Here is a 57,671-nt window from a genome sequence, read left to right on the forward strand (position 1 = left end):
TTTCAAAAACTTCTAGAATGTGCTGACTATTGCCTGCTCCGCCCGAAGCGATGATAGGTACCGACACGACTTGGGATACGGCTTCCAGCATAGGCAGGTCAAATCCGGACTTGGTGCCGTCCTTGTCCATGCTGGTCAGAAGAATCTCTCCCGCCCCCAGACGGACAGCTTCTTGTACCCAATCTAAAAGATCCCGACCGCTGTCCTTGCGACCGCCAGCCAGATAGACATGCCAGCTGCCATCCGCTTCTTTCTTAGCATCAACAGCCAGCACCACACATTGACTGCCGAATTTCTCAGCACAGTCTGCCAAAAGCTGAGGATTAGCTATCGCCGAGGAATTAACTGCCACCTTATCCGCCCCAGCTTTGAGCATCTTATTCATATCCTCAACCGTGCGAATGCCACCACCGACAGTAAAGGGAATGAAGACCTGCTCCGCCACGCGCCGAACCATCTCGACCGTCGTGTCCCGCTCCTCATGGGTAGCCGTAATATCCAGAAAAACCAGCTCGTCACAGCCAGCCTCGTAATAAGCCTTGGCAGCATCGACCGGATCTCCGACATCGGTCAGATTGACAAAGTTAATCCCCTTAACTACCCGGCCGTCCTTAACATCCAGACAGGGAATGATTCGTTTTTTCAGCATAGCTAATCCTCGTCTATTTCCTTTAATTGGCTTAGTGAGATATTTCCCTGATAGTAAGCCTTGCCCACAATGGCACCAGCCAAGCCCAACTTTTTCAGCTCCTCTAAATCTTCTGCTGATTGGATACCTCCAGAGGCAATGACCCGAGCTTGTTTTAGAGCTTTCAGTAATTCTTGGTAATGCTGGATATTGGGACCGGTCAGGGTTCCGTCTCGATCCACATCTGTATAGACGAAGAGCCGAACACCGATTTTTTCCATAGCCAGAGCCAGACTGACATAGTCTTGGTCGCTGGTTTCCAGCCAGCCCTCGGTTGCAACCAGACCCTTTTTAGCATCAATACCAACAACAATCTTATCACTGCCAAAACACTGGAGAGCCGCTTCTACAAAGGCCGGATTCTTGACTGCCATGGATCCAATGATGACACGGTCAATTCCGACCGCTAGGTAATCTTCAATCTGTTCTAGACTGCGGATACCGCCACCGACTTGGATGGCCAGTCCTGTCTCCGCCTTGATACGGGCAATCAAATCCCGATTGGCAGCCCGACCTTTCAGAGCTCCATCCAAGTCTACCACATGAATCATGTAGATGCCAGCTTCCTTAAAAAGCTGAGCCTGAGCCAAGACATCTGGATTTACCACGGTCTTTTGGCTAAAATCACCTTTGAAAAGTCGGACGGCTTGCCCGTCTTTGATATCAATCGCTGGTAGAATCTTCATAGACATACTCCTTAAAATTTCGTAAGATTTCTAGGCCTACCTGGCCTGATTTTTCTGGGTGAAATTGACAGCCAAAGACCGAACCCTTGTGAATCATAGCCGGAACTGGAAATCCATAGTCAGCTGTCGCATCTAGATATTCCTGATCTACATCTGTATAGTAGCTGTGAACAAAATAAACAGCCTCCCCTTGCAAGCGATTTGTTAAAGCAGACGGCTGCTGAATCTGCAAGTCATTCCAGCCCATGTGAGGCACAGGCAGACCAGCCCGATCTGGAATCCGACGGCAGACACCGGGAATAAAGCCCAACCCTGAAGTTTGTCCATTTTCCAGCCCGACCTCCAGTAAGAGCTGCATGCCTAGGCAGATACCCAAGAAGGGCTTTCCGCCAGATACAGCCTCCTGTATAGGACCAATCAAATCACGCTTCTGCAGCTCCTGCATAGCCGTCCGAAAGGCACCAACTCCCGGCAAAATCAAGCCATCAGCAGCTAAAATTTCCTTCGGATTAGCAGACAGCCTAGCTTCTGCACCAATAGCAGCCAAAGCCCGCAACACATTGGCTGTATTGCCTGCATCATAATCAATTACAATTATCATATCTGTTTCCTTTTTAAGTGGAGAAATGGGGGTTAGAGCATTCCCTTGGTCGAATTAACCCCATGAATCTCTGGATTGATCGTAATAGCCTCGCGCAGAGCTCGTCCAGTCGCTTTAAAGAGACTCTCAGCCTTGTGGTGGCTGTTCTTGCCATGCAGGATTTTCAAGTGCAGATTCATCTGCAGATTAAAGGCTAGGGCTTGGAAAAATTCCTCTATTAGCTCAGTGTCAAAACTCCCTAGCTTGGGATTGTCAAAGGCTGCGTCAAAGACTAGGTAGGAACGGCCTGATAAGTCCAAACTAGCCATACCTAGCGTTTCATCCATGGGCACAAAGCTAGTGCCATAGCGGTTAATGCCAGCCTTGTCTCCCAGAGCCTGACGCAAAGCCTGACCCAGCACGATGCCCACATCCTCTACCGTATGGTGGCTATCCACCCAGAGATCGCCTTCGGCCTTAACCGTCAGAGAAATCCGGCTGTGGCGAGCAAAGAGGGTCAACATGTGGTCAAAAAATCCGACACCGGTCTCAATCTGAACAGGTTCCTGCTGATCCAGATTGAGTGATAAATATATATCTGTTTCCTGAGTTTTGCGCTTGATTTCAGCTTGTCTCATAACTTTTCCTCCTATTTTTCCAGCCTGCGGGATTCGATGGCTCGGGCGTGAGCCTGCAAGCCTTCCGCATAAGCCAGCTTGGTGATATCTTTTTCCGCTGCCCAGACGGCTTCTCTGCTGTACTGAGTGTACTGGATGCGCTTGATAAAGTCATGGACACCTAAGGCTGATGAAAAACGGCTGGTGCTGGTTGTCGGCAAGACGTGATTGGCTCCCGCATAGTAGTCACCGATTGGCTCACTGGTATAATGCCCCAGAAAGACGGAGCCAGCATTTTCAACCTGATCCAGATAACTGTAAGCATCGTCCATAGCAATCTCTAAATGCTCAGGTGCCACCTGATTCATGAGCTCAAACATGGCTTCCTTAGAAGGTGCAAGGATGATACGACCGTTATTTTCAATAGAAGCACGCGCGATTTCCTCTCGTGGCAGCTCTTTCAGCTGTCTGTCCAGCTCTACTTCGACCTGATTTGCCAGCTCCTCTGAGTCAGTCACCAGAATAGCCCGAGCCAGCTTATCGTGCTCAGCCTGAGATAGAAGATCTGCCGCCACATAAACTGGACTGGCTGAACGATCCGCAATGACTCCGATCTCAGAAGGACCGGCAATCATATCAATTCCCACAAGGCCATAAACCATTTTTTTGGCTGTTGCCACAAAGATATTTCCCGGCCCAGTAATTTTATCCACCTTGGGAATGGTCTCAGTCCCGTAGGCCAAAGCTGCCACACCTTGAGCACCGCCCACTTGAAAAATCCGATCAACACCCGCCAATTTTGCTGCAACCAGAATCGCTGGGGTAAAATGCTCCTGTGGCGGTGTGATCATGATAATTTCTTTAACACCGGCAATTTTGGCTGGGATAACATTCATCAGGACGGAGGACGGATAGGCTGCGGTGCCCCCAGGTACATAGGTGCCGACCCGCTCAATCGGCCGAATCAACTGACCACGGATAACACCCTCACTGGGACTATCTTCAAAGCCAGACTCCAGCTGCTGACGGTGGTAGGATTCGATATTAGTTTGGGCATTCTTCAGGGCGGTCAAGACCTCTGGGTCAATCTCCTCAAAAGCCTGATCAATCAGCTCCTGCCCAATCTCAAAATCTGTCACCTCAACCTTGTCAAAGAGCTTGGTATAGTTCCTTAAAGCTTGGTCACCATCTCGTTTAACCGTTTCGATAATCTCAGCCACCGTTTCTTCTACATCTAAGTTTTGCTGGCTGAGCTGCAACTGCTCTTTATATAAAATCTGTGAAATATCTTCATTACTTCCACTCAAACGTTTGATAATTGTCATTTAAAAGCCACCTCTCTTCTTCCTACTAGGGATTCAATCTTTGCGACAAAGGGCATCAGGTCTGGGTTATTTTTCAGGGAAGCCTGATTGGCAATGAGTCGAGCTGAAACTCGACAGATATCATCAAAAACAACCAAACCATTGGCTACTAGGGTATTGCCAGTCTCCACAATATCGACAATAGCATCCGCCAAGCCCAAAACTGGTGCGATTTCCACACTGCCCTGAATGGAAATAATTTCTACATCCTCTCCCTTTTGATTAAAATAATCAGTCGCCACTGTCGGGTACTTTGTCGCAATCCGCTTGCGCTTGTGATCATGCGGATCATAGCTGGGCACTGAGGCCAAAGAAAATTTACAAAGGCCAAAGTTCAGATCCAGCATCTCCAGATAGCCGGTCGGATGCTCAAAGAGAATATCTTTACCAACAATCCCCAAATCAGCTACTCCGTGGCGCACATAGGTGGTCACATCTGGTCCCTTAACCAACAGAAAACGAAAACGGCCGTCTGGACTTTCAAAAATGAGATTGCGTCCCTTGTCTGCCATAAAGCTCAGATCAAAGCCAGCCCGACTTAACAATTTAATCGTATCTTTCTCAATCCGCCCCTTGGTCAGGGCAATGGTAATCTGACTCATGATTGCACCTCCTTTGCCGCCTCATCCGGCAGATCATCGTGGATAGCTTGATAGACACTGTCGATATTCAAGGACCAGCCAATAGCCGTCAATTCCTCTGCTCCAAAACGTTCAAAGAGCTTGTCATAGCGACCGCCAGACAGAAAGGCGTCGGGCACTCGGTCACCGAAAACCTTAAAGGTCAGACCGGTATAGTAGGGAAGATCTGGAACTTGACCTAGATCGATTGTTGTCTGAGGAAATAAATCTGATACTTTATCTAAAACCCATTCAATCTCTTCAAGGGCTTGGAGAAGCTCTTCGTTTTCAATTAATTTCCGTGCTTTTTCTAATACAAACTGACTGGGGCCAAAGAGATTGGGCAGCTCCTGCAGCAATCGATCAAAGGAACTCGGTCTGCGAGCTGTAAATTCATACAGTCCCGTCATATTTTTCCGACGGATTAGATCCAATAGTTGATCCTCCTCAGGCTGGTCCAAATCCAAAGTAACTAAGACTGTTTCTAGCACTGCTGCATGAGAAAACTCAAACTGATAGGACTGAACTTGTGCCAGATCTAAAGCCTGTTTGGCTGACTGAATAGCTTCCAACACAGCCTCTCTGGCTGGATAGCCAATAATTTCGATACCAGCCTGACTCTGCTCATTTAACAAACCGCGTAGCTCCTCATGATAATGAAAAACCTTGCCAGAGTAAGAAAATTTAGTCGGAGTATGGACTCTCGTCGAAGCGATTACTCGGCCAATCTGGCTGGTTACATCCGGCCGCAGTGCCAGCAATTCCCCCTTCTTATCAAAAAGATGATAATGGTGGGGCTCCACCTGGTCGCTGAAAACTTCAAAGTGCTCCAAGGTTGGCGTATCAATCCGATTGAACCCCTGAGCTATGAGAAAATCGCTGATTGCATGCTCAATCTCATAGGTTACACGAGCTCGCTTAAAGAGCTTGTCGTGCATGCCATTGGGGAGGGTTATTTTATTGATAGGCAGGTTCATAGGCTGGTTTCCTCACTTGTCCTGATAATATCTTTGATGGCTGCCAGCACCCTCTCCATTTCCTCTTGGTTGCCAATGGAAATGCGCAAGTAGTCCTTAATACGCGCTACTTTCGGGAAATAGCGCACATAGATTTTGCGCTCTTGGAGTTCTTGGAAAAGGGCTGACGCAGGAATTTGACTAGGTTTTGCTAGAATAAAATTGGTCTGACTGGGCAGAACCTGAAAATCCAGCTGGGATAATTCTGCCGCAAACCAGTCCCGAGTTTTTTGGATGGCTTGACTGGTCTTTTGGTAATAGGCCCAATCCTCTACTGCCGCAAGAGCCAAGCGCTCTGCCAGCATATCCACCGAATAGGGATTGATAGAGTCCTTGATTGCTTTCATAACAGCAATCAAGTCTGGATGACCAATGCCATAACCCACCCGCAGGCCAGCTAAGGCTGCATCCTTGGAAAAAGTCCGAGTGATAAATAGATTGGAATACTTATCTAAGAGAGGTAGGGCAGACTGGCCACCAAAATGAATATAGGCTTCATCCACTACAACCACCACATCTGGGTTCCCCACCAAAATCTCCTCCAATTCTTCCAGAGACTTGTAAATCCCTGTCGGAGCATTAGGATTGGCTAGGATAATACCACCATTTCCCCCCAGATAATCGGCCGTCCGCACCGTAAAATCCTCTGCCAGCGGTATTTCCCTAAAAGGCACATGGTAGAGATCTGCCCAAACCTTATAAAATCCGTAAGTCAGGTCAGGAAAGAGGATTGGCTCCCCACTATTAAAGAAGGCCAAGAAGGCCATGGACAGGATATCATCGCTGCCATTGCCAATAATAAGCTGGTCAGGGCTGACACCTAGATTGACTGCTAAGGCCTGAGAAAGAGCTGCCTGATCTAGGCTAGAGTAGCGCCGCAGCTCATGGGCATCAAAGCTTCGCAAGGCCTCTGCCACCTTGGGGCTGGGACCGTAGGCATTCTCATTGGTATTGAGCTTAATCATATTGCTTTCCTGAGGCTGCTGCCCTGCCACATAGGGCTGAATCTGCCTGAGACCTTTTAGTTTGATCATACTACTACCTCGCTTTCACATCGCTATTCATCAGTACACATCGGTTTCAATCATCTGTTGTTTAGAATATAATAAAAAGCCCTCGCAAAAAATCTATCTTGCAAGGACGTTGACACGCGGTTCCACCTTTATTCGGTCCTCAGTCGCCTGAGAACCCTCACGGAGTACGAGACTCCAGATTCGTAACGGGAATCAGCCGTCGGATACTACTGTGATTTCGCATCCGCACTCAAGAATGTGACGTTTAAGAATGGTGTGCTTTTTCAGCTACCGGCACTCTCTGTTCTTTATTTTTTAACTTTTCTTAAACAAGTTCTCTCATCGCTTTCAATTATTTTTGATTATTCTACCTAAATTTTTATGAAAAAGCAAGAGAAAAATGGAAAAAAATTAATTTTCCATTTCTTTCATAATGACATTAAATAGGATTTCATCGCTCTTTCAGCATGGCACTGGACAGGTCCAACAGGGTCAGGGCAGTCTGGAAATGCTCGTCCATCAGGTCATAGACAGTATCTTCGGCTAGGACACCGCAGGCTACATCCGCAGGAAAGTCTGGTCCATTAGAAGATGCCAGATCATCGAAAAAATCCTGACTGGTGTAGTAGTCCCGCAGCTGAATATAATCTGACTGACAGAGCTCCAACTCAGCTAAAGCTGCCTGAGCTCTTGCCAAGACCTGAGAATATTTATTCAGATGTTCTTCCATTTTTTGGATTCGTTGCAGTTGAGACATAACTGGCTCCTTTCCAGATTATTCCTAGTCATACTATTCTTGCGTACATTTATGCACAAACTTTTGAACGATCTATCTTTCTATAAAATAGAGTCCGAAGGATAGCATAGGATTAATCACTATTTCCACTTTTTTGTCAAAACTAGTCCACCTTGACCACCTGCAACTCAGCTCCTCCCAGTAGAATCAAATACTTGTCTACTTGGCTAAGGCCATAGGAACGACTGAGCGCTTCGGCATAGAGGTCCAGCTGAGCTCGGTAGCGCTCCACCAACTCTGTCGGCTCATGATAGCGGTCAGTCTTATAGTCAAAGAGGACAATACGGTCATCAAAGAGCAAATAGCCATCCAAGATTCCCCGAACCACAAAGTTTTGACCGCTGGCTGGATCCTGCTTGAGCATGGCAAAAGGTGCTTCACGATGGAGATGATTGGCCTGCTGCTGGATTAGCTGACCCAGTTCTGTAGCGAAAAAGGCCTCAATCTTAGCTAAATCAATCTCTTTCTTGACCACCGAATGTGCCTGAACCTGAGCCAAAGCTTGGCGAATGCTAGTCTTAGTGACAGGCTGATCCAGCGGAATCCGTTGCATGAGCTCATGGACAGCAGATCCGATTTGGGCTCCCTTGACTTGCTTCTTCTTGCCAAAGTCTGGTAGTTCAAAAGACAGATGGGGCTGATAGCTTTGAGGCGCATCCATAATATCCAGCCCTTCTGAGTCCATAACCGGCTCATAGAATTTCTTGATTTGACTAGGTGTGCGGACACTAGGCAATTCAATAGCTGCTTGATAAAGACTGTTGAGCCGGTCTACATTCTCCAAGATATCCAGAGCTCGGCGGATATCCTCTGACTGACGGTTGCCCGTCAAATCATCTACCGGAATGGAAACAGTCTGCTTCACTACTCCAATCTGCTCGTCTGTCAGATCCTGATCGGTCACAAAGCGGGTCTGATAAGCCAGATTTTCCCCCTCAAACACAGACTGGATAGCATAGAGCCAATCCTGAAAATTGGTCAGCTGGCTTCGGAGACTGCTGGATAAGCGGCCATTTTGACTGCCTCCCCACTTGCGCTCTTGGAGCTTGGCTTGATTTCCCTTGCCGACCAAATAAAGCTTGGTCTCAGCCCGAGTCATGGCCACATAGAGCAGACGCATCTGTTCAGACAGACTAGCCAGCTTGAGTTCTTCGGCATTCTGCTGATAGGGTAAGGTCTCCATGGAAATCCGCAGCTGCTTGGGAGCATAAGGATCCTGAGCCTCAACGGCCACATCGGCCACATATTTGATTCCGATGCCTTTTTTCCGACTGAGGATAATAGCAGAGCTGCTATCCTGACGATTGAAGGCCTTGTCCATATTGAGCAAAAAGACATACTTAAACTCCAGGCCCTTACTCTTATGGATGGTCATTAGCTGGACAGCATTTTTCGGAGCAGCCAGAGGGACACTGGCCAAATCGTGCTCATTTTTCAAAATTCTGTCAATCATGCTGATAAAGCGGGATAGCCCCTTGAAACTCGACTTTTCATAGTCGTTGGCCCGCAAGGACAGGGCATAGAGATTAGCCTGACGCTGCTCACCGTTTGGCAGAGCCCCTACCATATCATAGTAAAAACGATCCTGATAAATCTTCCAGATTAAATCATAGAGAGAATGAGTCTTGGAATAGCTGCGCCAGTCATCCAGCGTTGTCTGGAAATGCTGCAGTTTCTTGCGCAATTCACCATGGATGAGCTGAGGTTCCAGACCTTGATCAGCCAGAGCATTCCTCAGCTTTTCGTAGAGATTTTCCATAGACTTGGTACTGGAGGCTTGCAAGGCTAACCGAGCCAACTCGTCCTCATCAAAGTCAAACATTGGTGACTTGAGAAGGGCAGTCAGAGCATAGTCATTGAGAGGATTGTTAATGGTTCGCAAGGTATCCAGCATCACCATAACCTCTACTGACTGGAGGTAATTGGTCTCGCCATCATCCGGCACAATCGGGATATGATGCCGGTCAAACTCTGCCAAAATCAGATCATTGCGGGTCCGCGAAGCTGTCAGCAAGGTCATGTCCTTGAAATCCACCCCTTCTTGATTATGAAGGCGAATAATCTCCTTGATTACCAAAGCTACCTCACCCGCTGAAATGCTGGGAAGACCTTGGTCAGAATCCTCTTCTTCGCTATCAACGCTACCGTCATAGAGCAGAAATTCTGCCTGATTGGCTGGATTGGGCTCCCGTTTAGCCGGATTTCCTGCCACCAAATAGTGAGTCTCATTGTAGTCAATCTCACCGACTTCCTCGTCCATGAGTCGTTTAAAAACATCATTGGTCGCTTCCAGCACCTCGATGTGACTGCGGAAATTTTCCTTGAGGATGATCAGCTTGCCCTGACTAGGATCGGCCTGATAGAGTTTAAATTTATCGTTAAAAATCTGCGGATCAGCCTGGCGAAATCGATAGATGGACTGCTTAATGTCGCCGACCATAAAGCGATTATTTCCTCGAGCCAGCAATTCCAGCATTCGCTCCTGAGTATGGTTGGTGTCTTGGTACTCATCGACCATCACCTCATAGTACTTATCCTGATAAAAACGCCGCACTTCTGGATAATTTTCTAAAATTTCAATAGCAAAATGGCTTATATCACCAAATTCAAAGGCATTTTCCGCTACTTTGCGCTCCAGATAAGCATATGAAAAATCTCGGACAAAATCTCGCAACAAATCCAGTAGGGGAAGAGCTTCCACCTGATGCTGCTCCATAAAGTTCAGATGATAGAGGCGGACATCCAGCTCTTTAATTCTCTCTATCAAGGGCTTGCGGGCTTCATTATAGGTCTGAGCTAGCTCTTTTTTGAGCTCGTCCGCATTCTTGCCAACTCGGGCAGTAAAAGCCTGATGGTTAGAGGTCTTGGCTAATTCTAAAAAGCGCTGAATTAGGTCTAGCAACTGCTCAGATCCAGTCTGCTCTGTCAGCTCAGCCAAGATATCTAAGGCCGCCTGAACATTTTCCTGATATTTAGCCCCAGCAAAGGCTTGGCCTTCATGAGCTAGATGGCTCTGGAAAAAATCTTCTAAATCTAGCAAAGACTGCCTAGCTCCAGATAGTATTCGCTCCCGCTCTGCTCCAAAATCACTGATTTCATAACCCAGAAGAAAGGTCTCCTCCAACCATTTCCGCGGATTGCTGGTAGACTGGAGAAAACTATAAATACTATAAATCTGCTGGCGGAAACCAGCAATGTCCTTGCGCTTGCCAGTGAAATTTTTGACCAAGCGGCTGAATAATTCCTGTCGATCACTATCATAATAGGCATCAAACAGCTGGTCAAAGACTTCATTTTGTAGCATAAGCTGTTCACTGGCCGATTGTAAAATCCGAAAATGCGGTGCCAGCCCCAGCAAATAGCCGTACTTATTGACCACTTTCTGGGTAAAGGCATCCATGGTGCCAATATCCGCATTAGCAATTTCAGCCAACTGCTGGGCCAAGTGCTGGCGGAGTTCCTGATCTTGCGTCTCCTTGAGTACCAGACTCAGCTCCTTCTCCAGCCGTTCCTTGAGCTCACCTGCCGCCTTGACAGTAAAGGTGGAGATGAAAAGTTGGCTGACTTCCACACCTCTGAGAATCTGGTCAATAATCCGCTGAACCATAACATAGGTCTTACCAGAGCCAGCCGAAGCCGAAACAAGAATATTCTGACCAGAGGAGTAGATAGCCTGGATCTGCTCTGGTGTGCGCTTTTGTGGCTTGTCAGAGGCAGCTTCCTCAGCCTGCTTGACTAGGATATCCTGCTCGTTTAAAAAGGGAATCCGTCTCATTTGTCCAACTCCTCCTTGATTTTTTCTATCCAGGCTTGACGCAGCTTCTCGCCTGTCGGCCGTTTATCGTATTGATCCAGGTTTAACTTGGTCAGCTTTCTAGCCTGCCCCAGATGGAGATTGGCCTCAAAGCCTGTAATGGCCTTAAATTGGTCCACGTAACGGGCAATACTGCGGCCATTTTCTGTATAAGGATTGATGGCAAAACGGCCAGCTAAAATACCTTCTGCGGCTTGCTGATAGAGGTAGGCATTGTAGGCCAAAATCACTTCTAATTCTTCCTTAGTCAGCAGATTAACCTTGCTTTTCTCGTAGTTAGCGCCCAAGTCCTTGGACTGATCAGCCAGAAAGAGGCCTTTGTAAACCTGACTTTTCATGACTTGTTTCACAGCCTCGTCCAGTGCCTTGGTCTCCTTGAGGCTGGCTAGAGGCTCCGTCATCTGTAGGTACATGGCTCCGAAAAGTCCCTTGTCCTCGTGGTATTCTGGCATTTCTCGGATAGCTGCTAGGTAGGTCGGCAGCTGGGAATTAAGCCCATTAAAGAACTTCTCAAAGCTGAATTTGGTATCGCCAGACTTGTAATCCACAACTCCCAGACTCCCCGTCTCAGTCAGCCGATCAATTCGATCCACCTTGCCACTAACTTGAAGAGCTCTGCCATTCTCCAAAAGCAAGAAAGGCCGATCATCCCGACCAAAGTCAGTCTCCTCACCGATAGTCTCTAGCCCCTCAGACTGAGCCAAAATACGTCCAGTAGCCTGAGCTGCATCCAATAGCAAACGGCGGGCAAACTGGGTCTCACCATTTTCACCATAGACCGCTTCAAACTCAGCCTCCCAGCTAGTCTCCTCCATAGCCCGTTGTAAGCGAGTGTCGAAGTCCTGCTCCAAGTGCTCCTGCATAACCTTTTCAAAGATTCGGTGGAGGAAAATCCCATGGCTACGAGCATCCGGCTGAATCGTCCACTCCTCCTGCAGTCGCAGAACATACTTAAGGAAATAGGCATACTGGTTTTTAAAGTATTCATTGAGGGCAGAGGCTGACAGTTTCAAAGGCTGTTCTTTAGGATAAAGAGCTTGGAGTGTTTCCTCATTGAGAGTCTCCGTCTTCAACTCCTTGCTAATCTGGGGAATAGAGATTCCCTCAGTCGCCAACTTCTTACGCAAGACTCGGATTGACACTGCCCAGAAAGTCTGCTCCTCCGGCGTCCATTCACGGTCAATATCCTCCTGATAGAGGTCAATCACGCGCGCCAACAAAGCCCGATAAGTCCCAATATCGTCGCTACTAGCCTGTGGCCGCTTGTTGATGATAGGTAGGGAAATAGGCGCTATTTCCAGCTCCGTCAAATAGGAAGACATGGCATCCTCTACTTCATTGGTCAAGACAGGAGCAGACAGAACCAAATCTTCTGTCGCTGAATTAAGTAAAGATAGCGCCGCAAAGCGGTTTTTCTTAAGATTTTCACTGCTGGCTACCTGCAACTCAGCCTCGTCCCCAGTCGCTTGATTTAATCTCTGCCGTTCTTCGTCACTGAGCAGACTTTTATTTTGAGCTAACTTGGGTAAGCGCTCCTGCGTCAGTCCGATAGCATAGACATAAGGCGCAGCCATGGGCTCAATCAAATCATAGGACTGAACGGTCACCACATCCACTGTCGCTGGTACAACTCGGTACTTGGCCAGAAGCATACCAGACAGGATCAGAGCCAAGAAATCATCCAGCTTGAGCTTACTGCCGTCAAACACCTGTGCAAGCTGCTCCAAGACATGGCAAAAAGTTTTCCAGACTTCATCCTGCCGTTCTAGTTCCTGCTGACTTACTCCTTCCAGCAGATCAGTCAGATTGGCATCCAGGCGAACCTCTTTGATAAAGCTAGTAAATTTAGCCAAGAGACCAGCCGCTGTCTGACTACGAGATTTGAAAAAATCCAACAGAGGCGTGATAAGACTCCGACGCATAGCATTGAGCCGCTTCAGGTCAAATTTCTCCTGACGATTAATGGTAAAATCTCTCCCTAGCTTAGCTACCCCTTTAATATCAGCAAAGCGAAGGTACTGTTCAAAGTTATCCAGCTCCTCCTGACTCAAGCCACCATAAAGGCCAGTTTTTAGAAGATTGAGCAAATCTTCCGTCTGAAAATTATAGCGTTTCAGCCGTTCCAGTGACTCTAAAAATTGGACTAAAGGATGCTGGGACATGGACTCAGACCGCCCCAAATAAAAGGGAATCTGATATTGGTCAAAGATGGTCTTCAGCTGGAGCTGGTAGGCCTCCACATCACCCAAAAGCAGGCGGATATCCTTGTAGCGGGCACCATCATGAAGCCGCTGGCGGATGGACTTGGCCACATATTCCAGTTCTTCTTTTTGATTGCGCACCGACCAAATCTCTAGGTGAGAGCGATCCTCCGCAGTCAATTCCACATGGGTTTCAGAAAAATCATAGCGACTCTCTAGAATCTTGGAAATCTTGCCAAAGGTATCATCAACCTGACCTAGATCGTCTGATAAATACTCTGGCTTGACCTGATAGGTTTGAGCCAACTTGAGCAAAAAGTCCACGCTGGCTTGGTAAAGATTACCCTCACGAAAAGCGGAGCGATAGGCTTTTTGACTGGCATAAACGCCGATGACAATCTCCACTCCCTTGCGGTGCAGCAAATCCACTAGATATTCCTCCTCTGCTGAGAAGCGGGTAAATCCGTCGATAACCAGCGCAAGATTGCCCAATTCCTCATCCAGATCACCAGCTAGAATATGCTGAGCGAAAATTGTGAGCTTAGAGGTCGCATCATAATTTCCCGCCTGAAGAGCAACCGAAAAAGCCGTGAAAATCTTGAGCAGATCCTCACGCTTCTCTGGCTCTTCTAGATAGTTCAAATCCGCAAAAGTCATCTGAGCTGTCTGAAGCTCATGATAAAGGTCTAGCAGTTGCTGGATAAATTGTGCATCCTTCTTGATCCGTCCATAAACCTTAAGTTCCCGGTCATCCATTTCCGATAAAATCCGATAAAATAACATGCCTAGACCAATGTCATCTAAGGGCTGTCCTTCCTGAACATCATTGAGGACAAAATAACGAGCCATCTGGGTAAAACGTGTTACCGTAATAGCAAAGGACGCGTGATTTTCTAATGCCTCCAAAACTGCACGCTCCTTTTCAAAAGAAAGCGAGTTGGGCGCTATATAAAAGACCCGCTTGCCGGCCGCTGCCAAGTCCTGAGCTTGCTTAGCCAAATGCGCTGTCAAAGGACTGCGAATGTCCGTATAGAGTAATTTCATACCGTCTCTTTTCAACAACAAAATATAGAAACATTATATCATGTTTGAAGCGAAAACTCATGACTCAAAAGGTGAAAACACAAGGCTAGCTAGACCAAGATTATATATTGCTAGATGACTGCTGCCGACAAATCAATTCTAGACCTAATAACTCAAAATCAACTCTTATTCAGACACACTTTCAGCCTTATAATACCAAAAAATCCTAGTACTGAGTACCAGGATTTTAAGTTTATTTGAGCAAATCTTGAACTGGATCAAAAATAATCTTCTCAATATCTGCAAGATAGATGGATAGTTGCTGTTGCTTATTGAAGAAATCCGTCAAAGCTGAGTTGCTCTGAATTTTTTCTCCAAAAGAGGTCATTTTATCCTGAACTTCTTTGGTAGGCATTTGACCAGTTTGAGCCATTACTTGCAATTCATGCTGAAAAGCAAGGTACTCATTTAAAATGGTTTTTGCTTCGCTATCCGCGTCCACAGCTTTTTTGCTTTCAGCAACCGCTTTGTACTCTGGAAGTTCCCGCAGGCTGCGACTAAGTTCATTTGCTAAATCATAGATATTTGCCATAAATCGTTCTCCATTTTCTAGATTAGTCTAAAAAGACTTGATAATTTGTTTGCTCTCTGATTATTTTAGCAGATTTTTCCAAATCTTCACGATTTTTAAAGGTAATCTGCAAGATTCCGTTGATATCTTCACGATTTTCCTCGTTGATGCGAATGTTGACAATAGAGGTTCCTCTTAAACGTTCCAAAACTCCCAAGATGGCATCTTCTTCGTCAGGAACATTGATAAAGATATCATAGAAACTATCTACACCAGCTCGCTTGTGAATTTCCATAGACTTGCGAATCTGCCGGCCTTGGTCAAAAAACTGCCAGATGGCATCTTCATTCCCAGCCTCAATATCCGCGGCTACCTGATCCAAACGCTCCTTAAAGTCTTCAATCCTCTCCAAGATTGCCTCAGGATTGGTCAAAAGAATGGAGGTCCACATGCCCGGCTCACTTTCCGCAATCCGAGTCATATCTCGGAAGCCCCCAGCTGCAAAGGACTGGGTCAGTTCATGGTTTTGGCTGTAGGCCCCGGCCTGCTCCATGAGGCTGGAAGCCAGAATATGCGGAAAATGGCTGATTTGACCGGTCACTCGGTCATGTTCTGCAGCATCAACTTGGATGAAGCGAGCATGCAGACCGCTTAACAGCTCCTCCATTTCAGCAATGGTCCCCACCTTGGTCAGGTTGGAAGGCGTAAAGATATAATAGGCATTCTCAAAGAGATTAACATCCGCTGCTCTGGCTCCGGTCTTGTGGCTACCAGCCATGGGATGAGCACCGACAAAGCGGACGGGCTTATTCTTCAGATAGTTTTCTGCTGCTGCCACAATCTCTGACTTGGTTGAGCCAGCATCAGTAATGATGACATTTTCCTTCAGTTCTAGGCCAGCCATCATTTCCAGAAAAGCAATCGTCTGCTTGATAGGTACCGCCAGAATGATGACATCTGCCAAGGGGGCAAAAGAGACAAAATCATCTGTCACTTGGTCTACTATTCCTCGGTCCAGAGCAATCTGCCGTGATTCCGGGCTGCGGTTATAGCCGAGAATTTCAACCTCAGGATGGTCTCGCTTGATGCCCAAAGCCAACGAAGCTCCTATCAGGCCAAGACCTGCGATATAGACTCTTTTTTTCTCCATTTTCACTCCTTGGTTTTTAAATGGCTCAGTTATTTCATTGGAATTTTCCTAAAAGTTCTTGACAAATTCTCGATGTCGGGCTACAGCATCCTTCAGTTCTTCCAGATTGTCCGAAGAGAACTTCTCCAGTACTTCTGTAGCTAGAACTGTTGCCACTACGCTTTCCATAACAACACCTGCTGCTGGCAGAGCCGTCGGATCGCTCCTCTCTACTGTCGCCTTGTAGGGCTCGTGGGTCTCAATATCTACGCTCATTAATGGCTTGTAAAGGGTAGGGATTGGCTTCATGACCCCACGCACCACGATGGGCTGACCATTGGTCATACCGCCTTCAAAACCGCCTAGATTATTGGTTCGGCGAGTGAAGCCGTCTTCCTCCGACCAGAGGATTTCATCCATGACTTGACTGCCCTTGAGACGGCCAGCTTCAAAGCCCACACCAAACTCTACTCCCTTGAAAGCATTGATGGACACAACTCCCTGAGAAATCTTGGCATCCAGTTTCTTGTCCCATTGGACATAAGAACCCAGACCGACCGGCACACCGCCAACAACAGTCTCAATGACACCACCGATGGTATCCCCGTCTTTCTTAATTTGATCAATGTAGGCCTTGATTTCTTCTTCTCGCTCAGGATTGACAATGGAAACCTCCGACTGAGCAGCTCTTTCTTTGATCTCTGCTACAGTCAGATTGTCTGGCACATCAATATCAATGCCACCAAAGGTCACGATATGACTAGCCACCTCTACACCGATTTCTTCCAGCAAGCGCTTGGCTACTGCCCCAACTGCCACCCGCATGGTCGTTTCCCGTGCAGAAGAGCGCTCCAGGGAATTTCGCAAATCGTCAAAGCGGTATTTCATACCCCCAACCAAGTCCGCATGGCCAGGGCGTGGTTTGGTAATCTTGCGCATCCCTTTTTTCTTTTCATCCACATCCGCCGCACTCATAATCTCCAGCCACTTCTGGTGATCCAGATTTGTAACATTGAGGGTAATCGGACCGCCCATGGTCAAGCCATGCCGAACCCCAGACGTAATCTCGACTTGGTCACTTTCAATCTTCATGCGGGCACCGCGGCCGTACCCACCCTGGCGGCGCTTGAGCTCAGCATTGATATAGTCAGCGGTCAGAGAAAGACCAGCCGGCACTCCCTCAATAATAGCTGTCAGACGTGGTCCGTGCGATTCTCCTGCTGTTAAGTATCTCATACATTTTCTCCTATTTCTGGGATGGAAAGAGCTGGACATTCCGTTTGCTTTTCATCCAAACTGCCCATTTCGTCTCAGGCTCCATCTGGCACTTATTTCTTCAGAAATTCTTTCATCTCTTCCAGCGGAATCTGATGAATGCAGGCTGAACCTAGCTCGGGTACTAGGACCAGCTTGATACTCTTGCCTCTAGCCTTCTTATCATGGGTCAAGGCCTGATAGAGAGCATTCTCATCCCAAGGCTGGTACTCCACTGGTAGGCCGAATTTCTGACACATCTGGATGATGTCTTCTGTGATTCCGGCTAGCATAAGACCTTTCTTTTCAGCAACACGAGAAACCTGTACCATGCCAATCGCCACAGCTTCACCGTGCATGACCTTGCCATAGCCTGCAGTCGCCTCAATAGCATGCCCAATGGTGTGACCGAAATTCAGATAGAGGCGGACCCCATTATCCAATTCATCCTCGACCACAACCTTGCGCTTGACATTGCAGGAATGGTAGATGATGCTCTCCGCATGTTCCAAAATCGACTCTGGACTGCCATCCATCTCCTCCAGCTCTCGCCAAAGCTCCTTGTCATCAATGAGACCGTACTTAACCACCTCGCCCATGCCTTCAATCAATTCACGCCGACCCAAGGTCTGCAAGACATCTGGGTCAATCAGAACTCCGTCGGGCTGGGTAAAAGTCCCGACCATGTTCTTGGCCCAAGGTGTATTGACGCCCGTCTTACCACCTATGGAGGAGTCTACTTGAGCTGTCAGACTGGTCGGAATCTGCACGAAATGAATGCCCCGCATATAGGTCGAAGCGACAAAACCTGCCAAATCACCAACAACTCCGCCACCCAAGGCCACAATACCATCGCTGCGGGTCAGACCAACCTTAACCAGAAACTCGTAAACCTTGTTGACCGTCTTTAAGTTCTTGCTAGCTTCACCTTCCAAAAAGTCAAAGACATAGGTTTCAAAACCCGCAGCTTCCAAACTCAGCTTGACCTTTTCCGCATAGAGTCTGGCCACTCGATTGTCGGTGACAATAACCACCTTCTGAGACTGCCAAAGCTGACTCAACCAGCTTCCGGCCTGAGATAAACACCCCTTTTCGATGAGAATATCATAGGGATGATGTGGGAGATTTACATTCAGTTTCATAAGTACCTCCTAGATGTATCCTGCTTGTTTTTTGTAAGACTGTATATTTGTTGCTGACTTATTTTTTGAGCTGATTTTCAAATAATGCCCTCTAAATCGTTAAAAAAATAGACGTCCAAATCATCGAAGAACCAAGAGGACATCTATTTCATCACTATAATGCTATGTTTATTAGACTATTTCTTGATTTCCTCTAGCAAACTTGCCCAAACTTCTTCTGATGGCATTGTTTTTCCTGTCATCAGTTCAAAAGCTTTTTTAGCTTGATGAAACAGCATACCAAAACCATTCGTTGTTTGCAAACCTTGCTCTCTTGCTAATCTCAAAAACGGAGTTTCAGCAGGATTATAAGTTAAATCAGCAACTAAAATATGTTCAGGGAAGACAAATTGACTTGGGATAGGAAGAGACTTACCATCCATGCCTACACCTGTGGCATTTACAACTAAAGCCGACTGAGCAATTGATGTCTTTAAAGCCTCTTCATCTTCGACAGCATGCAGAAAGATATCCTGCCCAACTCTCGATGCCAATTGATCTATTTTAACCTTCGTTTGCTCAAGGGTCAGAGAGCGATCAAAAGCATGAATCTTTGCTGCACCTTCTATAGCAGCCTGTCCAATAATTGCTGACGCAGCTCCCCCCGCACCTAAAACGGTGATGGTCTTGTCTTTAACATCAAAATCAGGCAGACTGCGGAAAAATCCATATCCGTCTGTATTATAGCCAATCAAACTACCATTCTGATTTACAATCGTATTAACAGAATCTATCAGCTGTGCTGATTGATCAATACCATCTAAATATTGCAGGACTTCTTGCTTATAGGGCATTGAAATATTTGCCCCCAGCATATCATATCGACGAATATTCTCAATAGATTGCTGCAGATCTTCCCTATCAATTTCCCAAGCAACATAGACAGCATTAGTCTCTGTTAAGTCATAAGCAAGATTATGAATAAAGGGAGAAATGCTATGTTTAATTGGTTTGGCTATTACAGCTACTAAGCGAGTGTGACCGTCAATTTTCATTCAAAATCTCCTGAATTTTCTTCATATTGGCCAAAGAAATCTGCCCAGGAGCCGATGGAACCTCTTGACTGGCAAAAGACCAAATAGAGCCCGTCAAATCAGCTGCTATACGAGAAATTTTTCCAACTTTTCCCATGGAAATCGTGACAAAGTCCTGCTCAGGATTTAAGGTTTTAAATCCTCGAGTGTAGTTCATCAAGTCCAGCACATCCTGCTCATTGTGAGCCATGACAGAAACTTTAACCACTTTTGGTGTCAAACTTGTCAATTCTGACAAAATTTCCATCATATTTTCCGGTGTTTCCTCAAAATTATGATAGCTGAGGACTAGATTGGGAAAATCAAGCATTTCTTCGAATTTATCTTTGTGCGAATAATACTCAAAGTCAACATAGTCTGGCTGATAAAATCTCGCTACTTCTTTGATTAATGCAACATATTCATCATCTGACAAATCAAGCTCGCCACCTTCTTGCCGACTCCGCAGTGTGAAGAGTAATTCACGCCCAGCAAATTTCTCAAAAATAGCAGGAGCAACGTTTAGAATGCTCTCTTTGGGCAAAAAGTCCGCTCGCCATTCGATAATGTCAGCATCATCATAGCGGCTAAGATCGATAGCTTTAGCCTCTTCTAAACTTCTGGGCATGATTGAAACGACTAATTTCATTTGTCCACCTTAATAGTAAATACCTTGAGGTAGTTACTATTCTCATCTTTCTTATTGTATACAAAGTCTGCTGGTAGACCATATTCCGCCAGATAGCGGTGAGGAACTCCTGCAAATCCTTTTTCAATTTCTTTTTTAAACTTACTTTTAGAGACATTGGCTGCGTTGGTCGATAGAATCAATGTTCCTTTTGGACTCAGAATTTCCAAAGCCTGAGCCACCAAACGATGATAATCTTTCGCAACAGAGAAGGTCTGTTTCTTATTGCGAGCAAAGCTCGGCGGATCCAAGACAATCACATCATATTTTAGATTATGGCGCTTGGCGTATTTGAAATAGTCAAAGACATCCATAACTACGAAACGATGCGGCTCTAAATCCAAACCATTGGCTTCAAAATGCGCCTGGGAAAGCTCGCGACTGCGCTTGGCCAAATCCACCGAAGTTGTCTGACTAGCGCCACCCATGGCAGCTGCCACTGAGAAAGCTGCTGTGTAGGAGAACATGTTGAGCAGACTTTTTCCGCTAGCTAAGCCGTCAACCAGACTGCCTCGAACCTCGTGTTGATCCAGAAAAATCCCAGTCATCAGGCCATCATTCATGAAGACTTGATAGCGAATGCCATTCTCCAAAACCGTAAAATAGGCTGGCGCTTCTGCTCCGTAGAGATGGGCAGACTCATAGTCCAAGCCCTTGAAGCGAATCTTCTCGTAAGCTCCAGCGACCTCAGGAAAGACCTGATGGAAAGCAGCCACTATCTGGTCCTTGATTGAAAAAACAAAGGAATTATACCAAGAAAAAACTGCATATTCCTCATACAAATCAACCGTGAATCCACCAAAACCATCACCTTCTTGATTAAACAGTCGGTAAGCTGTTGTATCCTCAGCATGGCGATAATAGAAGCGCTTATCTTTAGCCTTTTCAAACAACTTCTGAAAGAAAGCTAGGTTCAACTCTACCTTAGCATAGGAAATCAGCCAACCAAGTCCCTTATTCTGCAAAGATAGATAAGCTGTTCCTAAAAATTTCCCCTGCTGATTGTGCAATTCCACACATTGATTATTGAGCGAAAGAGTTGAAAAATCATTTTTATCTAACACTAAAATGCCTTTTCTCAACTTTTCCTCTGTCTGTTTTTTAACAGTAAGTTTCTTCATAAGCATTATTATACCAAATATTGTGAAAATTCTCAAAGCATATTTATTATTTTAACCCAATATCGGCTTTAAGAGGAACATATTTTTATTATTTGCTATAACAAAAAGCCACCTGATTAGGCGGACTTTCGATAAAGAATTTTCCTATTTCCACTTTCTATTAAAATTAGCAGAAGAACATATATTTAAAATTTAAGTATTTGTATTAACAATCCTGCTTTGAATAAATCCTGACAGTCAAAAAATAAGATAGTATAAATGTCACGCTAGATAAGAGCAAACAAGCTATACCAAATGAAATTAACTGGGTATCTGATGGTTTTTCAAACAACGTATTGATTACGGATATTGACCCAACCATGATTGCCACTGAGGCTAATAGACTAATGATACTCATCGCTTCAGTTCGATCATTGAAATCTAAGTACGATATCGGTAAAAAAATTGCATTCATGATGAAGATAACTCCTATAAAAAATGAAAATAGCAAAAGTACATCAACATATCTATAAAATGCAAAGCCATGAAGTGCAAACGACGTTAAAAACAAGCCCATTGACAATATACTTCCAATAAGAATCGTAATGAATTGAGTCACAAATACACTTTTTATGATGTCACATCTCCTAATTGGTAAGGATACCATATATTGATTCCACTTTCCGCTGCTATTTTTCCTTAACCCAATCGAGCTAATAAAAGGAAAGCCAATAACTGTTAAACATAAAAAACTAATCAATGGTATTTCATTTCTACCGCCGAAAATTAGAATTGAGATTCCTATCAAAAATATAAATATCAGGAGCACCCTTAAATTTGATGCCAATTTATAATAATGATTCTTAATCAATCCTTTCATTTCCTTCTCCCCTCACCATCAACAGCATCATTTCATCTAAAGACACATTGTCTACTATCAGATTTTTATATTTTTTCTTCATCAGCTTTCTGTCAGATACCAGCACATCTATCTGATAATCTTTTTTCATGTATGATAAGATATCTTCGGTCGCAATGCTTACAAAATCATTTTCAGAGCAACGAATAACCCCATATTCATATATCAGTTCATCTTTTGTTTTATTTAAAATAATTTCTCCATCGTGAATAAATACGATATAATCTGCAATTTTTTCTAAGTCACTAGTGATATGAGAGGATAATAAAATGGAATGATTCTCTTGCTTTACAAATTCAAGAAGTACATCTAAAATTTCATCTCTCATGATTGGATCAAGTCCACTCGTCGGCTCATCTAAGATCAATAATTTAGATTCATGTGAAAGTGCTACTGCAATAGCAAGCTTCATACTCATACCTCTTGAATAGGTTTTAATTTTTTGAGATTTAGGTAAACTAAAGCGCTGCATATATTCTTCAAAACAAGCATTATCCCACTTGCTATAAATCTTCTCAAAGATATCAGCTAATTGTTCCGCGGTTAAATGTTCAGGAAAATTATTACTATCATAGACAACACCAATATTTTCCCTTATATCGGTATCTTCATCAGACATCTCTTTACCGAATATTTCAATCTTTCCACTATCTTTTCTCAAAACATTTAAAATGCAATTCATTGTAGTTGATTTTCCAGACCCATTTTCGCCAATAAAACCTAATATGCTCCCTTCTGGCAATGAAAAGGATATGTTTCTGATTGAAAAATTTGATTTCTCATATTTTTTGTTCACATTTTCCAATGTCAAAATATTAGTCATTGTCATTCCTCCTCCAAGTACAAAATTTTTAGTATCTCCATCATCTTTTCTAATGGGATTGCATTTTCTTTTGCAACTTCAATAGCAAACTGTAGATGTTCTTCTATTCTTTTCTGCTGTTGCTCTTTATAAAACTCCTTGTTTCTTGCCAGCACATATGTTCCTCGACCTATTTCAGTTTCAATAAAACCATCTCTTTGTAATTCTTCATATGCCCTCTGAACTGTAATAACGCTCACATGAATTGATTTGGCTAATGCCCTCATTGATGGAAGACTATCTCCAGCAACCAATTCTTCACTCATAATCATATTTTTTATCTGAGAAATGATTTGTTCATATATTGGTTTGTCTCGGTTATTACTAATAATAATATCCACAAATTTCTCCTTCACTCAAGTGTACTTATTGATTCAGTACAATAATATCATTTTAATAGCATTCTGTCAATTAAATCCCCCAATGTAAGTATACTACTCATTCTTTCTACATTTTTTATTTAGTTTTTTATAAACTTTTTAATGACACTAATACAAATGTTTTCTTGAGAAATTTTAACATCCAGATAAAAAGAACTTACCTCATTCCAATACTATAGTCTTGATTATTTTACAAATAAAACAATCTACCTCTTAAATCATCTCAATCTTTCCTCAACTGAAAAAATTATGATATACTTAGAGGTAGAGAATTTTTAGGAAATAAGACAAGGAAGTAACTTTCTGTGAAAAAAATAACCAAGAATTTACTCAATTTTATGAGTACAAGGCTAGGTTTCGTCTTGAGTTTGCTCACGATTTACTGGTTAAAAACCATGTGGGCCTATACTGTCGATTTTAGTTTAGATATTCAAGGAGCCTACCAGATTTTTCTGGCTCTGATTAACCCTTTTCCCATCGGACTTTTGCTGATTGGACTAGCTCTTTATATCAAACCGACCAAGCTTTTTTATTGGGTCAGCACTGCTATTTACATGCTGCTCTTTGTCTGGCTGGTCTCCAACTCCATCTACTATCGCGAGTTTACCGACTTTGTGACGGTCAATACCATGCTGGCCTCCAGCAAGGTTTCTGCAGGTCTGGGAGCAGCGGCCATGGAGCTTTTCCGTCCGTGGGATGCCATTTATATCATTGATTTCCCAATCCTTGGCTGGCTTTTTTATAAAAAGTATATCCGCTTGGATCATCGTGCATTCAATATCCGGGCTAGCTTTGCCGTAACATCTCTGTCAGCCATGCTCTTTTCAGCCAATCTTTTCCTAGCAGAGATTGATCGTCCAGAGCTCCTGACGCGCGGATTTTCAAATTACTATGTCGTCCGAGCTCTCGGCCTGCCAGCCTTTCTAGGCTACAGTGCTAATCAAACCTATAGTGCCAATAAAGAGCGCTCTAAAGCCTCTGCCAAAGATCTGGAGCCAGTTGAACAATATATTCAATCCCATTATGCAGAGCCAAATTCTGAATACTATGGCATTGCTAAGGGCCGCAATGTATTTTATCTCCATTTAGAGAGCTTCCAACAGTTTCTAATTGACTATAAACTGCAGATGGACGGCAAGGAATACGAAGTAACACCTTTTCTAAACTCGCTTTACCATTCCAACTCAACTTTGGCCTTTTCTAACATCTTTAATCAAGTTAAGGCTGGAAAGACATCCGATGCAGAAACCATGCTAGAGACAGGCCTATTCGGTCTTAACCAAGGCTCCTTCATGGTAAATTACGGTGGTACCAATACCCAGCAAGCAGCTCCTTTTATCCTCTCTCAAAATGGAAATTACACATCTGCTGTTTTCCATGGAAATACTGGCAGCTTCTGGAACCGCAACACCGCCTACAAGCAATGGGGCTACAATTATTTCTTTGATGCCTCCTACTTCACCAAACAGGACGAGACTAACTCCTTCCAATACGGCTTGAACGACAAGATCATGCTGAAAGATTCCATCAAGTATCTGGAACATTTACAGCAGCCTTTCTATGCCAAATACATCACCGTCTCCAATCACTATCCTTATACGACCAGTCTGATTGGCGATGAAATTGGTTTCCCGCTTGCAGATACCAAAGACGAAACCATCAATGGCTACTTTGCAACCGCAAACTATCTCGACTCAGCTGTCAAAGCCTTCTTTGACTATTTAAAAGAAGCTGGACTGTACGAAAATTCAATTATTGTCCTTTACGGAGACCACTATGGAATTTCCAATTCTCGCAATCCAGCTCTAGCACCACTTCTAGGCAAAGACTCTGAAACCTGGTCTAGTTATGACAACGCTATGCTGCAGCGGGTCCCATATATGGTGGTGATACCGGGTATGGAGAAAGGAAAAATCATTGATACCTTTGGTGGACAAATAGATATGCTGCCAACTTTGGAGCATCTATTGGGCATTGACTCAAAAAATTACCTTCAAGTCGGACAAGACCTACTCTCACCTCAGCATGAGCAAATCGTGACTTTCCGCTCAACCAATAACTTTGTAACCCCTAAATATACAAGCTACAGCGGACGGATTTACAACACACAAACTGGGGACGAGATTACCCTTCCCGACGAATCCACAACTGCAGAACTGGAAGCTATTCGGACAGCAGCCAATACCCAGCTGAAGATGAGCGATGCGATTCAGACAGGGGACCTGCTCCGCTTCTACACGGGCAATGACTTAGGAAAAGTCAATCCCGAGGACTATTCTTACATCAACTCCTTCAAGGCTCTCCAAGCCATCGAGAAGGAAAAAGGAGAGCAATCGACCAGCCTTTACTCAAAACGTGGCGGTGTGTCCTCCATTGACTTATTCAATTCGCCAAGCTATCGAGCACTGCACCCTGAACAATTCCAATCCAGCAGTGAGGAAGAGAGTAGCGGAGACTCTTCTAGCTCCTCTAGCTCTTCAAGTTCCTCTAGTTCAACTGCTACTCCTTAGTATTTATCAAACTACAAAACTCTCACCAAAACGTTGAAAATGTTTTGGGAGAGTTTTTTTTTATTTTCCGCCAATCAAAAAAAGATTGAAGAATGGAGCCACAAGTGGGTTTCTTCAACCTTTTTTATAGTCATTTCGCTTATCTTGACATTAGTTAATCACTTCAAAAACAGAAGCAGTCAGATTTTCAACATAAAATGGTCTTTTATGACGGCTGTTACCAGCTACCAAACGAAGCTTATCAGAATTTGACAGGTAGAAAGGCAAGCCACTGGCGTTGAAAATAATTTCATAGTGCTTTTCATCCTTAATCTCAAAAATCAGTAGTCCGCTTCCTTGATTTGCAGATTTGACAAAGACATGCTTGTAAATATCTGCGTAAGTCTTATAAGAAAATTCCTTGACAGTTGTCTTTAGATGAATGATCTGCTTGATAAATTCAAGGCTGTTTTGATGATGATTGAGTAAATCCCAGTTTACTTGATTGACAGCGTCCGGGGCATTGTAGCTGTTCATCGCTCTTTCTCGGTCGCTGTGCAGCACTTCTCCGCCTTCACCTGTTGCTACTAATTTACTTCGTGAGAATTCTTGACCTAATTCCATAAAAGCCATGCCCTGCATAAGTAAATTCATGGCCGTTGCCAGTTCAATACGTTTGGATTTTGTTAAAACGTCATCGTGTGGATGCAATTCAGTCAGTAAGTCATGCAAGTTGAAATTATCATGGGCTTCAACATAGTTGAGTACCTGCTCTGGTAACCAATAAGAGCCTAACTCCTTGCTTCCCAAAATAGACTTGGCTACAATGTCTTCGGTCGCCTGGCCGCTGACAAAGCCTGCTTTCACCCCGCCATAGACCTCAGCTCCCTTCACCGCATCGCGCTCGGTATCATTGAAGAAGCCAATCCGCGGCATTTGATAAGCATTGTCTTTTTTAGCCTTATCCTGTGGCATCAGACCCGTTCCCATATCCCAGCCTTCTCCATAAAGCAAAATCCTCGGATCGATTTTATCCATTTCCTCACGGATTGCATTCATAGTCGCTACATCATGGATTCCCATCAAATCAAAACGGAAGCCATCAATATTGAACTCCTCAACCCAATAACGCAGCGAATCAATCATGAATTTGCGGAACATCTCGTGCTCGCTTGCTGTCTCACTGCCGACACCGGTACCATTTTGGAAGGAACCATTTGGATTCATCCGGTAATAATAATCAGGAACGGTTGCCTGAAAAGCTGAATCAAAAGTTGAATAGATATGGTTGTAAACTACGTCCAAGGTCACAGAAATGCCAGCATCGTGATAGGCCTGAATCATGGTTTTCAAATCTCGAATAGCCTGACCTGGGTCATCTGGATTGGAAGAAAAACTGGTTTCTGGCGCATTGTAGTTCTGCGGATCATAACCCCAGTTATAAGTGACTTGCCCATTTTCATCATAGTCCTTGTGACGGTCAGAAATCGGCTGGAGCTGAACAACATTGATCCCTAAGTCACAGATATAATCAAAGCCCGTCTTGTATCGCAAACGATTTCTAGTACCTGTCTGGCAAGCACCTAAGAAGGTACCTCGCAGTTTCTCTTCTACCCCAGAACTGCTGGATTTGGTTAAATCCCGAATATGCATCTCATAGATGACTGCCTGATTAGGATTTTTGAGACGCCAGGTGGCTTTCTTACCTTGACAAACCTTAAACCCTGGAACAGTCTTGTCCTTTTCAGCAACAATAGCTGAGCGCTTACCATCTGGACTAGTGGCTATCGTATAAGGATCGCGGGTATGAAAATGTTGATTTTCAAAACTAACATGATAATGGTAGGCCTTGCCAGCTAGATCCTCTGGCACGTCAACCAACCAAACTCCAATTGTATTTTTAGCATGATCATGCGAGTATGTTTCTCCCTTTTTCATAGGGAATTTTTTATAAATGGCTGCTTCATTGCTGGAAGATTCATAGACTACCAATTCGACCTTTTTAGCTGTTGGAGCCCAGACTTTAAACAGGTTGGTCTGCCCCTGCAGACGATGACCAAGCCAACCTTGGTAACCCCAGCATTCATCAAAATAATCCGACCGCATAGCCACATCAAAATTATGAGGGCGGCGCTGTGAGTATTGGTGGCTGGTTGTAGCCGCCTGAAGGGAATAATAAACCTGATGGTCTCCTTCAATCAGCCACACTTCTGTTGGTAAATGAGCAGGCAATAAATCGATATGATAGTCACAAGACTGGCTGGACCAGTCCGAACGCTTGACAATCACATGGGCCTGTCCCAAAGGCTCCAATGTTTTAAAAGATAGTTCTCCTTGAATACCGAAATAATCAAGTTTGGAAAAAGAAGCTTCTTTTCCCCATTTATTTGTCTGCCACTGCCACAAATCATAAGAAAAGTAATCTCCCTTAGGATTATGATAGTGAACGATGACCTTATAGTCTAACATTTTCATTAATCTCTTCATTTCTAAATTATTCTATCGAAAGAGCATTCTCATCAATTTCGTCTATATTTGCAAAAAATTCCAGATGATTATGCAAAACTTCGAGTTCTACTGGTGTATCACCACCATATTCACCATCTAGATTCAGCATAAATGGTGCTTTTTTGTCCAATACTTCTAGCTTCAATTTGCTGGTTTTAAGATACTCAACCTTGGCATCCGTCACATGCTGTCCACCATTAATTGCTTGTATAATCAAGCTAAGCATATCAAATAACTTAGCCGTTTTTACCACAATCAAGGTAAAATTCCCATCATCGAATTTTGTATCCGGAGCTAGTTTTTCAAAACCACCAATAGAGTTAGTCAAGGCTACAAAGACAAGCGAAACCTTGCCCTCAAAAACACCATGATCATGCTCAATCCGTACCTTACGAGATTTGGAGCGAGGCAGCATTTTAGCCCCTTCTGCGACATAAGCAAGATAGCCCAGACGGGATTTGACTTCACTAGGAACACTGTAAGTCAGCTCCGTTAGGGTACCTGCAGCAGCAATATTGATAAAGTATTTGCTGCCATAAGCCCGGCCGATATCCATCTGAATCGTTTGGTTTTTCTCAATAATGCGGGCAGCAGCTACCGGATCCCCCATCGGAATCTTCAAAGCTCGCGCATAGTCATTGGTCGTTCCGGTCGGGATAAAGGCCAGCTTGGGACGCACATCTAGAGAGGCAACGCCATTGACTACTTCATTAATCGTTCCGTCACCACCGGCAGCAATCACCAAGTCAAAACCAGCTTTGGCTGCCCTTTCGGCTTCCCGCTGCGCGGAGAAGGGCTCTGGAGTCGTTTGGTAGGCGCTGGTCTCATAGCCAACATCTTCTAAAACGTCCAAGACTTCGGCAATATTTTTCTTGATAATCTCCTGCCCAGAAGTTGGGTTATAAATCAATCTTGCTTTTTTTATCTTGTTCTTCATACTCAGCCTCACAAGCCATCTAACCAATCCTCATCTCGAATCTCGATTCCAAGTTCTTGGGCTTTGGTCAATTTGCTGCCTGCATCACTGCCAGCCACCACCAAGTCCGTCTTTTTAGACACACTTCCGGCAACATTAGCTCCCAAGCTCAGCAATTTTTCTTTGGCTTGATTCCGTGTTAATTTTTGTAATTTTCCGGTCAGTACGACTGTTTTGCCAGAGAGGACTGCATCAGCAGCTGCTTTTTCACCTAGATAGTCTAAATTGACACCAGCTTCTTGCAGTTCCCGCAGCAGCACTTGGCTGCCTTCCTGCTCAAAATAAGAATGCAGACTTTGAGCAATAACAGTCCCCAAGCTGTCAATAGCTGCAATGTCTTCTTGATTAGCCTGAGAAAGTCTAGGAATGTCATGGAATTTCTCTAATAGAATCCGACTGGCCTTGCTTCCCACATGACGAATCCCCAGACCAAAGAGTAATTTCTCTGCTGAGTTATCCTTGGAAGCTTGAATGGCATGATACAACTTGTTGGCTGATTTTTCCTTAAAGCCGTCTAAGGTGAGCAAGTCTTCTACAGAAAGACGGTAAATGCTGGCAACATCCTTGACCAATTCCTTGGCAAAGAGCTTTTCGACAACCGCAGGGCCTAGGCCTGTGATGTTCATAGCATCTCGGCTGGCAAAATGAGTCAAACCCTCCATGATTTGAGCGGGACAGAGAGGATTGATACAGCGCAGAGCCACCTCATCCTCAAAATGCAATAGCTCACCGCCACAACTCGGGCAGTGACTTGGGATTTCCACAGCCTCTTCTGACACCCTCTTAGACTCGACCACACGCAAGACAGCTGGGATAATATCGCCTGCCTTATAGACAATAACTGTATCCTCCTTGCGAATATCTTTTTCAGATATGTAGTCCACATTGTGTAAGGTTGCTCGGCTAACTGTCGTTCCTGCTAGCTGAACCGGCGTCAAGTTCGCCGTTGGAGTCACAACTCCCGTCCGTCCGACGGTCCAGTCAACAGACAGAAGCTGGGCTTCCTTTTCCTCTGCTGGAAACTTGTAGGCGATGGCCCACTTAGGTGCCTTGACAGTAAAGCCCAGCTCTTCTTGAACACTTAAGTCATTGACCTTGATAACAATACCGTCAATCTCATAAGGCAGACTATCCCGCTCCTGAGCAATTTTTTCGATAAACTCCCAGACCTGATCCATAGATTCCGCCAGAATATGAGTAGGATTGACTGAGAAGTCCAAAGATGCCAGCTTATTCAAAACAGCTTCCTGACTGGTTTCCTGAGTCGGACTGGCTTCTTGATAGAGGAAAGTAGCCAGTTTACGCTTGGCCACAACAGCTGTATCTAATTGGCGTAGGGTTCCGGCTGCTGCATTTCGCGGATTGGCAAACTCAGGCTCGCCATTTTCCTGACGCAGCTGGTTAACCGCATCAAAGGATGCCTTAGGCATGTAGCATTCTCCGCGGACAGTCAAGTCAACAGGCTCTTTGAGAGTCAAGGGAATATCCTTGACCCGTTTGAGATTTTCCGTGATATTTTCACCGACAGAGCCGTCTCCGCGCGTCGCGCCTGCTATCAAGACACCATTTTCATAGGTCAGGGAAATAGACAGACCGTCAATCTTGAGCTCGCAGAAGTAGGAAACGCTGGGAAATTCCCGACGCACCCGCTCGTCAAATGCCAGTAATTCTTCACGTGAAAAAGCATCCTGCAAACTAAAAAGAGGATACTGGTGTTGGTATTTTTCAAATCCTTCTAAAATCTTCCCACCAACCCGATGTGTAGGGCTGTCAGGCAGAATGTCTGATGGGTACTTTTCTTCTAAGTTCACCAGCTCACGATAGAGCCGGTCATACTCACTGTCAGATACGCTTGGACGGTCACTGGTATAGTATTCATGGGCGTATTGATTAAGCAATTTGACTAATTCTGCAATTCTTTTTTTCATACTTCTATTTTATCATAAATGGGCGAAATCTTCCTCTATTTGTTCCTCACAATCTACAGGAAATTAAAAACAACTATACATTTTTATAGTTGTTCTTTATAATCTATCTCGTCAAATCAATATGCTGGGACAGACGATTGATTAAAATCGCTCCAATTAGCAAAGAAACAAATTCTCCAGCCGCTGTCGTAAACCAAGTGAGGAAAAAGGGAAGACCTTGTAAGAGGTGCAGTTCCGCAGCAATGGTAAACATGGAAATAGAAAAGAGAATTGCAAAGCAGAAATGATCTAGCCGAATCAGATTATTAAGAATATATTGATTCTTAAATTTTTCAAAAAGAATAACACCTAAAGTCAAAAAAACTAAAGTGGAACCACCACCAACAAAGACATCTACGATGCCAAAACTATATAAATTGGCAATCATACAGCCTAAGGTCACCCCGATGATATACTTACGATGATAAAAGGCCATAAAGTTCATCATCTCCGAAATACGGAATTGATAAGCACCATAGCTAATAGCATTCAAAGGCGGGGTAATGGTCAAAGCTACATAGATCGCCGCAACTAAGGCAATCTGAGTCATGTCACGAACAGTTAGGTTTTGTTTTTTCATTTTTTCTCCTTTAGCGGTTTTCCCGCTTAAAATATGCTTGACGAAAGAAGCTAAGCGTCAAGGGCTGTATCCCTTGCTAAAATTAGGAAATGAAATAGGTCGCAGACTCTCTTAAAACAGCTCCTTCTCCCCACTCTCTCACATTGAGACACAGCCTTTCAAGTATAGCACAAATCCCGAAAATATGATAGACTAAGATCATGAAAGTTGTAATAAAAAAGTTTTTTGATAATGAAATTTTATCCTACCTGTTTTTTGGAGTAGCCACTACTGTGGTAGCTGTCGCGACCCGGATGCTGCTCTATACTCTGACCTCGAATGAAATCATTGCGACCATCATCGGAAATATCGCCGGTATTCTTTTTGCCTTTGCGACCAACGATACCATTGTTTTCAAGCAAAAAAGAAAGGGCTGGCCAGTCAGACTGATTAAATTCTTTATCGCTCGGCTCAGCACCCTAGGCCTCGACCTAGCTCTAACCATCATCTTTGTCAGCTGGTTCCCGCAAATCATCGGCCAATTTGTCAACAATGACATCAAGATGGTCAATACTGTCGAAACCTTCATTGCCCAAGTAGCTATTATCATCCTCAACTATGTCTTCAGCAAGATTTTTGTTTTTAAAAGCAAGAAATAATAATAGGCTATTTGAGAAGCTAATATGGAGGCTACAATGCAATTTCGATTGGAAAATAGAGAATCGAAGAAAACACAAGAACTGGGAAATTTAATCAGAGCATATAATCAATCAAAGAGAGAACCGTCAAAAAGTGAACCTCTTAACATCTATGTCGAAGACGAACAAGGAAATCTAATTGCTGGCATGGTAGCCGAAACTTTTGGACATTGGCTAGAAATTGAATATTTGTATGTGCAAGAGAATTTGCGAGGACAAGGCATAGGCTCAAACATTTTGAACCGGGCAGAAAAAGAGGCTAGAGAAAGAAAGTGTAAATATTCATTTGTGAACACCTATCAGTTTCAAGCACCGAATTTTTATAAAAAGCACGGTTATGAAGAAGTGTTTGCCTTAAAAGAATATCCCTATACCGGAGAAAGATATTATTATACAAAAGCATTATAATTTAAGATTTGAATGATTCAAATCAGATGCATTATTGTCGGTTTCTTACGAAGAAGAGAAAATAGAGTTATGTTTAGACCAAAGTTTCTTTGCCCTATAAAAGCAAATCTGGACCAGATTATTCTGACCCAGATTTTTTGATGATTAGATTTCCAAACTTGGATTTTCAGCTGTCAGGTGAGTAATGTCACCCTTGACACCGAAATATTCCTCCACCAGAGACTGGAGTTCTTTCATGGCTGCTTGAGCACGCGCTGTCTGCTCTTCATTGATGGCCTCAATAACTAAAACAGCATCCTTGGTTCCTTCTGTTAGCATGGTCCGCTGAGCTTCTCGCCAGTTGAGACAGCGGCAGACGGCTCCCTCCTCATCATAGTAGATGATTTCCTCTGGCAGAGCCGGTGCATCCGTTTCAGCTCCCAGTGGAAAGAAGGCTTCACCACCCTTGGCTTTCCCCAGATGAAGACCACCGACAATCTTGTCCAAATCCTCCCCACCACAAGGAACGGCATAAGACAAGGACACACTGTTATAAAGATCTACCAAAGGATTGATTGGGTTGAATTCCCGTCCTTGACTGACCCGCTTGAGTAGGGCTTCGATAGAGGAACGCGCTCCTTTTTTGGTCTTAAATTGGCCGAAAGCCTGCCGCCATTCCTGAATAACATCATTCTGGGTAAAATTCTCATCTGGGATAAAGTCTTCAGCTCGCTTTGCTCCCTTATCTAGCAAGGATTTGAAGTAGGGATCCTTGCTTTCATCGACTGAATTGTCCAAACCCTTGGCTACCATAATACTAATCTGCGCCTCTGGAAACAAAGTCCAAAATTCATTTTCAACTGTAATTTTCATGTTGCACCTCAATAATTTCTTTTCTGACCTTTTTTGACCAGCTCCCAGTCCTTGGTAATATTCTCTCGGACGCGAACCAGCATCTTTTCTAACTCTTTCCGCTCAGTTTCTGAAAAATTTTCCAACGAAACCTGCTCCGAATATTCGTTTTCCGCTAAGATAAAAGGATAGAGGGCTGCCCCCCTCTCAGTAACGAACCATTCCTTATTCTTGCGGTTATTGGCAGCTGAGCGCTGTTCCAGTAAACCTTTGCCTTCTAGTTTCTTGACTGATCGAGCCACCGTCGAGCGATCTACCTTGAGCAAATCCGACAGCTCCTCCTGGATAATGCCAGGATTCTCCGCAATCCGCACCAGATAGAGATATTGTCCCCGCGCCAGATCTATGTCACGAAACTCCAGATTAGCGATGGAATCCAAAGCTCGGGCAATAATGCCAATTTCACGTAAAACTGTCATTTGTCCTCCTTATGAAACTAGTATATCAACTTTTTATTGCAAATGCAATAAAAAGTTGATACTTTCTAAAAAAGAAATGACTTTCTTTAAGAGAGCTATCACATTTTTATCATTTCTGTAGCGGCGAAAGCAATATAGACATTACCAAGCGCTTTTCCGATGCAAAAAGACGTACAGTTGTTACAACTGTGCGTCTGTCTGCCCTAATTATACTTTAACTTAACTAGAAAAATGACTCTGTTAGACTTGCCATCAAACAGTCAAAAAGATTCCAGAAATAACAGCCAGCCGTAAGTAAACATTAAACTCCATACAGCAGCAATATCTCTATTTATTCTCTACTACTTTCTCATTATCCATAATAAATGGTTTGGCCAGTCCTTCCCCTGTGTAGTCTTTATATTTGGTCTGCAAGTATTTGTAGACATCTTCCTTGGTTGCAAACTTGATTGCCTGATAAGGCTCTTCAAAGGTCAGCTTTTCGACAAATAAATATCCGTTTTTAGCTGGAACCAAAACACCGACATGCCCGACAAAGAGAGAATCACCATCAAGATTATCGTGGACTATGACAGAAAGCATCCTCGCCTTTTCGCTAAACTTGAACTGTTTGAAGTATTCCTCCATCTTCTTAGCATGGACTTTTACATCTTGAGTCGCTTCAGTCTTGACTCTTGAAAACAGGATATTAAATTCTTCCTTATCCTTGGCATCAAATAGCTTTCCCTTGTCAATCGCGTCATTATCTAAGAATAAAAGTTCATCATCCTTTGCCATTTGAGGAATTTCGATGCTATTTTTCAGCAAAGTATAAGAGTTAATTCGGCAATTTGTCCCGATAAAATCACCCTTTTTTTCACGCCACAAACTGCTGATTTTTTCTACATCGTAGTCTGTTTTGGTGAATTTAGTGAAATCGCCTGTTAATCCAGTAGAACCGACAATGCCATTGTAGTCATTGACTAGATTGACAAAGTTATCTACACTGTTTTTATCCAAGTCGGCAGCCAACAAATTCTTGACTTCTTCAACACTCTTTTTATTATTTAGATTTGAATAAGTTGCCTTCCACGGATATTTTTCCGAGCTAGTCTGACCAACTGTTGAATTTTCTTGACCGCCGTTCGATTGCTTTTGCGTCTTCCCACACGCCACTAAGCCAAGAATTGCCAAAGTGCAGGCACTCATCAACATGAGCTTTTTTACTTTCTTCATTCTTTCGTCCTTTTTACATTTTTACTATATCTTCTTCAAATAATTCCTCTTGTTATTATATCAAGAAATACTGGAAAACAGAAAGAAAAAAGCTAATTTGAACAGAAACTTCCTTGTTCTTGAAATCACATCTGAATTAAAAGTACAACTTTATAAAACAAACACACACCTCACCGAAGCTATTCCCCTTAACAAAAAAATGACTGCACCTTTATCAACTGCAGTCACTTTGATTTATGAATGGATGAACAATGTAGAGTAGCTAACTTAAAGAAATGATCTCTATACACTGGTAAGTCTACTTAATCTTGTGCTTGTTCATCTTTTCTTCGAAGATAGCTGTCATGATAGCGCGCAATTCTTCACGCTCCTTTTCAGGAAGCTCTCCTGCTTGCTTAGCTACAGCGTAAAGTTCTGGGTATTGCTTGGCAACTCGCTCAACCGTCTTGGTCGTTGCATGCCCTCTCACAAAGAAGGGAATTCGCTTAAGCCATTCTTGTGGCACCAGCGCCAAAATCTTTTTAGCCGCTTCCTTATCACTAATAACGGCTGTACTAAGCCCCTTTTTGATTTGCTCTTGCTCTTTTTCCGTAAAATCATTTAATTCCATTCTGAACTCCTCTTTTCTAATAAGTTACTTGCTCTTCTTAAATAGACTGCTCTTAGATTGGTTTTTTGAAATTTGAGTAACCCTGACAAGTCTTTCAGTCGAATTTCAAAAAATTAATTTGCAACAGTTCCCAATCTTCCTAAATGATTACGAAGCCTTTTGGTAAGATAAGCAGTTGTCCATCCGAGACTTGACAATGACTCACCAAATCAGCCGTGGCTCTGTCTAAAAGGTAATTCTCCTTAGACTGATTAAAAATCGCTCGAAGAATTTGGCCATCATGTTCCCAGTCTAAAGCCAGCACATCAGGCGCGATTTCTTCTAAGCTGTACTTCCCACACTTAATGATATGAGCACCATCCTTGCGAAGCTGAATCAATTTCTTCATGAAATCGAGCATCTCATTGCTATCGGAAACACGTTCCCAAGGCATGACACGACGACAATCTGGATCTGGCCCTCCATCTAATTCTAGCTCGGTTCCATAGTAGAAACACGGTGTTCCCCTTTGTAAAAAGAGGCAGGCAAGGGCAGACTTAACAAGTTGTGTATCACCTCTGGCAGTAGCCAAAATGCGCTCCGTATCGTGCGAATCAAGAAGATTGAACATTACTTCCGAAATCTGCTGTCTATAATACATAGATTGACCATTGATCTCATTGATAAACTGACTGGTCTTCTTGACCCCACGCAAGAAATAATCCTTAATGCTATCAGAGAGAGGATAGTTCATGACCGCATGGAATTCATCACCATTTAGCCAAGGCTGTGAAGTATGCCAGACTTCTCCAAGAATATAAAGGTCAGGCTTTTTAGCCAAGACAGCCTTACGGAAATCTCTCCAAAATTGGTGGTCCACCTCATTTGCCACATCCAGCCGCCAAGCATCGATGTCAAACTCTTCAATCCAGTAGGTCGCAACGCTCAACAAATAGTCCCTCACTTGAGGATTTGCTGTATTTAGCTTTGGCATATAGCTCTCAAAGGCAAAGGTATGGTAAGGGAGCTTTCTTGGATTGCCAAGCTTATCCTTTGTCACTGGGAAGTCTTGAATATGGAACCAGTCTTTGTAAACTGATTTTTCGCCATTTTTGATAACGTCCTGCCATTGAGCAGAATGAGAGCCAATATGATTAAAAACTGCATCCAGCATAATCTTCATGCCACGCTGATGAGCCTGCTCTACCAATTGGCGGAAGATCTCCTTGTCTCCAAAATGTCTATCAATCTCAAAGTAATCTGTCGTATTATACTTGTGATTGCTCGGAGACTCAAAGATTGGACAGAGATAAAGGCCTGTAATGCCCAAGTCTTGTAAGTAATCCAGATGGTCAATAATTCCTTGTAAATCCCCACCAAAGAAATCTGTTCTTTGTGGAGCGATAGCAGCATCCCAAGCTCGTGCCCCTTTCGGTGAAAGTTCAGGATTTCCATTGGCAAATCTTTCTGGAAAAATCTGATACCAAATTGTTTCTGAAACCCAGTCAGGAACTTGGCAACCGTCAATTTCGTGAATATAAGGGAGCTTAAAGCCATTCCTCTCGGAAGCAAGATTTTCTGGAGTATTGTCCGCACAACCCCGATCCCCATACAAGATACTTTGTCCATCTTTACCTTTGAGTTCAAAGAGATACTGGATCCGAGCAAAGCCAACTGAGACCTCCACTTGCCAATAATCAAACAAATCATCAGAAGTCATTTTGACCATCTCTTTGGTATCTTCATATGAATCCTCCATAAAAATAAAAGGATCCCCATAATGCAAGGTGATTGTTTTAATATCATCTTTCTTAGTTCTTATACGAATGTGCATCTGCTTATCCTTATATAGATAAGCATACTCCGACTCCGGCCTGTGGTAAATAGCTGACAATTCCATATTTTCTCTCCTAGATTTCTCTTTATAAACTCATCGCAACTTTGTGCAAACGATTTCATTGCATAGCCCTAGTATATCACTTAAAAAAAATGATTGCAAGGTGTTGTTTGTGTATATAGTAAAAAGAGTCTGGGACAAAAAGATTTCAATTTTTAAAAATCTTAATTATTAAGCCCTTCAAATATATAATTAAATGCGAAAAGCGAACAAAGCAGAATTCTGATTACCAGAAAACTAGTTTTGTTCGCTTTTTATATTTGAGGTCGGACTTTTGTCCCAGACTCTTTTACTAGCAATAAATATTAACCAATAAAATATGATAAATAAAACAATTAACAGTATAAGTTCATCCTTATTTTCTTCTTTAAATACATATCATTTATAACTATATGAAAGTGCTTCTTCCACTGCATTAATAATATCCAAAGTAAAATCTTTCTTTTTAATTTCTAAAGCACTAAGCATTTCTTTGTTTTTTCTAAAAGTTTTATATAAAAGTTTCTTATCTTTATCATCCAAATCAATTTTATAAAGAAGATTTGAAAGCGAAATAATTAATGGCTTAAAATCATTACACAGCGTTTCATCTGATTTTCTACCTTTCCAAGAAAGAAATCTATCAAAGTCATTATCGCTAAACTTTGGCTGTAATCCCATTTTGTTTCTTTGGTATTTCTAACATTAGATGTTTAGATTCTTCCATATTCGTTTCCTCCATTTTATCAATAATCTAAATAATCAGTATCTTTATCTTCTTCACACATAATTGATTTTTATTCATTTTTTAAGTTTCTATTCTATCAAATAGTTTGATAATCTCAGAATCCGAAAATCCTAAGGCATATAGTTTTTCAAACAATATTTTTGTTAGCCTGTTCAAATGCTGATTTCTTAACTCAATTATTTTCTTCTCACTTTCAATAACAAAAAATCCTTTACTTCCACGACTAACAATCAACCCCTGTTTCTCAAGAACTTTTAATGCTTTTTGGACGGTTACAGGATTACATTCTTCCATCTCTGCTAAAGTCCTTATGGGAGGACATCTGTTGCCCCAGTACATACTTACCTCTTAAAATAGTTGCTCTTATCACAGATGTTATTTGTAAATATGGATACATATTCACTTAACCTTTTTATTTTTCCTTCCTCGTATAAATTTCCAATAAGCAGAATACGGAATAACCGTAGCAAACAGAAGATAATATTTATTAGCAAACATATCAGGGACTCCTTTTGCATTGAAATGAACAGGAATTTCCTCCGGGAGAAATATGCAAATAATAAATATTACAACAATCATTAACATCAAGACCAAGACATCTTTTAACAGTCCAACTTTCATACAATTTTCCCTCCTTAAACTAAATAAAATTTGACTTGCTAACTTTTATATAAACTTCGCTTGAAATAACAAGTAAAGTAACTGATATTATCTGCAAAACCGGTGTTATCGGAAGATTTAAAAACCAATTAAGAAGAATTGGTGTAATGAGTGCAATTATCCCGACAAGTCCAGACACAATAACAGGCATGCTCTGCTTTACTACCATCATCTCGCTTTCCCATTCATAATTTGGATACTTTTTATTTAGGGAAATTCCTATCACTGTTATAAAGATCGAATAGCATATAGGAACAATTATTAGGTTAATAACTTGAATAAAGTTCATATCAAGTTTTAGCATAAATGCAAATATGGAAATCATATACCCAATCAAATGAAGTGTAAGGTTTACAGCTATCTTGGAATTTAAGATCATTTTTACCTTAACAGGAGAGCTTTGCAAAATCCAAATGTTTTTTCCTTCTAAAGATATCGCTGAAGCTGCCGGGCAACTGAGCGAGAGCATAGATGCAATAAATAATGGAGCAAAATTTGAGAGATATTCATTTATATTTTCTATCCCTGAAGACTCTCCTATTTGTTCTACAGAATTAAAAAGCAAAAATATACTAAAAACACATAAAAGTATTACACCAAGGCCTGCATTCAAGACCGCCATGTACGAGCTTAAAAAGCGTCCCATTTCTTTTTTATACAAGGCAAGAAATATCGATTTTCTATTATAAGATTTTTTGTTATCAGAATATCTTGATGTTGTTTTAGCAAGAGTATTAAGCAATCCATACTTCATCGCAACAATTTTTACAAATATATAAAAAACTGCTGTTGAAAAAGCAATAAATAATCCCATTCCAATATACATTGGAAAATTTGTGTGTTGCACGAATAACCCGGATATTGGGTACAGTTCTGTAATTTGCTTAGAAAGCATGATCTCAATGCTGTCTTCATTACCTGATTTCATAGCTGACACTGCAATATATCCAATTATGCCTATCATTGCAAATGAAAAGATTAGAGCAATAACATTTTTCCTCTTAAAATAAGATGAAACAGCCACAACAATCATTCCCATACATGCTGCTATGCACATAGGTATCAATGGAACAAAAATCATGGAGGTAAAATACAATATAATCTGTAATACATTTAAGCTTCCGTTTAACGCCCAAACAATGCCCCCCGGAAGCATAAATATGAATCCTATTAAAAAGTTCAATAAATACATAAACATAAACTTGCTACTTATAATGTCTGAGCTTTTTAAAGGTAGCGATAAAAGCGTTTCTATATCACGACTACCAAATAAAATTCCATTAGAATAAAATATTGTCAAAAATAATATTGAAAAACTTGATACCGCAACCATATAAGCCGGTATCAATTCCTGCTGTCCAACTTGTACAAGTGTTTTGGCTGTCATAATATTATAGACACAGAAAAATATAGCAAGAGTTATTATTCCAAAACTTGCAATAACAACAGAACTTTGCTTTTTATTTTTTGGCTCTCTAATTTCGTTGATTGGAAAAAAATTTATCAATTGGGCTCTAATTAGTATCCAAATTTTGCTCATTATCTTGTACCTCCATGAAAAAAGTTTCCAAAGTTTTATCACCTTTGACTTCTTCTGTATTTCCGCTTGCGATTAACTTTCCATTTTTTATAATTGCAATTTTATTACATAATTTTTCTGCAACATCCAAAACATGTGTTGAAAAGAAAATAGCTCCTCCATCTGACACGCATTCGTGCATTACTTTCTTTAGTAGAAAAGCTGCTTTTGGATCAAGTCCTACAAAAGGTTCATCTAAAATTAGTAACTTTGGAGAATGCACCAGTGCAGAAATAATCGCTGTTCGTTGCTTCATACCATGTGAATACGAAGATATCATCCCCGAAAGATGCTTAGTCATTTCAAATAAATCACTATATTTTTGAATTCTTTCTCTGCGTATTTCAGTAGAAATTTCAAATAAATCTGCAATAAAATTGATGTACTGAAATCCCGTCATATGTTCATATAAGTCTGGATTATCCGGAATGTATGCCATCATTTTTTTACAAATAACAGGCTCCTCTTTAATGGAATACCCATTAATCGTTATACTTCCATTCTCAAAATCATGAATCCCAACTACTGCTTTTATTGTTGTAGTTTTTCCGGCTCCATTTGCACCAATGAATCCATAAATATCTCCAGACTGTACTGAAATGGATAGGTTATCAACAACTTTTTTGTCTCCATAAAATTTACTAAAATTATTTATCTCTAACATGCTTTTACCTCCATTGACAATTTGTCAGTTATTCTTTGAAATAATACCGATAGCTTTTTTAGCATTAGCTATCGGAACATTATTATTTTTACAAACATTCTATTCTTTTTCAATTGCTAAAGAGTTTTTTTGCATTTAAGCTTTGTTCAAGCATTATCTTAAATGCGTTTAAATACTCATTGACAGACTCTTTTTTTGAATATCTTATACTTATGTTATTTGAAACAAAAACATAAGCTGTCATAAGAAATTCCGCTGTTTCAGACGGATATTTTACAAAAAGTGTTTTTTCTGATATTCCTTGGTTTATTATCCTTTCAAAATATATTGTCAGTTTTTCAATAATCTTATGAGATAACTTATCTATCATATATCGATTTTCTTCAAGATCAACTGTTTTTTGTAACTCTGTTCCCTCTGCTGAAATATTTTCCGAAGATATAATTGTGGCATCTATAAAAGCTCTAATTTTTTCAATGGCGGTTTTATCTTCATCATAGACAATAACATGAATATCTTTCAATAATTTATCTGAATATTGTTCCACAAGACAATATAAGATATCTTCTTTATTTTTAAAGTGATAGTACAGCAAGCCTCTTGATATATTTACTTTGTCAACAATATCCTGAGTTGTTGTATTAGTATACCCTTGCTCTATAAAGAGTAGCATTGCAGCATCCATAATTTCAGCACGTCGTATTTCCGGTTCTTTCACATCTCGCATTTTATCCCTCCTATTTAAAGGATATCACGAAACTGACAATTTGTCAATTGTGTTTTCTCATTTCTCTTGAATTTTATGGTATAATATATTTACAATTTTAGAAAAATGCTTAATGCTTGCTTGACTTTTGTAGCAAGCACAGTAAGTGTACGGACACTTACGAAAAAATTGACGAAGCAGCCCTTTGGGATCTGCTTCTTTTTTTATCAATTTTTAGCTTGTTAGGGAGAACCCTAAGACCCCGAAATACATATAAAGGAGGAATTACCTATGGCAAATAGGATACGAAATGAACGACTTGAAATTAAATTAACCGAAGAAGAAAAAGCTCTTTTTGAAGAGAAAAGGAAACTTGCAAAGTGCAGAAACATGAGCCATTTTATCCGCAAATGCATTTTAGAAAAGGAAATATATCAAGTAGATTTAGAGCCTTTTCGAGATTTACAAGGATTACTTTCCAACGCTACAAACAACATCAATCAGATTGCAAAGCGAGTAAATTCGACAGGCATAATCTATAAAGACGATATAAACGATATGAAAAAGCAGATTGAACATTTCTCAAAAGAGTTATGGCAAATTCATTCAATACTTCTTAATAGAACATCAGGAGATGATTAGTTTTTATGGCAATTACAAAAATACACCCTATAAAATCAACCCTTAATTTTGCCATTTCATATATTGTTAATGGAGAAAAAACAGATGAACAAATCTTAGTAAGCACTCATAAATGCCATCAAGAAACTGCTCACACACAATTTTTAAGGACACGAAATGATGCAGGAACAAAGGGAAATGTTCTTGCAAGGCATCTTATTCAATCCTTTTTACCGGGAGAAACTACGCCTGAAATAGCACACCAGATCGGTATGGAGCTTTGTAAAAAGATACTCAAAGACGAGTACGAATTTGTCTTATCTACTCACATAGATAAGGGGCATACTCACAATTACATCATCTTTAATAATGTAAATATGGTAACGGGTAGGTGCTACCAGTCTAATAAAAAAGCTATCATAAAATCAGGTATCACAGCGATAAGCTATGCAAAGAAAACAACCTATCCGTCATTGACGAGTTTTACGAAAGCTATAAGAAAAAATACAATACTAACGGTAAATCTTGGTATGAAAACGAACAGGCAAAGCGTTCTGGGAAAATCTGATACCAAACCGTCTCTGCCACCCAGTAAGGAACTTTGCAACCATCAATTTCGTGAATATAAGGGAGCTTAAAGCCATTCCTCTCGGAAGAAAGATTTTCTGGAGTATTGTCCGCACAACCCCGATCCCCATACAAGATACTTTGTCCATCTTTATCCTTGAGTTCGAAGAGATATTGGATTCGAGCAAAGCCAACTGAGACCTCCACTTGCCAATAATCAAACAAAGCATCGGAGGTAACTTTGACCATTTCCTTGCTATCCTCATAATGATCCTCCATAAAGATAAAAGGATCCCCGTAGTGCAAGGTGATACTTTTGATATCTCCCCTTTTCGTCCGAATATGAATGTGCATTGTCTTGTCTTTATAAAGATAAGCATACTCCGACTCTGGTCTGTGGTATATAGCTGACAATTCCATATTTTCTCTCCTACATTTCTCTTTATAAACTCATTGCAATTTTATGCAAACGATTTCATAACCTAGTACTAGTATATCACTTTAAAAAAACGATTGCAAGGTGTTGTTTGGGCACATAGTAAAAAGCCTTGAGAACAAGGCTTTTACTAATTAGATTTTTTAAGAAGCTTACTCTATACTTACATGAACCATATTACGCAAGAAATGTATGCGACAGTTATCGTCTCTATCCTAGAGTGAAGTCCATAGTTAAGTAGATATTTTACATATGAAACATTAGAAAAACAATACCTGTTGTATTGGCTAGAATATGCGATAAGGTTGTAATCAAACAATTTTTAGTCTTTTTATAAATAACGGAATAGAGGATGCTATCAATAAAAATCATCAAAACATCATAGCTAACAAGTTCAAAACTTCCACTAGCAATATGAGCTATCGCAAACAATATAGACGACACAATAGCACAAAGCCAAAATGGAAACATTGTCATTGACTTACCAAGAAAGAAACCTCGCCATGCAATTTCTTCTCCTAAGGCTGCAATTATTACTTGAACCATGAGCAGTGGTATTTTATCAAAAGATAACATAGAATCTGTTCTTCCAACAATATGACTGGTGAACGCACCCTTAAATACCAAATCACCAATAATTAACGTTGCTACAGCGGTTCCTATCGGGAGTAAAACCAAAATAATTACCCCTTGTTTTTTCAGATCATCGAAAAATGATTTAAAGCGCAAGCCTGATTCTATATGTGATTTTTTCTCCAAATATTCAAGAACAAAGAAAAAGAGAGTCCCAATCAGTACGGTGAGACCTGATACAGAAAGTTTAGGTATTATCTTTGTCAAAGACAACACTGCCATTAAAAACAAACCAATGATTATAGTATATACAGACTTTTTATCTATTTTAGCAAAATTAGGCATAAATATTTCTCCTTAACGTTAGTAGGGCGACATGGTTATTCTTTTGTCTTGAATTGTCAAATTAAGTACACAATTCAAGACTTAAAAAACTTTCGCCAAAAGGTCTCTAGGTTTTCACGAGCAAACTTACACACTCAGCAGTTTGCTGTTACCGTATCATTTCGTCGGTTTCCCTCCTCATTCTACGAGTCCTATCCCATGGGCGGAACATCTGCTTCTACTTCGCTGATGAATCAGCTCGTACAAGCAGTGATACTGCCTCAACATGATGCGTCTGCGGAAATAGATCCACTGGCTGGACTTTTTTCAGTTCATAGCCCAGTCCTTGATAGAGTTTGATATCACGCGCCATGGTGGCAGGATTGCAGGAGATATAGACAATCCGCTGGGGCTCCATGCTGACACTAGAAGTGATAAAGCTTTCTGTCAAGCCCTTGCGTGGTGGATCCACTAAGATAACATCTGCCTTGATACCCTGATCCAGCCAAGTTTGAATCGCTTTTTCTGCAGGAGCGCACACATAGCTGGCATTGGTGATACCGTTGAGCTCTGCGTTTCGCTGACTATTTTCCACAGCCTCAGGAATGACCTCCACTCCATAGACCTGCTGGACTCGGTCAGCCAGCGACAGACCAATGGTGCCGATACCAGAGTAAGCATCCAGCACAATATCCTCTTTTTTAAAATCCGCAAAGTCAAAGGCTGTCTGATACAGCTTCTCTGCCATCTCGGTATTGACTTGGTAAAAGGCTGGCGCAGCAATCTGGAACTGCTTGCCCAGCATGCTGTCAGTGATAAACTCTTGGCCGTAGAGCGTCCGAAACTCCCGACCGAAAATGGCATTGCCCGGCTGGTCGTTGATATTCTGCATGATGGACTTGATAGCTGGGAAAGCTTCTGTCAAACGCTCAATTAGCTGCTCCACTCGGAAAATCTTTGGCCGACTGGTCACCAAAATCACCATGATTTCACCCGAATAATGGCCACGGCGAACAACCAAATTGCGAATCAGGCCAGTGCCTTCCTTCTCATCGTAAGGCTTGAGGTCGAAACGACGCAGCAAGTCACGTACAAAAACGATCACTTGGTCGATAACTGGATCCTGAATATAAAAGTCCTCAATCGGCAGGAGGTCATGGGAATTTTTTCGGAAAAAGCCAGTTTCCAGCTGTCCATTGACACGGCGAACTGGTACCTGAGCCTTATTGCGGTAGGCCAGTGGCTGATCCATGCCCAGTGTTTCCAGTACTTCCACTTCCGAAATACCCGCGATTTTATAAAGGCAGTCCTGCACCTGCTTGGCTTTAAAAGCCAGCTGGGCTGGGTATGCCAAGTGTCCTAAATCAGCAATTCCAGTCCGCAAATAGGCCAAATCGACATGCTCATTGCGCTGGTCAGACTTTTTCAAAAATTCCTCAACTCGGCCAAAGCCGATTTTTTTATTGACCTTGAGGATACGCATGCGAATCACCTCACCCGGCAGGGCATTTTCAATGAAAAAGACGCGGCCGTCTACCTTGGCTATACCCGCTCCCTCATGACTCAGATCTACAATTTCTACTTCAATAATATCGTTCTTTTTTAACATTTCTTTACTTTCTAATCAATCTTGCGCTCAACTGCAATTATACTAAAGTAGGGAATCACAGGATTTTCTACTGTTTATTTCTTTCCTCCTATTGGAAAATATGTTCACATTTCTGCTCTGCTATTTTCCCAAAAAGAAAGGGAAGAGACAAAATCTGCCACTTCCCATTATATCATAAGAGCCCTATCTTAAGCCCATTTGGTGCAGCCTTTCTTTGTAAGCTTCAAAGTCAATCAAGAGCCCTTGACCGCCATACATGTCATAGGTATCGACCCAGTCTCCATTTTCTGGAATGGTCAAGCGCTCAACTCCATTGCGAGAGCTAAGTAAAAGAGAAAAACTGTTGAACAAAAGAAAGCTGCTAGGAACATTAGTGGAAGTCAAGGCAAAAACCTTACCTAAAGCTTCTGCCCCAGTAAAGAGTTTGGTTGGATCTTTAACCTGTTGGAAAATAGCTGTTAGGACCTCCTGCTGGCGACGGGTCCGACCGAAGTCTCCCTCATCATCCTTGCGGAAACGAGCATAATTGAGTAGGGTCCGACCATCCATCTGCTGCTTGCCGACTTTAATAATCTGGTTTGGCACAACTCCGTCCTTCATGTTGAGATCATCCGGAACCTCAACCTCCGTCACTGGCTCACCATTGATTGTCGAAAATTTTGCATCCATGCTGACACCGTTTGGAAAAAGAGTGTCGATTGCTGTGGCAAAGGTTTGAAAGTCAACTAAGGCATAATACTTAATATCAATATCAAAGTGATCTTTCAAAACCTGACGGACAAGATCAGCTCCCTGATGATTTCCTTGCTCCCCAAATGTATAGGCCACATTTAATTTTTGATCATAATAATCTTCTTGGGAAGGATCCGCATAAATGTTGCTGGCACCATCAACATGAATCAAGGTATCACGCATAAAGCTGACTAGTTTAATCTTGTGGTCTTTGTTGCCCACATTCAGAACCATGATCGAGTCAGTTCGCGTCTCCGTTGACTGCTCCCCCACTCTGCCGTCCGTTCCGAGAATGAGAATATTCACCCCATCTGAACTATCTTGCCCCTCGAAATATTCCACATCTGTCACGTTCGAGTTTCCAGCATTAGCCGTCGTATAGCCCTTGATAAACATAGCAATCATCCCGCCTAAGACCAGCAACAAGAAAATTCCGAGCCAAAGAAGAATACGTTTGATTCTAATCTTTCTACGTTTCTTTGGTGCTGGCTGAGGCTGATCAACTACTGCCGCTGAACTGATCTGTCTGTTTTTTTTCTGTCTCCTGCTACGCGAAGGGCGCTCAGGATATTTTGGCAAAAGCCCAGACGAATCTGTCTGCACATTGTCTATTGGGTCAGACGAAGAAATATCCTCTTCCGAATCCGCATAGTCGGCCACAGGCCGGCTATTACTCTCGTGAACATTTCCTTTCGCTTTCTGTCGAAGGTAAGCAAGTTCTCTTTTTTCTTTGTCGTTTAAATAATAATAGTTTTTATAAAGATAGTCTAAACGGAGCTGCTCATGATGGCTAAGATTTTCTGCTCTCCTCATCTTTTCTCCAATCTATTTATCATGAATCAGAAAAACGGTGTAACTGCCAAAAACTTTAAAAGTAATCCCTAAATTTGCAAGTTCTTGGTAGGCAAATTCAACCAATTTTTTCTTTTCGTTATTGATGTCAATAATGAAAAAATATTCCCCCAAAGCCGTTTTAAGAGGACGACTTTCAATCTTAGTCAAGTCAATTCCGCGCCAAGCAAAGGTAGAAAGCGCCTTGTACAAAGCACCCGGCAGATTATCTGGCAGGGTTAAGGCCAGCGTTTGCTTGTCACCTTGTTTGGGCAAATCAAGCTCAGGCACTCTATGTCCCAAAATCCAGAAACGAGTGTAGTTTTCTTCCATTTCCTGAATATCACGCGCAACTACTTTCAAATGGTATTCACTTGCAGACGCCTGAGGCGCAATAGCAGCATAATTCATATCCGGATGCTCCGCTACAAAACGTGCTGCATTGGCCGTACTGGCAGTAATCTCAAATTGCGCATTCGGATAGTGCTGAGAAATATATTTTTGTCCCTGGGCGATGGCCTGCGGGTGGGAAAAAACTTTTTCAATCGGCTTGTCCAGGCTAGTTGCAAGCAACTGCTGCTTAATCGGCTGGACAATTTCTGCAACAGCTTGAATAGCTGCTTGGTGAAAAAGATAATCCAGCGTCTCATGAACACTTCCTTCGATAGAATTTTCAACTGGTACTATCGAATAATCAACTTGCCCACTTTCGTAAGCCTTCATCACTTCAGTGATATTTTTCAAAGGGACTAGTTTTCCCTTGGGAAAGGCTTTTTGAGCCACATGGTGAGAAAAAGAACCCTTGGGTCCTAAATATCCTATAAACATCGAATCTGCTCCGCTATTTCTTCTGGTGTCTTGCCCGCCACATCAATGATATGGGTGGCAATGCTTTCATACAGAGGTAAACGTCCTTCAAAAATTTCCTTGAATTGCTCGCGGCTATTATTCAAGAACAAAGGTCTTTGCATGCCCCCATCGTTTTTAATCCGCTCATACAGAGTATCAAAATCGACTCGCAGGTAGATATTATAAGGATTCTTCTTCAGCAATTCCCGATTGCGGGGATTGACAACAATCCCTCCCCCGGTCGATATCACATCTACCTCATCACCCAGCAAACGCTCTAGCATGCTTGTTTCAATCTGACGAAAGGCAGCCTCTCCCTCGCAGGCAAAGAAGTCGGCAATAGGCATACCGATTTCTTCTACAATCAATTCGTCCAGGTCATGAAAATTCGGATCCAAAAGACGACCAATCGTTGTCTTGCCTGCCCCCATAAAACCTAGTAATATTTTAGCCATGTATTAATTTCTCCAAATCAGTGAAAAAGCTTGGGTAACTTGTGTTGATTGCCTCGGCTCGCTCCAGTTTCACTTGTCCTTCCTTCACGAGAAGGGCAGCAATGGCTGCCATCATTCCAATTCGATGATCTCCGAAAGTATTGACAGAAGCACCGTGAAGCGGCGTCTTCCCTTCAATAATCATTCCATCCGCTGTCGGTTGAATGCTTGCTCCCATGCTATTCAAAGCGTCTGCGACGACTTGGATGCGGTCGGTTTCTTTCACCTTCAGCTCCTCTGCATCTCGGATAATGGTGCGGCCCTTAGCCTGCGTTGCTAGCAAGGCAATGATCGGCAGCTCATCAATCAAACGCGGAATCAGTTCTCCTCCGATTTCAGTAGCAGTCAAATCAGAAGTTTCGACAGTAATCGTCGCGGACTTCACCCTATCATCAATCTGGGATAGCTGAATCTTGCCGCCCATGGCCTTGATGACATCCAAAATTCCTGTTCGGGTTTCATTGATTCCCACATTCTCAAGAGTCACTTTCGACTGCGGAACAATCAGGCCAGCAACCAGCCAGAAAGCTGCACTGGAAATATCTCCCGGCACTGTCACCTGTTGGCCTTTCAAAACTTGACCGCCATGAACACGGATTTCCTTACCGTCTACAGAAATTTGACCGCCAAACTGGGCAATCATGTCCTCAGTGTGGTTGCGCGTGATTTCCTTTTCGATGATGACTGACTCGCCCTGCGCCTGTAAAGCAGCAAAAATCAGGGCAGACTTTACTTGGGCAGAGGCTACCGGCAACTGATAAGCAATTGGTTTCAAATCCTTGGTGCCATGAATAATGAGAGGTGGCAAATCACGTTCAGATTGGCCAGAAATTTCTACGCCCATCTGACGAAGCGGAATCGTTACCCGATCCATAGGACGTTTAGACAAACTGTCGTCCCCAAACATCTCAGCTTGAAAATCCTGACCAGCTAAAACTCCTGAAATCAGGCGAATGGAAGTCCCAGAGTTCCCCATATCCAATTTATTTTTCGGGGCTTTCAGGCCATCAAAACCAACACCATGAATCTTGACAATCGAACCATCATCTTCAATTTCAACGCCTAAATCACGAAAAACCTGCATCGTAGAGAGAACATCCTCTCCCCGCAGAATATCACGAACAGTCGTGATGCCTTCCGCTATACTCCCAAAAATAATGGAGCGGTGGCTGATAGATTTATCTCCCGGCACCCGAAGAGAACCTTGTAAACTTCCTGCATTGGTCCGCAGTTCCATAGCATACCTCCACATTTATTTCCTATTATTCTAACACAAATAAAGAACTAAAACAAATGAAGATTGAATTTCAATATAAAGCTCTAGCCAAACAAAAATGAAGCCCAGCTAAACAACTGGGCTTGCTAAAGTAAGGGGGATTTTTTAAAAAAGTTCTTTTCAATCTTCTTTAAATTTCTGAATCTATGAGGGATTTGCGGTATGGATATTCATAATTACAAAATGTTCGTCCGATAATGAATTGAAGTTGAGATCGCTGTGAAATTATTATTTTTGAAAATGGACTTTTTCTTACAGTTATAATTTTGTCACAGCTACGTCTATTCAAATCCCAATTCAATTCCCCCAACACCTGAGAAGAAGGCTGCAATGTTGTACTTCTCAGAGCGGTTCGAACTTGCACAATTGTCATGTCTTACCTGGTTTCTATAAATTCAATTTCTCTCTCAAATCTCTTAACTTACTTCTGTGTGTATCTAAATCATTTTCAAATATTTTTATCCTAGAATCTTCATTAGATTCAATATAGAAGCATTTTTTTATATGATCAAATGCTTCCCTAACATGTGCTAAAGCGTTTCGAATCTTTCTTTGTTCATTCCACAATGTTTGAATATCTTTAGGAATATTCTCTTTTGTACAAAAATAACCTATCTGTTCTTCATAACTGCCGGATATCCCTTTTTCCCTTAAATGATATTCGATCTCAGCATGTTCACACATATACATTCCTCGAATAGCGTTTAATTCGTCCCATCTTGCTAATCCAATATCTATAGAATCTTTAAATTTCTGCTTAACATGTTCAATTGTGTACTTATCATCTGTCGCAACAGATATAAATGAAAAATTAGTAAATAGATTAATATTCTTCTCATCTTGTAATTTTTCAACAACTTTTTGAGAGATTGTAGAATACTCATTTCGAGAATATAATACAAAAAAACGCTTATAATTTTTTGATTTTCTCACTTCAACTAAATAGTCTAATCCCTTTTCAGCATCTGTTCCTCCCCCTAAATCAAAGTCAGAAATAAAGAAGTCATATCGTTCTTCTCCACCTCTTATCATCAATAAGCGTTTTGCTTCTTTAATATCAGTAACAACTGTGATATTAGGTTGATATCCCTTAGATTCTATATGTTCTTTTACTGCTTCAACTCTTCTCTCATGAGGCCTCTTATTTGTACCTCTTATAGAATCTTCTAACCAAATCACTCTCACTTCATTTCTCAATTTCGGTTACTCCATTTTTATTTCAAAATTTACATTTGATGCGTCTTGAGATACATCTATTTTCCAATTATACTCGTCACAAATTTCTTTAACCAAGTATAATCCGACACCTGTCCCAAAATTTTTTGAACTGACTCCTAGGTCAAATATTTTTTCAATAGGTTCTATCTTTATTGGTGCTGTGTCTGAGCTAATAACTAATTTATTTTCATTATCTAAAAAAGAACACTTTATAAAAGTTGCACCGTTATCAATAGCATTTGAAATTACATTGTCTACTAAAATTGCAAACTCAAAAACATCTATTTCTTTTCCAAATTCTCCAACACCTATATCATCAATAATCCTTTTTCTATGCGGACTAACCTTAAGATAGCCCTTTAAATATGACTTAATATCAATTAGTTGCTTACCTATTAAATCATATGTACCTAATCTCAAAAACTGTCTTTTTATAGTACTAAGACGATCCGCACTTCTTCTAAAATCAATAATATATTCACTGACTCTATCATATTCATTAGTTTTTCGAAAATCTTCAGCTAGATCACTAATGGTATAAACTAAGTTATCGCTAATTGTATTTAATTCATGAACAAATAATTCCTGTTTCTCCGGATCTTTTTCTTGTAGCATTACTTTTTGAAGGGTATTTTGTGTTTCTAATTGAGCATTTGTTTCTATCAAGTGTTCATTTTTTTGTTCCAGTATCTCAGCCTTTTGTTCAGCTATTCTTTTTTCTCTTTCTTCCTGTCGTCGAGCGTCTCTTTCTTTTCTTCTTTCTTCCCTCTCTATTTCAAGCCTTCTGTCATCTTCCATGCGATCTTCAGCACTAATTTGCGTAGCAATTTTATTTCTTTCACTAATCAATTTACTAATAATTGGTTTCAAAATATTGATTAGTAGCTTAACTCGTTCGTCTTCTCTGGAAAATCCTTCACGAGAGGATGTTGAAATATCTTCAAGTTCATCATTATCCAGGATATCGAAGGATATTTCTCCTTCTAAATAAACTCTCATTGCTTGAGTATTATCTAAATACTCAAGAAAGTTTTCCACCGCTAACTTATCACGAACATATAATTTCAACCTATTAGGTCTATGAACATCATTTTTAACAAAATTTGGATCATTTTGTCTAGCTTCATTTGTATTTATTGTTGAATGAATACCAATCCATCCTTTTAGTTCATAAGAAAAAACCTTAGATTCTCCAGAAGTAGTTATGAACCTTTCTCTACCTTCTATATTTTTAAAATCTTCTTTTGAAAATTTGACAACATCCCTTCGTTTGCTCCTAAACTCTTGATATTTGCTATTTGGAATTAATACACTTTTCGATAACCTATTGGATAAATTATTTTCTAAATCATTTTCAAAAAAGGCAAAAAAGTTTTTGAACGCTATTTTTTTCTCTACTTTTTCAAATGTTGCTCTTTGCCGAGAATCTGTAATATAGGCCACTTCTATCCCTGCATTAATATTATCTAAAAGATAGTAATCAGCCAAGCGAAGTTTTAAAGATTCGAATTTTGTCTCAGCAAATCCTGACATATTTACATCCACTAATTTAACAAGAGTTCCTGTATCATATTGTTCCCATAATTCTCTATTTTCAATTCCAACTTCTGAAGCATCTACTCTTATTAGTTCTGGGACATCATTATCATTTTTATCAGTTGAATCTAACATCCATGCAGTAGTGATACCAGCTTTTTTTGAAACAATATAGTACTTTTTAGATAGAAATAACGTAGCTAGTTTACCTATCCCCTTGCGTCCTTTAATTTTATCTGACAATTCATTTTCAGACAAACGCTTATTCCTACCTATTAATGCATATTTTGTAGCCAAGTCATTATAAGACATGCCACTTCCATTATCTATTATCTCCAAAATAGATTTTTTCTTATTAATAGAATTAATATATAATTTTACATTTGTTGCACCAGCATCTAATCCATTTGCTACAAGTTCAGAAATAGCACTCCATCTATTAGTATACATTTGTTTACCAAGTAAATTCAAAGCATAGTATGAAAAATTGAATTGTATTGTATTTTTTTCTGACATATTAATTCCTTTTTACAAATTATTTTCTTCAAAGAAATCTTTTATTCTATTAGCTAAATGAATGCTTAAAATTGGAGGAACAGCATTACCAATCTGGGTATTAATTGCTTGTAGACCTCCGACAAACTTATAATTATCTGGAAAAGACTGTATTCTTGCACCTTCCCTTGCAGTCAAAGCTCTATTTTGACTAGGATGAATGCACCGTAAGGAAGATGGAGTTGATAAATTATTTGTTATGGTCGTTGAAGGTCTATCCCACCACAATCGACCATAAGTATTACGATATCCTGATGTTAAATAAAGTTCTCTATCTAGCAATCCATCTTCTACCATTCTATTTATATCATTCTTACCTTGTCCTTCCTTAAGTGCAGCCATAATTTTCTGCAATCTTTGTCCATGATTACGACTTACATGATTAAATAATTGATCTTGATTACCTCTCATTAAAATTTGATAATCTGTTTGTGGATCTTCCACATATTGATCCGCTCTGTCATTATTTCCTAAACTAGGTAAATCTCCAATAGCATCTCTTAAATTGAAGGGATTTTCAGAAGTACACTTTTCTGGAAAACTCCATTCAAACTCAATATTTAAATCATTTCTTACACCAATCAAAAAGACGCGTTCTCTATTTTGTGGAACACCGTAATCCTTAGCATTAAGTAATTTTGTATAAACGTTATATCCATGAACATCTCCAAAGCTAGATAAATCTTTAAAACTTTCTTTTACATTTCGAATAATTGGTCCGTTTTGCTCATTTTTCATGGTTAACAAACCATAAACATTTTCAAAAACAAACATTTTAGGTTGGATAAACGAAAGTATCCTTCTATATTCACGATACATTTTTGCTCTCTTATCATACTGTCTCTTGCCAACCGTGCTAAATGATTGACATGGTGGACCACCTATAACTAAATCAACTCCTTTAAAATTAATTCCATTTTTCTTTAAAAATAATTTATCAATATTCGCAATATCATCTTCTATCATGGTAATCTTTGGATAATTTTGTCTAAATGCTTCAGCAGCATCAGAATTAAACTCATTGGCAAATCGAATATTAAAATCTTCTCTAGAAACAAAAACATTATTTTCAATTTTTTTCTGAAAACCAAAGGTTAAACCTCCAGCACCAGAAAATAAATCAATTACATTAATCATAATTTATCCTTTTTAAACTCTAGTAAGACTATTATACCAAAAAACACGGCATTCAGCCGTGTTTCTATGTTTATTTAACCAACTTCTTCATCTCATCAATCCGTGCCACAGTCGCATCGTACTTGGCTTGGTAGTCGGCTTGTTTGTCGCGTTCTTTTTGGACGACTTCTGGTTTGGCGTTAGCCACGAAGCGCTCGTTAGAGAGTTTCTTGCCGACCATATCCAGTTCTTTCTGCCATTTAGCTAGTTCCTTGTCGAGGCGAGCCAGTTCTTCCTCGATATTGAGGAGGTCTGCCAGCGGCAGATAGATTTCTGCTCCTGTGATAATGCTAGACATAACCAACTCTGGCACAGCAAGGTCTGCTGCGATTTCCAGATGCTCTGGATTGGTGAAGCGCTTGATGTAGTTGACATTATCCTTGAAGAAAGTTTCCAGCGCGCTGTCTGTCGTCTTAATCAAGATGGTAATCGGCTTGCTTGGTGCCACATTGACCTCAGCTCTGCTATTGCGCACCGAACGGATCAGATCCTTGAGGGCTTCCACGCCAGCTGCTGCCTCGGCATTTTCAAACTCTGGACGAACTACTGGATAATCCGCTGTCACAATGGTGCCTTCTGAGATTTGACCAAAGATTTCCTCGGTCACGAAAGGCATGATTGGGTGAAGCAGGCGCAGGATTTGGTCTAGCGTGTAGAGGAGAACAGAACGTGTGATGACTTTCTCTTCTTCGTTATCGCTATAAAGGACTTCCTTGGTCAACTCAACGTACCAGTCCGCAAACTCATCCCAGATAAAGTTGTAGAGGATATGGCCAGCCACACCAAACTCAAACTTGTCGAAGTTCTCAGTCACCTTGCCAATGGTTTCATTGAGGTTGTGGAGAATCCAGCGGTCAGTAACATTACCAGCTTGACCAGCCGCCACCTGAGTGACATTCTCACGCGCAGCATCCAGCGTCAAACCTTCGTTGTTCATGAGGATATAGCGGGAAATATTCCAGATTTTGTTGATGAAGTTCCAAGAAGCATCCATCTTTTCATAGCTGAAGCGGACATCTTGACCAGGGGCAGAGCCGTTTGAAAGGAACCAACGAAGAGCATCAGCACCGTATTTGTCAATAACATCCATTGGGTCAATCCCGTTTCCAAGAGACTTGGACATCTTACGTCCTTGCTCGTCACGTATGAGACCGTGGATAAGAACATTTTGGAATGGCTGACGACCCGTGAATTCCAAAGATTGGAAGATCATGCGAGACACCCAGAAGAAGATGATGTCGTAACCTGTTACCAAGGTTGAAGTTGGGAAGTAGCGTTTGAAGTCTTCTGAGTCCACATCAGGCCAGCCCATGGTTGAGAATGGCCAAAGGGCAGAACTGAACCAAGTATCCAAGACGTCTTCGTCCTGAGTCCATCCGTCACCTTCTGGAGCTTCTTCACCGATGTACATTTCACCCTCAGCATTGTACCAAGCAGGGATTTGGTGCCCCCACCAGAGCTGACGAGAGATAACCCAGTCGTGAACATTTTCCATCCATTGGAGGAAGGTATCGTTGAAACGAGGTGGGTAGAATTCAACTTTGTCTTCTGTATCTTGGTTGGCAATCGCATTTTTCGCCAATTGGTCCATCTTGACGAACCATTGCGTAGACAAGCGAGGTTCAACCACAACACCTGTACGCTCAGAGTGACCAACACTGTGGACACGTTTTTCGATTTTAACAAGGGCACCGATTTCTTCCAACTTGGCAACGACCGCCTTACGAGCTTCAAAACGGTCCATACCTGCAAACTCGAAGGCAAGCTCGTTCATAGTTCCGTCGTCGTTCATCACGTTAACTTGTAGCAAGTTGTGACGTTGACCAACCAAGAAGTCGTTTGGATCATGGGCAGGCGTGATTTTCACGACACCTGTACCAAACTCAGGGTCTGCGTGTTCGTCGGCAACGATTGGGATCAGTTTATTAGCGATTGGAAGGATGACATGTTTGCCAATCAAGTCCTTGTAGCGTGGGTCTTCTGGATTAACCGCAACGGCAACGTCCCCAAACATGGTCTCAGGACGAGTTGTCGCCACTTCAAGGGCGCGTGAACCATCCTCCAGCATATAGTTCATGTGGTAGAAGGCACCTTCCACATCCTTGTGGATAACCTCAATATCAGACAGGGCTGTGCGAGCAGCTGGATCCCAGTTGATGATAAACTCACCGCGGTAGATCCAGCCTTTCTTGTAAAGGTCCACAAAGACCTTGCGAACAGCTTTTGACAAACCTTCGTCAAGAGTGAAACGCTCACGAGAGTAGTCGACAGAGAGCCCCATCTTGCCCCACTGCTCCTTGATGGTCGTCGCATATTCGTCTTTCCATTCCCAGACCTTGTCAAGGAATTTCTCACGACCGAGGTCATAACGGGAAACGCCTTGCTCCCGCAAGCGCTCCTCAACCTT

The 57,671-nt window shown here is 41.8% G+C and carries 50 protein-coding genes, 2 pseudogenes and 1 riboswitch (2 of these 53 cut by a window edge); of the genes and pseudogenes, 5 read left to right on the forward strand and 47 right to left on the reverse strand.

Features of this window, described 5'->3' with window-relative positions; genetic code table 11:
• The 21 genes from hisF to AC5FEC_RS01960 form a co-directional block, all read right to left on the reverse strand.
• Positions 1-649: the 5' portion of an imidazole glycerol phosphate synthase subunit HisF gene (gene hisF / locus AC5FEC_RS01860; RefSeq protein ID WP_037615596.1), read on the reverse strand. 110 nt of this gene lie to the left of the window's left edge; 649 of the gene's 759 nt are visible here — the first part of the coding sequence; the start codon lies at positions 647-649; its stop codon lies beyond the left edge, outside the window.
• 2 nt (positions 650-651) lie between these two features.
• Positions 652-1,374, reverse strand: a complete 723-nt coding sequence (gene hisA, locus AC5FEC_RS01865; RefSeq protein WP_493661118.1) for a 1-(5-phosphoribosyl)-5-[(5-phosphoribosylamino)methylideneamino]imidazole-4-carboxamide isomerase — start codon at positions 1,372-1,374, stop codon at positions 652-654.
• On the reverse strand, positions 1,352-1,975 hold the full coding sequence (gene hisH, locus AC5FEC_RS01870) for an imidazole glycerol phosphate synthase subunit HisH (protein WP_493661119.1): 624 nt from the start codon (positions 1,973-1,975) through the stop codon (positions 1,352-1,354). The genes hisA and hisH overlap by 23 nt, the downstream gene beginning before the upstream one ends.
• Before the next feature lie 32 nt (positions 1,976-2,007).
• Entirely contained in the window at positions 2,008-2,592 is a 585-nt protein-coding gene (gene hisB / locus AC5FEC_RS01875) for an imidazoleglycerol-phosphate dehydratase HisB (protein ID WP_493661120.1), read from the reverse strand.
• Between the two features lie 11 nt (positions 2,593-2,603).
• Positions 2,604-3,896, reverse strand: a complete 1,293-nt coding sequence (gene hisD, locus AC5FEC_RS01880) for a histidinol dehydrogenase (RefSeq protein WP_493661121.1) — start codon at positions 3,894-3,896, stop codon at positions 2,604-2,606.
• Entirely contained in the window at positions 3,893-4,537 is a 645-nt protein-coding gene (gene hisG / locus AC5FEC_RS01885; protein WP_037615618.1) for an ATP phosphoribosyltransferase, read from the reverse strand. Before hisG ends, hisD begins: the two co-directional genes overlap by 4 nt.
• Positions 4,534-5,520, reverse strand: coding sequence for an ATP phosphoribosyltransferase regulatory subunit (locus AC5FEC_RS01890; RefSeq protein WP_493661160.1), 987 nt, complete (start codon positions 5,518-5,520; stop codon positions 4,534-4,536). The genes hisG and AC5FEC_RS01890 overlap by 4 nt, the downstream gene beginning before the upstream one ends.
• Positions 5,521-5,528: 8 nt before the next feature.
• Positions 5,529-6,605: a histidinol-phosphate transaminase gene (gene hisC / locus AC5FEC_RS01895; RefSeq protein ID WP_493661122.1), complete on the reverse strand. Its 1,077-nt coding sequence runs from the start codon at positions 6,603-6,605 to the stop codon at positions 5,529-5,531.
• A 430-nt stretch (positions 6,606-7,035) separates the two neighbouring features.
• Positions 7,036-7,341, reverse strand: coding sequence for a DUF4298 domain-containing protein (locus tag AC5FEC_RS01900; RefSeq protein ID WP_493661123.1), 306 nt, complete (start codon positions 7,339-7,341; stop codon positions 7,036-7,038).
• A 142-nt stretch (positions 7,342-7,483) separates the two neighbouring features.
• On the reverse strand, positions 7,484-11,155 hold the full coding sequence (addA, locus tag AC5FEC_RS01905) for a helicase-exonuclease AddAB subunit AddA (protein WP_493661124.1): 3,672 nt from the start codon (positions 11,153-11,155) through the stop codon (positions 7,484-7,486).
• Complete coding sequence (gene rexB / locus AC5FEC_RS01910) at positions 11,152-14,439, reverse strand: ATP-dependent nuclease subunit B (RefSeq protein ID WP_493661125.1); 3,288 nt, start codon at positions 14,437-14,439, stop codon at positions 11,152-11,154. The genes addA and rexB overlap by 4 nt, the downstream gene beginning before the upstream one ends.
• Before the next feature lie 232 nt (positions 14,440-14,671).
• Complete coding sequence (locus AC5FEC_RS01915; RefSeq protein ID WP_148881103.1) at positions 14,672-15,010, reverse strand: YlbF/YmcA family competence regulator; 339 nt, start codon at positions 15,008-15,010, stop codon at positions 14,672-14,674.
• Positions 15,011-15,032: 22 nt separating this feature from the next.
• The gene (locus AC5FEC_RS01920; RefSeq protein WP_493661126.1) at positions 15,033-16,139 is read right to left on the reverse strand and encodes a prephenate dehydrogenase; all 1,107 of its coding nucleotides are present in this window, start codon (positions 16,137-16,139) and stop codon (positions 15,033-15,035) included.
• 48 nt (positions 16,140-16,187) lie between these two features.
• Positions 16,188-17,354 (reverse strand): chorismate synthase, encoded by a 1,167-nt coding sequence (gene aroC / locus AC5FEC_RS01925; RefSeq protein ID WP_493661127.1) that lies wholly within the window; start codon positions 17,352-17,354, stop codon positions 16,188-16,190.
• A 92-nt stretch (positions 17,355-17,446) separates the two neighbouring features.
• Positions 17,447-18,514, reverse strand: coding sequence for a 3-dehydroquinate synthase (aroB, locus tag AC5FEC_RS01930; protein ID WP_493661128.1), 1,068 nt, complete (start codon positions 18,512-18,514; stop codon positions 17,447-17,449).
• Positions 18,515-18,690: 176 nt separating this feature from the next.
• Positions 18,691-19,548: a shikimate dehydrogenase gene (locus AC5FEC_RS01935; RefSeq protein ID WP_493661129.1), complete on the reverse strand. Its 858-nt coding sequence runs from the start codon at positions 19,546-19,548 to the stop codon at positions 18,691-18,693.
• A complete protein-coding gene (gene aroD / locus AC5FEC_RS01940) occupies positions 19,538-20,215 on the reverse strand; it encodes a type I 3-dehydroquinate dehydratase (RefSeq protein WP_037615635.1) in 678 nt (225 codons plus the stop codon). Before aroD ends, AC5FEC_RS01935 begins: the two co-directional genes overlap by 11 nt.
• Positions 20,212-21,375 (reverse strand): class I SAM-dependent rRNA methyltransferase, encoded by a 1,164-nt coding sequence (locus AC5FEC_RS01945; RefSeq protein WP_493661130.1) that lies wholly within the window; start codon positions 21,373-21,375, stop codon positions 20,212-20,214. The genes aroD and AC5FEC_RS01945 overlap by 4 nt, the downstream gene beginning before the upstream one ends.
• A 205-nt stretch (positions 21,376-21,580) precedes the next feature.
• Positions 21,581-22,234, reverse strand: coding sequence for an ABC-2 transporter permease (locus AC5FEC_RS01950; RefSeq protein ID WP_493661131.1), 654 nt, complete (start codon positions 22,232-22,234; stop codon positions 21,581-21,583).
• On the reverse strand, positions 22,218-23,102 hold the full coding sequence (locus AC5FEC_RS01955) for an ABC transporter ATP-binding protein (RefSeq protein WP_493661132.1): 885 nt from the start codon (positions 23,100-23,102) through the stop codon (positions 22,218-22,220). The genes AC5FEC_RS01950 and AC5FEC_RS01955 overlap by 17 nt, the downstream gene beginning before the upstream one ends.
• Positions 23,099-23,476: a GntR family transcriptional regulator gene (locus AC5FEC_RS01960; RefSeq protein ID WP_148881111.1), complete on the reverse strand. Its 378-nt coding sequence runs from the start codon at positions 23,474-23,476 to the stop codon at positions 23,099-23,101. The genes AC5FEC_RS01955 and AC5FEC_RS01960 overlap by 4 nt, the downstream gene beginning before the upstream one ends.
• A gap of 344 nt (positions 23,477-23,820) precedes the next feature.
• Between AC5FEC_RS01960 and AC5FEC_RS01965 the strand changes: the two genes are divergently transcribed.
• Entirely contained in the window at positions 23,821-26,025 is a 2,205-nt protein-coding gene (locus tag AC5FEC_RS01965) for an LTA synthase family protein (protein WP_037615644.1), read from the forward strand.
• Positions 26,026-26,175: 150 nt separating this feature from the next.
• Here AC5FEC_RS01965 and pulA read toward each other — a convergent pair whose 3' ends face one another.
• The 4 genes from pulA to AC5FEC_RS01985 all read right to left on the reverse strand — a co-directional run bounded on the left by pulA (position 26,176) and on the right by AC5FEC_RS01985 (position 32,035).
• Complete coding sequence (pulA, locus tag AC5FEC_RS01970) at positions 26,176-28,473, reverse strand: type I pullulanase (protein ID WP_493661161.1); 2,298 nt, start codon at positions 28,471-28,473, stop codon at positions 26,176-26,178.
• A 25-nt stretch (positions 28,474-28,498) separates the two neighbouring features.
• Complete coding sequence (locus tag AC5FEC_RS01975; RefSeq protein WP_037614736.1) at positions 28,499-29,449, reverse strand: diacylglycerol kinase family lipid kinase; 951 nt, start codon at positions 29,447-29,449, stop codon at positions 28,499-28,501.
• Between the two features lie 8 nt (positions 29,450-29,457).
• Positions 29,458-31,416, reverse strand: coding sequence for an NAD-dependent DNA ligase LigA (gene ligA / locus AC5FEC_RS01980; protein ID WP_493661133.1), 1,959 nt, complete (start codon positions 31,414-31,416; stop codon positions 29,458-29,460).
• Between the two features lie 103 nt (positions 31,417-31,519).
• A complete protein-coding gene (locus AC5FEC_RS01985; RefSeq protein ID WP_037614731.1) occupies positions 31,520-32,035 on the reverse strand; it encodes a QueT transporter family protein in 516 nt (171 codons plus the stop codon).
• Positions 32,033-32,125, reverse strand: a riboswitch (PreQ1 riboswitch). Its footprint overlaps the gene before it by 3 nt.
• Before the next feature lie 110 nt (positions 32,126-32,235).
• On the opposite strand from AC5FEC_RS01985, the gene AC5FEC_RS01990 reads away from it, so the two are divergent.
• Positions 32,236-32,673, forward strand: a complete 438-nt coding sequence (locus AC5FEC_RS01990) for a GtrA family protein (RefSeq protein ID WP_268735061.1) — start codon at positions 32,236-32,238, stop codon at positions 32,671-32,673.
• Positions 32,674-32,709: 36 nt separating this feature from the next.
• Complete coding sequence (locus AC5FEC_RS01995; RefSeq protein ID WP_493661134.1) at positions 32,710-33,120, forward strand: GNAT family N-acetyltransferase; 411 nt, start codon at positions 32,710-32,712, stop codon at positions 33,118-33,120.
• 144 nt (positions 33,121-33,264) lie between these two features.
• Here AC5FEC_RS01995 and AC5FEC_RS02000 read toward each other — a convergent pair whose 3' ends face one another.
• The 11 genes from AC5FEC_RS02000 to AC5FEC_RS02050 form a co-directional block, all read right to left on the reverse strand.
• Positions 33,265-33,972: a B3/B4 domain-containing protein gene (locus AC5FEC_RS02000; protein ID WP_493661135.1), complete on the reverse strand. Its 708-nt coding sequence runs from the start codon at positions 33,970-33,972 to the stop codon at positions 33,265-33,267.
• Positions 33,973-33,980: 8 nt separating this feature from the next.
• Complete coding sequence (locus AC5FEC_RS02005) at positions 33,981-34,430, reverse strand: MarR family winged helix-turn-helix transcriptional regulator (RefSeq protein WP_493661136.1); 450 nt, start codon at positions 34,428-34,430, stop codon at positions 33,981-33,983.
• A gap of 327 nt (positions 34,431-34,757) precedes the next feature.
• Positions 34,758-35,645: a DUF4300 family protein gene (locus tag AC5FEC_RS02010; RefSeq protein WP_493661137.1), complete on the reverse strand. Its 888-nt coding sequence runs from the start codon at positions 35,643-35,645 to the stop codon at positions 34,758-34,760.
• A 298-nt stretch (positions 35,646-35,943) separates the two neighbouring features.
• Entirely contained in the window at positions 35,944-36,255 is a 312-nt protein-coding gene (locus AC5FEC_RS02015; RefSeq protein WP_493661138.1) for a hypothetical protein, read from the reverse strand.
• A 139-nt stretch (positions 36,256-36,394) separates the two neighbouring features.
• Entirely contained in the window at positions 36,395-38,134 is a 1,740-nt protein-coding gene (locus AC5FEC_RS02020; RefSeq protein ID WP_493661139.1) for a glycoside hydrolase family 13 protein, read from the reverse strand.
• A 375-nt stretch (positions 38,135-38,509) separates the two neighbouring features.
• Positions 38,510-38,791, reverse strand: coding sequence for a hypothetical protein (locus AC5FEC_RS02025; RefSeq protein ID WP_493661140.1), 282 nt, complete (start codon positions 38,789-38,791; stop codon positions 38,510-38,512).
• 127 nt (positions 38,792-38,918) lie between these two features.
• Positions 38,919-39,197, reverse strand: coding sequence for a GntR family transcriptional regulator (locus tag AC5FEC_RS02030; RefSeq protein ID WP_493661141.1), 279 nt, complete (start codon positions 39,195-39,197; stop codon positions 38,919-38,921).
• Between the two features lie 60 nt (positions 39,198-39,257).
• Positions 39,258-39,479, reverse strand: a complete 222-nt coding sequence (locus AC5FEC_RS02035; RefSeq protein WP_493661142.1) for a DUF1648 domain-containing protein — start codon at positions 39,477-39,479, stop codon at positions 39,258-39,260.
• A 19-nt stretch (positions 39,480-39,498) separates the two neighbouring features.
• Positions 39,499-41,058 carry a putative ABC transporter permease subunit gene (locus tag AC5FEC_RS02040; RefSeq protein WP_493661143.1) on the reverse strand — a complete coding sequence of 520 codons (1,560 nt, stop codon included), beginning with the start codon at positions 41,056-41,058 and terminating at the stop codon, positions 39,499-39,501.
• Complete coding sequence (locus AC5FEC_RS02045) at positions 41,033-41,761, reverse strand: ABC transporter ATP-binding protein (protein ID WP_493661144.1); 729 nt, start codon at positions 41,759-41,761, stop codon at positions 41,033-41,035. The genes AC5FEC_RS02040 and AC5FEC_RS02045 overlap by 26 nt, the downstream gene beginning before the upstream one ends.
• 109 nt (positions 41,762-41,870) lie before the next feature.
• Positions 41,871-42,488: a TetR/AcrR family transcriptional regulator gene (locus AC5FEC_RS02050; RefSeq protein ID WP_007790256.1), complete on the reverse strand. Its 618-nt coding sequence runs from the start codon at positions 42,486-42,488 to the stop codon at positions 41,871-41,873.
• Between the two features lie 270 nt (positions 42,489-42,758).
• Between AC5FEC_RS02050 and AC5FEC_RS02055 the strand changes: the two genes are divergently transcribed.
• Both AC5FEC_RS02055 and AC5FEC_RS02060 read left to right on the forward strand, forming a co-directional pair.
• Positions 42,759-43,109, forward strand: coding sequence for a plasmid mobilization protein (locus AC5FEC_RS02055; RefSeq protein ID WP_493661145.1), 351 nt, complete (start codon positions 42,759-42,761; stop codon positions 43,107-43,109).
• 5 nt (positions 43,110-43,114) lie between these two features.
• Positions 43,115-43,638, forward strand: a pseudogene (locus AC5FEC_RS02060) (relaxase/mobilization nuclease domain-containing protein); the annotation flags it as partial.
• Here the strand turns inward: AC5FEC_RS02060 and AC5FEC_RS02065 are convergent.
• The 11 genes and pseudogenes from AC5FEC_RS02065 to AC5FEC_RS02115 form a co-directional block, all read right to left on the reverse strand.
• Positions 43,632-44,075: pseudogene (locus AC5FEC_RS02065) on the reverse strand (alpha amylase N-terminal ig-like domain-containing protein); the annotation flags it as partial. The pseudogenes AC5FEC_RS02060 and AC5FEC_RS02065 sit on opposite strands and share 7 nt — an antisense overlap.
• Positions 44,076-44,337: 262 nt before the next feature.
• Positions 44,338-45,009 (reverse strand): CPBP family intramembrane glutamic endopeptidase, encoded by a 672-nt coding sequence (locus AC5FEC_RS02070; protein WP_493661146.1) that lies wholly within the window; start codon positions 45,007-45,009, stop codon positions 44,338-44,340.
• A 217-nt stretch (positions 45,010-45,226) separates the two neighbouring features.
• The gene (gene rlmD / locus AC5FEC_RS02075; protein WP_493661147.1) at positions 45,227-46,597 is read right to left on the reverse strand and encodes a 23S rRNA (uracil(1939)-C(5))-methyltransferase RlmD; all 1,371 of its coding nucleotides are present in this window, start codon (positions 46,595-46,597) and stop codon (positions 45,227-45,229) included.
• A gap of 183 nt (positions 46,598-46,780) precedes the next feature.
• Positions 46,781-48,142, reverse strand: coding sequence for an LCP family protein (locus tag AC5FEC_RS02080; RefSeq protein ID WP_493661148.1), 1,362 nt, complete (start codon positions 48,140-48,142; stop codon positions 46,781-46,783).
• A gap of 12 nt (positions 48,143-48,154) precedes the next feature.
• The gene (gene pheA / locus AC5FEC_RS02085) at positions 48,155-48,988 is read right to left on the reverse strand and encodes a prephenate dehydratase (protein ID WP_493661149.1); all 834 of its coding nucleotides are present in this window, start codon (positions 48,986-48,988) and stop codon (positions 48,155-48,157) included.
• Positions 48,979-49,464 carry a shikimate kinase gene (locus tag AC5FEC_RS02090; protein WP_304948231.1) on the reverse strand — a complete coding sequence of 162 codons (486 nt, stop codon included), beginning with the start codon at positions 49,462-49,464 and terminating at the stop codon, positions 48,979-48,981. Before AC5FEC_RS02090 ends, pheA begins: the two co-directional genes overlap by 10 nt.
• Positions 49,457-50,740: a 3-phosphoshikimate 1-carboxyvinyltransferase gene (aroA, locus tag AC5FEC_RS02095; protein ID WP_493661150.1), complete on the reverse strand. Its 1,284-nt coding sequence runs from the start codon at positions 50,738-50,740 to the stop codon at positions 49,457-49,459. The genes AC5FEC_RS02090 and aroA overlap by 8 nt, the downstream gene beginning before the upstream one ends.
• A 426-nt stretch (positions 50,741-51,166) precedes the next feature.
• The gene (locus tag AC5FEC_RS02100; RefSeq protein ID WP_493661151.1) at positions 51,167-51,976 is read right to left on the reverse strand and encodes a hypothetical protein; all 810 of its coding nucleotides are present in this window, start codon (positions 51,974-51,976) and stop codon (positions 51,167-51,169) included.
• A 6-nt stretch (positions 51,977-51,982) separates the two neighbouring features.
• Positions 51,983-54,049 carry an ATP-binding protein gene (locus AC5FEC_RS02105; RefSeq protein ID WP_493661152.1) on the reverse strand — a complete coding sequence of 689 codons (2,067 nt, stop codon included), beginning with the start codon at positions 54,047-54,049 and terminating at the stop codon, positions 51,983-51,985.
• A gap of 12 nt (positions 54,050-54,061) precedes the next feature.
• On the reverse strand, positions 54,062-55,225 hold the full coding sequence (locus tag AC5FEC_RS02110) for a DNA cytosine methyltransferase (RefSeq protein WP_217473091.1): 1,164 nt from the start codon (positions 55,223-55,225) through the stop codon (positions 54,062-54,064).
• 70 nt (positions 55,226-55,295) lie between these two features.
• Positions 55,296-57,671: the 3' portion of a valine--tRNA ligase gene (locus AC5FEC_RS02115; RefSeq protein ID WP_493661153.1), read on the reverse strand. 276 nt of this gene lie beyond the right edge of the window; the window shows 2,376 of its 2,652 coding nt (coding positions 277-2,652); its start codon lies beyond the right edge, outside the window; its stop codon occupies positions 55,296-55,298.

The sequence above is a fragment of the Streptococcus sp. STC1396 genome (assembly GCF_058933875.1).

Bases quoted from the DNA above. Each gene is read 5' to 3' on its own strand.
- AC5FEC_RS02010 (WP_493661137.1), bottom strand. From the start codon at position 35,645: ATGAAGAAAGTAAAAAAGCTCATGTTGATGAGTGCCTGCACTTTGGCA.
- AC5FEC_RS02110 (WP_217473091.1), bottom strand. From the start codon at position 55,225: ATGATTAATGTAATTGATTTATTTTCTGGTGCTGGAGGTTTAACCTTT.
- hisC (WP_493661122.1), bottom strand. From the start codon at position 6,605: ATGATCAAACTAAAAGGTCTCAGGCAGATTCAGCCCTATGTGGCAGGG.
- AC5FEC_RS02025 (WP_493661140.1), bottom strand. From the start codon at position 38,791: ATGGGATTACAGCCAAAGTTTAGCGATAATGACTTTGATAGATTTCTT.
- hisD (WP_493661121.1), bottom strand. From the start codon at position 3,896: ATGACAATTATCAAACGTTTGAGTGGAAGTAATGAAGATATTTCACAG.
- aroB (WP_493661128.1), bottom strand. From the start codon at position 18,514: ATGAAACTGAATGTAAATCTCCCACATCATCCCTATGATATTCTCATC.
- pheA (WP_493661149.1), bottom strand. From the start codon at position 48,988: ATGTTTATAGGATATTTAGGACCCAAGGGTTCTTTTTCTCACCATGTG.
- AC5FEC_RS01985 (WP_037614731.1), bottom strand. From the start codon at position 32,035: ATGAAAAAACAAAACCTAACTGTTCGTGACATGACTCAGATTGCCTTA.
- AC5FEC_RS02090 (WP_304948231.1), bottom strand. From the start codon at position 49,464: ATGGCTAAAATATTACTAGGTTTTATGGGGGCAGGCAAGACAACGATT.
- AC5FEC_RS02055 (WP_493661145.1), top strand. From the start codon at position 42,759: ATGGCAAATAGGATACGAAATGAACGACTTGAAATTAAATTAACCGAA.
- AC5FEC_RS02020 (WP_493661139.1), bottom strand. From the start codon at position 38,134: ATGGAATTGTCAGCTATTTACCACAGGCCGGAGTCGGAGTATGCTTAT.
- AC5FEC_RS01990 (WP_268735061.1), top strand. From the start codon at position 32,236: ATGAAAGTTGTAATAAAAAAGTTTTTTGATAATGAAATTTTATCCTAC.
- AC5FEC_RS02070 (WP_493661146.1), bottom strand. From the start codon at position 45,009: ATGCCTAATTTTGCTAAAATAGATAAAAAGTCTGTATATACTATAATC.
- AC5FEC_RS02005 (WP_493661136.1), bottom strand. From the start codon at position 34,430: ATGACAGTTTTACGTGAAATTGGCATTATTGCCCGAGCTTTGGATTCC.
- AC5FEC_RS01920 (WP_493661126.1), bottom strand. From the start codon at position 16,139: ATGGAGAAAAAAAGAGTCTATATCGCAGGTCTTGGCCTGATAGGAGCT.
- AC5FEC_RS01900 (WP_493661123.1), bottom strand. From the start codon at position 7,341: ATGTCTCAACTGCAACGAATCCAAAAAATGGAAGAACATCTGAATAAA.
- AC5FEC_RS01995 (WP_493661134.1), top strand. From the start codon at position 32,710: ATGCAATTTCGATTGGAAAATAGAGAATCGAAGAAAACACAAGAACTG.
- AC5FEC_RS01945 (WP_493661130.1), bottom strand. From the start codon at position 21,375: ATGAAGAAACTTACTGTTAAAAAACAGACAGAGGAAAAGTTGAGAAAA.
- hisA (WP_493661118.1), bottom strand. From the start codon at position 1,374: ATGAAGATTCTACCAGCGATTGATATCAAAGACGGGCAAGCCGTCCGA.
- AC5FEC_RS02045 (WP_493661144.1), bottom strand. From the start codon at position 41,761: ATGTTAGAGATAAATAATTTTAGTAAATTTTATGGAGACAAAAAAGTT.
- aroC (WP_493661127.1), bottom strand. From the start codon at position 17,354: ATGAGATACTTAACAGCAGGAGAATCGCACGGACCACGTCTGACAGCT.
- AC5FEC_RS02015 (WP_493661138.1), bottom strand. From the start codon at position 36,255: ATGGAATTAAATGATTTTACGGAAAAAGAGCAAGAGCAAATCAAAAAG.
- AC5FEC_RS02040 (WP_493661143.1), bottom strand. From the start codon at position 41,058: ATGAGCAAAATTTGGATACTAATTAGAGCCCAATTGATAAATTTTTTT.
- AC5FEC_RS02035 (WP_493661142.1), bottom strand. From the start codon at position 39,479: ATGAAAGTTGGACTGTTAAAAGATGTCTTGGTCTTGATGTTAATGATT.
- AC5FEC_RS02080 (WP_493661148.1), bottom strand. From the start codon at position 48,142: ATGAGGAGAGCAGAAAATCTTAGCCATCATGAGCAGCTCCGTTTAGAC.
- AC5FEC_RS02050 (WP_007790256.1), bottom strand. From the start codon at position 42,488: ATGCGAGATGTGAAAGAACCGGAAATACGACGTGCTGAAATTATGGAT.
- rlmD (WP_493661147.1), bottom strand. From the start codon at position 46,597: ATGTTAAAAAAGAACGATATTATTGAAGTAGAAATTGTAGATCTGAGT.
- AC5FEC_RS02000 (WP_493661135.1), bottom strand. From the start codon at position 33,972: ATGAAAATTACAGTTGAAAATGAATTTTGGACTTTGTTTCCAGAGGCG.
- AC5FEC_RS01975 (WP_037614736.1), bottom strand. From the start codon at position 29,449: ATGAAGAACAAGATAAAAAAAGCAAGATTGATTTATAACCCAACTTCT.
- AC5FEC_RS01950 (WP_493661131.1), bottom strand. From the start codon at position 22,234: ATGAAAGGATTGATTAAGAATCATTATTATAAATTGGCATCAAATTTA.
- aroD (WP_037615635.1), bottom strand. From the start codon at position 20,215: ATGAAATTAGTCGTTTCAATCATGCCCAGAAGTTTAGAAGAGGCTAAA.
- AC5FEC_RS01955 (WP_493661132.1), bottom strand. From the start codon at position 23,102: ATGACAATGACTAATATTTTGACATTGGAAAATGTGAACAAAAAATAT.
- hisH (WP_493661119.1), bottom strand. From the start codon at position 1,975: ATGATAATTGTAATTGATTATGATGCAGGCAATACAGCCAATGTGTTG.
- aroA (WP_493661150.1), bottom strand. From the start codon at position 50,740: ATGGAACTGCGGACCAATGCAGGAAGTTTACAAGGTTCTCTTCGGGTG.
- addA (WP_493661124.1), bottom strand. From the start codon at position 11,155: ATGAGACGGATTCCCTTTTTAAACGAGCAGGATATCCTAGTCAAGCAG.
- pulA (WP_493661161.1), bottom strand. From the start codon at position 28,473: ATGTTAGACTATAAGGTCATCGTTCACTATCATAATCCTAAGGGAGAT.
- rexB (WP_493661125.1), bottom strand. From the start codon at position 14,439: ATGAAATTACTCTATACGGACATTCGCAGTCCTTTGACAGCGCATTTG.
- AC5FEC_RS02030 (WP_493661141.1), bottom strand. From the start codon at position 39,197: ATGTACTGGGGCAACAGATGTCCTCCCATAAGGACTTTAGCAGAGATG.
- AC5FEC_RS01935 (WP_493661129.1), bottom strand. From the start codon at position 19,548: ATGAAAATTGACGGTCACACTCGCTTAGTAGCTGTAATAGCCAAACCA.
- hisG (WP_037615618.1), bottom strand. From the start codon at position 4,537: ATGAGTCAGATTACCATTGCCCTGACCAAGGGGCGGATTGAGAAAGAT.
- hisB (WP_493661120.1), bottom strand. From the start codon at position 2,592: ATGAGACAAGCTGAAATCAAGCGCAAAACTCAGGAAACAGATATATAT.
- AC5FEC_RS02105 (WP_493661152.1), bottom strand. From the start codon at position 54,049: ATGTCAGAAAAAAATACAATACAATTCAATTTTTCATACTATGCTTTG.
- AC5FEC_RS01915 (WP_148881103.1), bottom strand. From the start codon at position 15,010: ATGGCAAATATCTATGATTTAGCAAATGAACTTAGTCGCAGCCTGCGG.
- ligA (WP_493661133.1), bottom strand. From the start codon at position 31,416: ATGAAAAAAAGAATTGCAGAATTAGTCAAATTGCTTAATCAATACGCC.